The following is a 54,243-nucleotide window of genomic DNA, read 5'->3' as shown; positions in this document are numbered from 1 at the left end:
AGCTCGGCGAAGCCGCGGATGCCGGCCAGCGGGGTACGCAGCTCGTGACTGGCATCGGCGACGAAGCGCCGCATCTGCTCCTCCGACGCGGCGCGGGCCGCGAACGCCGATTCGATCTGCGCGAGCATGCCGTTGAGGGCAAGACTCAGCCTTCCCGTCTCGGTGCGTGCCGAGGCGTCCGGCATGCGGTGGGACAGCGGTCGCCCGGCGGAGATCTCCGCGGCGGTCTCCTCGATCCGGCGCAGCGGCCGCAGCCCCGCCCGTACGGCGAACCATCCGGCCGCGGCGAGCAGCAGCGACACCCCGACGCCGATCAGTTCGAAGGCGGTGGCCAGGTGGTCCACGGTGGAGGACACGTCGTCCAGCGGGGCCGCGACCGCGACACCGGTCGGCAGCGCCGGGTCCTCGCCGTCGACCGGCACGATCAGAACCCACCAGCTGCCGCCACCGTGATCGCTCGGGACCTCGAACGGCCGCCCCAGCCGCTCCCGCAGCCGGGCCCCGTCCATCCGCGGCCACGACGGGCCCGGGTCCCCGGCCGCGACGGGCTGGCGGTACGGGTCCGACACCGTGCCGTCGGCACTGACGAACGCCATCACGTACTGGCTGGGCAGCCAGGGCCGCCCGCCGCCCGCCCTCCCGGTGTGCGGTTGCGGGATGCCCTCGTTCCGGACCCGGTACGCCATCGCGTTCCCGAACCCCTCCAGCCGCTGGTCCACCCTCTCCACCAGCTGAGCCCGCACCGAGCCGAGTACCAGGGTGTCGCTGACGGTCAGCCCGAGCGCGACCAGTGCCATCGAGAGCACGACGAGCCGTGCCCGCAGGGTCAGGCCGGCGAAGCGGCGGGTGAGCCCCTTCGCCGACGGCCGCATCCGTCCCGGCCGTCGGCCTCCGGGCAGGTCGCTCGTGCGTTCGCCGACGCCTCCGCGTGGTCCGGGAACCCGCATCGGCGGGTCAGCCCTGCGGGCGGCGCAGGACGTACCCGATGCCGCGCACGGTGTGGATGAGCTTGGCCGACCCGCCCGAACCCGGGTCCACCTTGCGGCGGACGTAGGAGATGTACGACTCGACGATGCTGAGGTCGCCGCCGAAGTCGTACGCCCACACGTGTTCGAGGATCTGCGCCTTGGAGACCACCCGGTCGGCATGGGTCATCAGGTACGCGAGCAGTTTGAACTCGGTGGGGGACAGGGAAACGGGCCGCCCGCCCCGCAACACCTGGTGCCCCACGGGGTCCAGTTCGAGGTCACCCGCGATCAGGCGCCCCTCGCCCGTCGGACTGCCGGTGCGCCGCAGGATCGCGCGGATCCTGGCGATCAGCTCCTCCAGGCTGAACGGTTTGGTGACGTAGTCGTCGCCCCCTGCCGTGAGCCCGCCGATCTTGTCGTCGACGCCGTCCTTCGCGGTGAGGAAGAGAACCGGCAGGTGATCGGCCTCAGGACCGGTGCCCGCCACCTCGCGCAGATGCCGGATGACGTCGAAGCCGCTCATGTCCGGCAGCATCACGTCGAGGACCACCAGGTCCGGCCGCTCCTCGGCGACGGCCGCCAGCGCTTCGGCACCGTTCGCCGCCGAAGCGACCTTGAAACCGACGAAACGGAGCGAAGCGGACAGCAGCTCCCGGATGTTCGGTTCGTCGTCGACGACGAGCAGGCTCGCCTCGGGCGTGGCCGTGGCCGCTGCCCTCTCCATGGGGTCCTTCCTCTCCTGGTCAGCCCCGGCTCCCGCCGAACCCGCCGCCACCACCCTGGGCGACGGCCGTCGCTGCGACGTCGCCGGAGGGGCTCCGACTGCCGCGCACGGTCACGGTCTGCCCCGGCTGCAGGTCGGACACCTTGCCGCTTCGCGACTCGGTGACCTGGGTGTTGGTGTCGGTGGTGACCTTGACGACGTTGCCCTGGGCGTCCGTGACGTAGAGGGTCGCGCCGTCGACGAGCTTCACCGTACCGGTGGTCAGCCCGCCCCCGGCGCCCAGGCCTCCGTTCGCGCCGCCGAAGCCCTGCCTCGGGCCGCTCTGCCCGTTCCCGGTCCGCCCTTGTCCGCCGGATCCCTGGCCCTGGCCCGTCGAGCCTTCGCCCTGCCCGCCGGCTCCCTGCCGCTGCCCGCCGGCCCCGGTGCCGCCCTGGCCGAAGCCCGTACGCCCCTGCCCGCCCGCCCCGGGGCCGCGGCCCGAGGCCGCGACTCCGGAGCCGGATCCACCCGACCCCCGCAAGTGGCCCTTCTCGACCAGGACGCCCCCGGTGAAGGCGAGCCCGGCGATCACCCCGCCGGACAGCAGCAGGGTCAGCCAGGGCAGTCTCGGCCGGGGCGGGGCGGCGAGTTCCGCCGAGACGTCCCGGGTGTCCGGGGGCTCGGACAGGATCTCCTCGGGATCCTGCGCGGGCCCCGGTGCTCGTCCGGAGCGGTCCGCCTCCGCCAGGTCCTCGAACACCTCGGCGAAAGGCGTCAACGGCTCCCCGGTCACCTCGGGCGGCTCCTTCTCCGGTCCGGTGCGGCGTCGTGTCATGTCAGCTTCTCCCTGTCCCCACACGTATGTTGATCACTCGTGTCGCAGCGCTTCGATGGGCCGCAGGCTCGCGGCCCGGTTGGCGGGGTAGCCGCCGAAGAACAGCCCGATCGCCACGGCGATGGCGAAGGCGCCGACGACCGACTCCGGTATGACGACCGGCTTGATGCCGACGATGGTGAAGTGCGAGCCGATCAGCCCGGCCGCGACCCCGAGCCCGCCGCCGATCAGCGAGAGCAGGGTCGACTCGGCGAGGAACTGGCCGAGGATGACGCCCCGCGGCGCCCCGATCGCCTTGCGGATGCCGATCTCACGGGTGCGCTCGGTCACCGTGACCAGCATGATGTTGGTGATCCCGATCCCTCCGACCAGCAGCGAGATCGCGGCGACCGCCCCCAGCAGCACGGTGAACGTCTCGTTCGTCGATGCCTGGGTGGTCAGCAGGGACGCCTGGCTCGCCACCCGGAAATCGAGGGCGTTCGGGTCCTTGATGCCGTGCCGTGCCATCAGGACGGTGGTGATCTCGCTCTGCGCACCCGCCGTCACGTCGGCGGACTTCGCCTCCACGAGGATCTGCCCGACCGAACCGAAGCCGGTGAACGCGTTCTGCACGGTGGGCAGCGGCGCGACCACCACGTCGTCCGGGTCCTGGAATCCCGTACCGCCCTTGGTGGCCAGCACCCCGACCACGGTGAACGGCGTGCCGCCGAGCACCAGCTTCCTGCCGACCGGGTCCGACGTCCCGAACAGCTCGGTGGCGGTCGTCGAGCCGATGACGGCGACCTTCCGGGACGCCAGTACGTCGTCGCCGCTGAAGTAGTCGCCCTTGGAAACCTTGCTGTTGGAGGCCTTGAAGTACGCCGGGTACGTGCCCACCACCTGGCCGACCGTGTGCGAGGTGCCCTCGTAGAGGGCCGTCTGGGAGGTGGTGACCTCGGGCGCCACCGCCTCGATGTGCGGGGCCGCCGAGGCATCGGCCAGTGCCCGCGCGTCCTCGACGGTCAGCGGTTTCGCCGTGCCCGCCGACCCGGAGCCGGCGCGCCGGCCGCCGGATCCGCCGCCGGGGGAGACGGTGAGGGCGTTGGTGCCGAGCTTCTCGATGGAGGCCCGCACCGCCTGGGAGGAGCCGTTGCCGACGGCGAGCAGCAGGATCACCGCCGCGACGCCGATCAGCACACCGAGCATCGTCAGCGCGGAGCGCACCTTGTTCGCCGCGAGACCGCCGAGGGCGAAGCGCAGCGTCTGGAACGGGTTCACCGCAGGCCTCCGGCCACCGGGTGTCGCCCGCGCATGGCGGGCGGGGGCCCGACGACGGGGGCCTGCCGGACGTCCTCGACGATCTGGCCGTCGACCAGGCGCAGGACCCGTTTGGCGTGCCGGGCCACCTCGTCCTCGTGGGTGATCAGGACGACGGTACGGCCCGATGCGTTGAGCCGGTCCACGATGGTCAGGACCTCCTCGGTGCTGTGGCTGTCCAGATTTCCGGTGGGCTCGTCGGCGAGCAGCATCGCCGGCGCGGTGACCAGGGCGCGGGCGACGGCCACGCGCTGCTGCTGTCCGCCGGAGAGCTCGTTGGGACGGTGGTCCATGCGGTCGGCCAGTCCCACCAGGGTGAGCGCGGCCTCCGCGCGCCGCCGCCGTTCGGCGGCCTTCACACCGGCGTAGGCCAGCGGCAGCTCCACCTGGGCGAGCGCGGTGGTGCGGGGCACCAGGTTGAACGACTGGAAGACGAAGCCGATCTTGCGGTTGCGGACCAGCGAGAGCCGACGCTCGTCCAGGCCGCCCACGTCGATCCCGTCGAGCAGGTACCGGCCCGACGTGGGAACGTCCAGGCAGCCCAGGATGTTCATCAGGGTCGACTTGCCCGAACCCGAGCTGCCCATGACCGCGACGAAGTCCCCTTGCTCCACGACGAGTTCGACACCACGTTGGCGGCCCGAAGCGATGTCGTACGGACCGCCGAGCGCGCGGACCGCGGCTTCGCCGTGCCCGTACGTCTTGAGCAGTGCGCGGACCTCGATCACGGGCGGTACGGCGCCGCGCGGGCCGCCGGTCTGCGGCGTCATCCTCGGCCACCCCCGCCCCCGCCGGTACGGAAGCCACCGGCGCCGGCACCGCCGCCGCGGCTGCGGGTGCCCGTGGACCCGGCTCCGGGGAAGGCCCCGCTCGGGAAGCCTCCGTTGCCGGCCGAGGACACCGGGGCCAACTGCACCCGGTCACCCTCGTTCAGCCCGCTGACGACCTGGTCGGCGCTGTCGCCTTCGAGGCCGATCGTGACCGGCGTGCGCACGGTGGTGCCGTCCGCCTTGACGACGGTGACGCTGCGGTTCTCCCCGGTCCCGGACACGGCTGCGGCGGGTACCGACAGGGCGCCGGAGGCCTCGCCGACGACGACCTGGATGCCGGCGCTCAGGCCGCTGCGCAGGTCGTCGGTGGCGCTCGTGATGGCCAGCGTGGCCGGGTACTGCACGGCGCTCCCACCTCCCGAGTTGCCGCCACCGGAGGAGGAACCGCTGCTCACGGGCAGCGAACCGACGGACAGTACCTGCGCGTTGAGCGTCTTCCCGGACATCGCGTTGAGCGTGACCGTCGCGGCCTGGCCGGGCTTCAGCTTCAGCGCGTCGGCCTCCGAGAAGCCCGCCGTCACCTGCATGCCGGACGGGTTGGTGAGCACCACGAAACCGGAGAGGGCGGAGGCAGCACTGCCGGAAGCGGAGTTCCCACCGGACCCACCGGAGCCGCCGGACCCACCGGACCCACCCGACCCGCCTGACCCACCGGAGCCGCTGTTGCCACCCCCCGTACCGGAGACCGTGTCGCCCACCTTCGCCGAGACGGAGGCGACCGTCCCGTCGACGGGAGCCTTGAGCACCGTTCCGTCGACGGCACGTTGTGCGGCGTCCACGGCGTTCTGGGCCTGGGTGAGCTGGGCGCGGGCCTGGGCGACCTGCGCCGGGTCCACGGTCGGTGTGGGAGCGGGCGCCGGAGTGGACGCGGAACCGACCCGCGACGTGGCGTTCGAGCCGCCCGACCCGGAGGTCACCTGCCCGGCCTCGGCCTTGGTGAGGTTGGCCCGTGCAGCCGTCAGCGACGCCTGGGCCTGGTCGAGCGTCTCGGTCGCGGCGGTCGCGTCCACCTTCCCGAGCAGTTGGCCCTTGGTGACCTTGTCCCCCGCCTTGACGTGGACCTCGGTGAGCCGCCCGCCGGTGGTGAAGTTCACCCCGGCATCGCTGGGTGAGCTCAGCGACCCCGAGCCGGAGACGGTCGCGAGGACGGTGCCCTTGGTGACGACGACGGTCCGCGCGGAGTCCCGTACCGGCCCCCCGCCCTCACCGGCCACCGCCGCGTACGCGCCGGCGGCGCCCGCGAGGACCGCCACTCCGAGCACCGAATTGATCAGGACGGCCCTGCGCCGCCGTGGGAGCACCTTCATGGGACGGCATCCTGGCCGCCCACGCTTTGCGGGGTCTGGGAGCTTCCTGGGAGTTCCCTGGTAACGCCAGGCCAACGCGAAGGGCCCGTACACCCTCATAGGGCGCACAAGGCCCGGCTCCTGACGCCGTCGACCCACGGCGCCCCTCGGGCTCTCGGTGAACTCACAGCTCCCGGGGCCGGGAACGAGCAGGGGGGAATCGGGGGAACAGTGCGCCGACCGGCTAATTTGTGAGGAGGCAGGCGGGGTCGTACGGAGGGGGCGTCGGCGTGGGGACGGATCGGCGAGAAGAGCGGCGTCGGGGAATTCGTGCCGAGGGCACGGCCGAGCCGGCTCGGGATCCCCGTACCCTCCGGGACCCCTATGCGGTCTACGCGGCCACGCGCTCCGCATGCCCGGTGCGGGCCGTGCCCGCCGGTTCCGGAGGCCGCGTCGACCACCTGGTCACCGGCTACGCGGAAGCCCGCGAAGCCCTCGGTGACGCCCGTCTCTCGAAGGACACGGGCGCCTTCTTCGCGGGCAAGGAGTCGCGGCGACGCCTGCACCCGGCGGTGGCCCGCAGCATGCTGGCCGCCGACCCGCCCGGACACACCCGGCTGCGGAAGCTGGTGACCAAGGCGTTCACGCCCGGGGCCGTCGACGAGCTGCGTCCTTTCATCACCCGGGTCACCGACGAGCTCCTGGACCGGTGGCCCGTCGGCGAGCCGCTCGACTTCGTGGCCCGCCTGGCGGTGCCGCTGCCCGTGATCGTGATCTGCCAACTGCTCGGAGTGCCGCAGGCGGACCGGCCCGCGGTCCGGCGCTGGTCCGCGGAGCTGTTCGCGGCGGGGGAGCCCGACACCGTCGACGCGGCCTCGCACGCGCTGGCGGGCTACATGACGGACCTCATCGCCGCCAAGCGCCTGGCCCCCGGCGACTCGCTCCTGGACCGGCTCGTCTCGGCGCGGGACGGCGAAGACCGGCTGAGCGAGGAGGAACTGGTCTCCCTGGCCGTGCTGCTGCTCGTGGCCGGACACGAGAGCACCACCAACGCCCTCGGCAACGCCCTCCTGGCGCTGCTCCTGCACCCGGCCGCGCTGGATCGTCTCCGGGAAGAACCGGGCGAGGTCCGTGCCGCACTGCCCGAACTGCTGCGCTTCGACTCGGCCGTCAGCACGGCCACCTTCCGGTTCACCACGCAAGCCGTCACGCTCGGCGGCACCGGGATCCCGGCCGGTGTCCCGGTCCTGGTCGCGTTGGGGGCGGCCAATCGGGACCCGGCCCGCTTCCCGGCGCCGGACCACCTCGACCTGGACCGGGACGCCGCCGGTCATCTCGCGTTCGGTCACGGTGTCCACCGCTGTGTCGGCGCCCCCTTGGCCATGGCGGAGCTGGAGATCGCCCTGCGAGCCGTGCTGACCCGATTCCCCGGAATCCGCCTCGCCGTACCGCCCGAGCGACTGGAGTGGCGGCGCACCCGCCTCGTCCGCGGACCGGCCGCGCTCCCCGTCCTGACCTGAGGGCCTGGCAGGATGCCGCTGCCGGGCCGCCAGTGCGCGACGGGGCCCGCAGTGACCGTGCGCGGCCGGCCGGGCCGCGGCGGATGCCGAGGAGGAGATCAGGTGGGAGACGCCGACATCGTCAGGTTCGCGGACCGGGCGCGGAGCATAACGGTGGAACTGGAGGGCGCGGCGGGCGGCGGACGCCACGAGGGTCGGTACGACGCCGAGATCGTCATCGAGACCGGCTTCGTCGGCGCGCGCGTGCCGGTGCACCTCACCGACGCCGACCTCGCGGACCTCAGGGCGTTCCTCGCCGCACGCGCCTGCGCCGAGGAAGACGGCGCCCTGCCGGACGGCGCGGTCATGGACTGGCCCGCCGCGGGCCGCAGCGCCTACTTGAGGCTGCGCGCCGAGGACCCGTTCGTGGTGGAGGTCCGTGACCCGGTGCAGAGCGGGGTGACGGTCGTCGTGCCGCTGCACCCGCGCGACGGTTGGGCCGCACGCGCCGTCTCCTGGCTCGACCGGCTGCTGACCCGTCTCGGCGAACGGGCCGGATGAAGGAAGGCGCCGACCGCGAGGACGGTATCCGCTCAGGCGTCCGCGGGGGGCGCGAAACGGACCTCCGTGACGCGCTCCCGCTGCCCGAGGTCGAGCGCCACCACGGAGTGGAAGCCCGGGACCCCCGCCAGACCGCCGCGGTCGACCTGCCTCAAGAGCCTCGTCAAACCCCGCTGGTGACGGGCGAAGACCCGGCGCGACGCCAGCCGCCGGCGTGCCCGCTGACCTGACAGGGCTTCCTGAGGACCGACGTCCAGGACCACCATGTGGAGCGGGCGTCCGGCCCCGCGAGCGGTACGGGCGAGCCACCAACGCATCCAGCTCCTGCTGCCGCAGTCGTGGATCAGCAGAGGACCGCCGCGGCGCAGCTCGTCCCGCAGCCATCGCATGTGCCTCAGCCGTGCCCACGGCCGGTAGAGCGCGTAGGGGAGCCACGCCGGCATCCACGCCTCGAACGAAGTGCGCGTGGCGCGGGGATCGACCACCGGGGCGGAACCGGACCAGGCGCGCAGCAGCGTGCTCTTCCCGCTCCCGGGAAGACCGCAGACCACCACCGCGCCGTCGTAGGGGTACGAGAGCCACACGTCCCGACCGGCGGCTCCGCGCAGATCGAGCACTCCGAGCGGGGACGTGTGACGGCTCGGACGCGCGTCGGGGCCCCGGTCGGCGGTCGGCCGGGGTATCGGCGGCCTTCCGACCGGGTCGGCGCTGATGGGTGCAGTCACAGGTACGAGCCGTCCGTGCGAGGTCCAGAGGACTCCGACACTACGTCACCCGTACGGGTGAGCCGCGTCTCACAGCGGCGGCGGCCCTTGTCTATGCAACGAGTTGCATAGAAGGATCGAGGGCATGGCACTTGAGCACGCGATCCTCGTCTCCCTGCTGGAGCAGCCGGGCTCGGGCTACGAGCTGTCCCGACGGTTCGAACGGTCCATCGGCTACTTCTGGACCGCGACCCACCAGCAGATCTACCGCGTGCTGGGCCGCATGGAGGCCGACGGCCGGCTCGACGTCCGAGAGGTGCCCCAGCAGGCCAGGCCGGACAAGAAGGTGTACTCCGTCGCCCCGGCCGGCCGGGCCGCCCTCTCCGCCTGGCTCCACGAACCGATCCAGCCCGACAGCGTCCGGCACGAACTCGCCGTGAAGATCCGCGGCGCGGCCTTCGACGACCCGGTCGCCCTGATCCGCGAGGTCGAGCGGCACCACCAGGCGCACAGCGACAGGCTCGCGCGCTATCTCGCGGGCGAGCTGCGGGACTTCACGGGCCCGGAGGCCCCCGCTGCGCGCGACGCCGGACACGAGCTCCAGCACGTGGTGCTGCGCGGCGGCATCGCCTACGAGCGGATGCAGCTCGCCTGGCTGGAGGACGTACTCGCCACGCTCCACCGGCTGGCGGCCTCCTGACCGCCCCGACCACCCCCGGTCCTTCCTTCTCTCCCACCCCTCATCCCCTGGCTGAAAGGCGAACCTCCATGAGCGATCCGCTGCTGTTCAACCCGCGCACCTACGACCCGGCGCACTTCGACCCCGAGACCCGCAGGATGCTGCGCGCCACCGTCGACTGGTTCGAGGAGCGCGGCAAGCGCAAGCTGATCGAGGACTACCGCACCCGCGCCTGGCTGGCGGACTTCATCGCCTTCTCCGCCAAGGAAGGGCTCTTCGCCACCTTCCTGACCCCGGCGTCCGCCGCAGGTGACGGGGAGCCGGACAAGCGGTGGGACACCGCGCGCATAGCCGCCCTCAACGAGATCTTCGGCTTCTACGGCCTGGACTACTGGTACGCGTGGCAGGTCACCATCCTCGGGCTCGGCCCGGTCTGGCAGAGCGACAACGCCGCCGCCCGCAGCCGCGCCGCCGAACTCCTCTCCGAGGGCGAGGTGTTCGCCTTCGGTCTCTCCGAGAAGACCCACGGCGCCGACATCTACTCCACCGACATGCTGCTGGAGCCGTCCACCGACGGGTCCGGCGGCTTCCGCGCCACCGGTTCCAAGTACTACATCGGCAACGGCAACGCCGCCGGTCTGGTCTCCGTCTTCGGTCGCCGTACCGACGTCGAAGGGCCCGACGGCTACGTCTTCTTCGCGGCCGACAGCCGGCACGAGGCCTACCACCTCGTGCAGAACGTCGTCGACTCCTCCAAGTACGTGAGCGAGTTCCGCCTCGTGGACTACCCGGTCCGCGCCGAAGACGTCCTGCACACCGGCCGGGCCGCCTTCGACGCGGCCCTCAACACGGTCAACGTCGGCAAGTTCAACCTCTGCACCGCGTCGATCGGCATCTGCGAGCACGCGATGTACGAGGCCGTCACCCACGCGCAGGGCCGCATCCTGTACGGCCGCCCGGTCACCGCCTTCCCGCACGTGCGTCGGGAGTTGACCGACGCGTACGTCCGGCTCGTCGGCATGAAGCTGTTCAGCGACCGGGCCGTCGACTACTTCCGCTCCGCGGGCCCCGACGACCGCCGCTACCTCCTCTTCAACCCGATGACGAAGATGAAGGTGACCACGGAGGGCGAGAAGGTCATCGACCTGATGTGGGACGTCATCGCCGCCAAGGGCTTCGAGAAGGACACCTACTTCGCCAACGCCGCCGTCGAGATCCGCGGCCTGCCGAAGCTGGAGGGCACGGTCCACGTCAACCTCGCGCTGATCCTCAAGTTCATGCGCAACCACCTGCTGGCCCCGGCCGAGTACGCCCCCGTGCCGACCCGCCTCGACGCGGCCGACGACGCCTTCCTCTTCGCCCAGGGCCCGGCCCGCGGGCTGGGCTCCGTACGCTTCCACGACTGGCGCCCCGCCTACGACGCGTACGCGGCCGTGCCCAACGTCGGCCGTTTCCGCGCACAGGCCGACGCCCTGTGCGAGTTCGTCCTGACCGCCGCCCCCGACGAGGAGCAGAGCCGCGACCTCGACCTCCTCCTGGCGGTCGGCCAGCTGTTCGCCCTGGTCGTCCACGGCCAGCTGATCCTGGAACAGGCTCGCCTCACCGACCTGGACGAGGACGTGCTCGACGAGTTGTTCGGCGTCCTCGTACGAGACTTCTCCGCGCACGCGGTCGAGCTCCACGGCAAGGAATCCGCCACCGAGGCCCAGCAGGAGTGGGCGCTCGCCGCGGTGCGCCGTCCGGTCGTCGACACCGAGCGCACGGCCCGCGTCTGGGCCCGCGTGGAAGCCCTGGCCGGGGCGTACGAAATGGCGCCCTGACCCGGGATCGCGGTCCGGGCGGACGACCCCCACCACGGTGGGCCGTCCGCCCGGACAGCCTGGCAGCCGGTCCCTCCCGGTGCTACGGAGTGAGCCAGCCGCGCAGGAGTCTGCTCACGGCCGGCATCGCCACGTACGTCATCAGCACGTTGAACACGGCGGCGGTGACCAGGCTGTTGAGCAGGAGGGGGAGCGCGGTCAGGTGCGGCATCAGGAAGAGGCCGCCGAGAACCGAGATCGGGTAGATCGCCAGCGTCGCGCTGATCGCCATCTTCCACCGGGGCGGCGCCGGGCGCGTCGAGCCCGGTTTCGCGAACCAGGTCTCCATGCCGGTCAGGTGGCGCCGGGCGATCTCGGTGTGGTGGTGTCCCTCGCAGTCGGCGAACCAGGCCGCCCGCTCGGGGGACTCCTGCCAGGCCCGGCAGGCCTCCGCGTCCCTGAAGCGGTGGACGAGGAACCAGGGGGCGTCGCCGCCCGAGGAGCGGAAGAGCCCGTAACCCAGGTGGCCGGGGAAGCGCGCGGCACTCTCCAGGATGCCCTTCGCCCACAGCTCGAAGTCGGCTTCGTAGCCGGGGTCGACCCGCCGGGCTATCAGAAGGGTCACCTCGCCGGTGTCGGCGGGGACGGTCGAGTGCTCAAGGCTGACAGCGGTCACACGTACTCCTCATGATCACACCGCGCCCGGCCACACTCTACGTGCCGTGCTGTTCCCCGCGGAGCTCAGCGCCCCAGCACGCCGTCGAGCCAGGTGAGGATCTCGGGGGTCACGGGGTCCGTGATGTCGTCGAACTCCTTGTGCTTGGTCAGGAACTTGGCCACGTACGGGCAGACGGGCACGATCCGCATGCCCGAGGCGCGGACGTCGGTGAGGGCCTGCTCGACGAGGACGGCGGCCAGCCCCTGGCCGGCGTGGGCGTCGTCGATCTCGGTGTGGAAGAAGACCCGCCGGTCGTCCTGGTCGCGGTAGGCGGTCAGGCCCGCACGGTCGTCGCCGACGAGGATCTCGTAGCGGTGACGGGCGTCGACGCGGCGGACGACGGGGGACTGGGTGGTCTGGTCGCTCATGGTGCAGGGCCTTTCGGTACGGGTTTCAGCGGTGGGCGGGGTTCTTGCGGGGCGCGATGACGGCGTTGGGCAGCGCGGGGGCGGGCAGCCGGTCGCCGGGGTAGCCGTCGACGACGCCGAAACGGTCGGAGGCGCGCTCCCACTCCTCCCGGGCCAGGACGATGTCCCGGTGGCTGCGGCCGATGAAGTTCCACCACATCACGATCTCCTCCTCGAAGGGCGGGCCGCCGAGGAGGACCGTCCGGGCCGGGTGGTCCGACGTGTTGGTGAGGGTGAGGGTCGTGCGGCCGGGGGAGGCGTAGCCGAGCTGGGTGGGGAGCAGGCGGGTTCCGTCGAAGTGGACGTCGCCCTCGTCGACGAGCAGGCCGTGTTCGAACCCCGGGTCGACGTCGAGGGTGACGGTGGCCCCGGCGTCGATGACGATCTCGGCGCCGAGGAGCGGGGTGAAGGTGCGGACGGGGGAGGTCTCGCCGGCGAGGGCGCCCAGGAAGACCCGCAGTTCCGCGCCGTCCACGCGCAGCCGCTCGGGCGCGTGGTGCTGGAAGTCGCGGGGGGCGTGGCGGTGTTCACCGGGGAGGGCCACCCAGAGCTGGACCCCGTGCAGGACGGTCGTGTCCGGGGTGGACACCTCCGTGTGGCTGATGCCGTGGCCGCCCGTCATGAGGTTGACCTCGCCCGGCCGTACGAAGGCGTGGGTGCCCAGACTGTCGCGGTGCTCGATCTCCCCGCTGAACAGCCAGCTCACCGTCTGCAGTCCGGTGTGCGGGTGGGGGCGACGTCCATTCCGCCGGAGTCGGCGACCCGGTCGGGCCCGTAGTGGTCGGCGAAGCACCAGGCCCCGATGAGGGTCCGCGCCCGCTGCGGCAGCGTGCGCCGTACGGTCATCGCTCGCGGGCCGCCCAGCGGGACGTCCCGGGGGGTGAGGACCTCGACCCCGGCCTGGACCTCCGACTCCGTGTGATCCATTTCCCGGCCCCTCTCCCGCCAAAGTAGTTTCGCTTTCAACAACTATGGGTGATCATAGTCGCGAAGACGACGTACGACAACAGGCCGAGGAGCACAGGATGATCGAGACGGAACGGGCCACACAGACCCCCCGGGCCACCGGGCGGATCCACCTCGACAAGCAGAGCCCCGCCGCGTACCGGGCGCTGGTCAAGGCCGCCGACACCGTCCGCACGACAGCGGCCGAGGCGGGCCTGGACCGGATCCTGGTCGAACTGGTCAACCTCCGGGTGTCCCAGCTCAACGGCTGCGCCTTCTGCCTCGACGTCCACACCCGCGCCGCCCTGCGCGCCGGGGAGACCTCCCGGCGCCTCGGCGTGCTCGCGGCCTGGCGGGACACCGAGCTCTTCACCGCACAGGAGCGCGCGGCCCTCGCCCTCGCGGAGGCCACGACCCACCCCTCCGACGCCCTCGCCCAGGAACGGGCGTACGCGGAGGCGCGCGAGGTGCTCGACGACGGCGAGATCTCGGCCGTGATCTGGGTGGCGATCACGATCAACGCCTTCAACCGCGTCTCGATCCTCAGCAAGCACCCGGTGCGGGGGACGGCGGAGGCCGCCGACCGCGCCTGACCCGGGCAGGGCGTCCGCCGCTCACGCCGCGTCCTCGTCCGGGGCCCGGCCCGCCGCGGCGGGATCAGCCTTCCCGGGCAGGGTGAAGACGGCCAGGCACGCAGCCAGGAGCACCGCCGCCGCCGCACCGAGCAGGGCGCCCACGCACAGCCCCGTGCCGATGCCGAGCGGAACCCGCGGCCCCAGCCGGTCGTAGAGCCTGCCGCCGAGCGGCGCGCACACCACCGTGGGGAGCCTGAGCGGCAGGCGATCCGCGACGGCTCCGTGGGCGGGCGGCCGGCCCGCGGTCAATAGAGCAGCGCGGCCGATTCGGTGACGGCGTGCTGGTGCCCGGGGGTGGTGTAGGCGAGGTTGACCACGCTGCGCCGGGTTCCGGGCCGGCGCAGCGGGGTGACGCGGTGCGCGGTGGTGTCGCTGCGCAGGAGGTAGGCGTCGCCGGGGCCGTGGCGGGCCAGTTGGACCGCGGACGAATCCAGCGCGTCCAGGTCTTCGGCCCTCGGGACGTATTCCAACAGTCCGCCGCCGTCGGAGCCGGCGGGCGTTTCCGCGAACAGCACCAGGGCGAGCGGGTAGTCGTCGGTGTGGGCGCCGTGGGTGTCGCCGGGGCGGTGGAGGATGTTGACGACGTACCGCTCCAGCGGATCGCGCACCGGCACGGCAACGATGCCGGCGATGCGTCCGACCAGCGCGACCAGGTCCGGATCCCGGTACAGCCGGGTGATCAGCTCGGACTCGGCGGCGATGACCCGCCCGCCGACGGTGGTCATGTGACGGGGCGAGTCGCCCATGCACGTCATGGTCAGGTCCCGCCGGGTGGCGAGCCCCTCCAGCCGGGCGACCTCCGAGCGCAGGCGCGTCACGCCGGCGGCGTTCACCAGTCCCGGCAGCGGCAGATACCCGTCGGACTGGAAGCGCTTTCGCAGGTCAGGCGTGTACGGGGGCAAGGACAGCACCTTCGTGCCCTACCCGGCCGGATACCGGCACACGCGCGGTGCGCAGCCGGTTCGACCGAACGGGCGAGCGTGCTCCGTCCCGACCCCACGTGCCTGGTCCCGGTGCCGCCGAGGCGGCACCGGAACCTCCGGTTTCTCCCGTCAGCCCGCGACGCGGGCCATCCACGCCTCGACCTCGTCCGACGAGCGCGGCAGACCCGCCGACAGGTTCTCGTGGCCGTCGGCCGTCACCAGCAGGTCGTCCTCGATCCGGACTCCGATGCCGCGCCACTCCTCCGGCACCGTGAGGTCGTCCGGCTGGAAGTACAGGCCCGGCTCCACCGTGAGCACCATGCCCGGCTCCAGCACGCCGTCGACGTAGTCCTCGTTGCGGGCCTCGGCGCAGTCGTGCACGTCCAGGCCGAGCATGTGGCCGGTGCCGGCCATGGTGAAGCGGCGCTGCAGACCGAGCTCGTACGCCCGCTCCGCCGGGCCCTCGATGAAGCCCCACTCGACGAGCTGCTCCGCCAGGTACCGCTGCGCCGCCACGTGGAACTCGCGGTACGCGGCCCCCGGCTTCACGGTGGCCATGCCCGCCTCCTGGGCCCCGTACACCGCGTCGTACACCTTGCGCTGCACGGGAGTGAACGTGCCGCTGATCGGCAGGGTCCGGGTGACGTCGGCGGTGTACAGGGTGTGCGTCTCCACGCCGGCGTCGAGCAGGAGCAGCTCACCGCGGTGCACCGGCCCGTCGTTGTCCGTCCAGTGCATGATCGTGGCGTGGTCGCCCGCGGCGCAGATCGAGCCGTAGCCGACGGAGTTGCCCTCCAGCCGTGCGCGGCGGAAGAAGGTGCCCTCGATCCACCGCTCGGAGGACGCGACCGCCCGGGACAGCTCGCCCACGCAGTCGGTGAAGCCGCGCACGGTGGAGTCCACCGCCTTGCGCATCTCGCCGATCTCCCACGCGTCCTTGACGAGGCGCAGATCGCCCAGGGCCTCTTCCAGCGCCGCGTCGCGGTCCGCGTCGGTGGTGACGGCGGCCTCCAGCACCGGGTCGACGCCGCGGACGATCCGGGTGGGGACGTCGGAGGCGGCGGCCAGTTCGCCCGCCGCCGTACGGACGTCGCGGCAGGCCAGCCCGAGCCGGCGCTCGGACTCGGCGAGGGAGGCACGCCGACCCATCCACAGCTCGGCGGTGTAGCCGAGCCAGAACTCGTCCGTGTCCCGGCCGTCCCGCGGCAGCTGGTAGCAGTACGCGTCGTGGCCGCCGTCCGCGCGGGGTTCGAGGACGAGCGCGCAGTCGCGGGCCTGGTCACCGGTCATGTGGACGTAGCCGGAGTACGGGCGGAACGGGTAGGTGTCGTCGTTCGAGCGGGCCTTGAGGTTGCCCGACGGGATCACCAGCCGCTCGCCGGGGAAGCGCGCGGAGAGTGCGGCGCGCCGGCGGGCCGCGTACGGAGCCTGCTCGTCGAGCGGGACGTCGTGCCGTTCGGTGTCCGCCCAGCCCGTCTTCATCAGGGCGGACAGTTCCTCGGAGATCCCCGAGTAGAGGCCGTTCTTCCGACTCTTCGCCACGTCGTGCACCTTCTTCCCGATGGGTTCGACTGCCGCGCGAGACCTCGGCGACTCGGCGACTCCCGGACGGTACTGCGGTACGGCGGGCAGGAGAGGGTCGGCCGTGCCAGTGGCACTGATCGGCCAATCCCCTCACGCGGGCGTCGATAATGCGGTGCATGGCGAACACGAAACTGGGCGAGGCCTTGACGCTGCTGGGGATCGATCCGGTGGCGGTCCGCGTGTACCTGGCACTCCTGGAACTGGCCCCCGCTCCGCTCGGCGCGATCGGGGAGGCGGCCGGAGTGGACGGCGCCGGGCTCACCGCGGCCTACGGCGAGCTGGTCGACGCCGGACTGGCCAGCGCCGCCGAGGAGGGCGCGGACGTGGTCGCGCCGGTGCCGCCCGCCGCGGGCCTGGAGATCCTCGCCCGGCACCGGGCGGCGGAGCTGGAGGAGTCGCGCATCACCGTGGGCGGCGCGTTCGAGTCGTTCCGGCGCCAGCGCCTCGCGGCGTACAACGACAACCTGGTCGAGGTGGTGACGGGCGACGCCATCGGGCCGAGGATGCGCCACGCGTGGGCCAGCGCCCGCGAGCAGATCCGGCAGCTGGACTCACCGCCGTACTTCCCGCTGGTCGGCGCCACCGACGACGCGCTGGCGACCCTCGCCCGCGGCGTGACGCAGCGGGTCGTCTACTCCCGGGCGTCGCTGGAGGTCCCCGGGCAGCTGGAGACGGCCATCGAACCGTGCATCGAGGCCGGAGAGCAGGCCAAGGTGGCACCGTCGGTGCCGGTCAAGCTGGTGATCATCGACGAGGCGTACGCGCTGGTGTCCCTGTCGATCAGGGAGGCGGACGTGCACAACACGATGCTGGTGGTACAGCCGTGCGGACTGCTCTCCGCGCTGCTCGCCCTGTTCGAGCAGACCTGGCAGGCGGCCATGCCCCTGCACGGCCGCGCCACCCGCCCGGCCGGCCTGTCGCCGGCCGACCGTCGACTGCTGCGCCTCCTCGCCGGAGGAGCGAGCGACGAGGTCATCGCCCGTGAACTGGGCGTCAGCCGCCGCACGTTCTTCCGCCGCCTCCAGATCCTGATGGCCCGCCTGGGCGCCGAGAACCGCTTCCAGATGGGCCTCCAGGCACAGCGCCACGGCTGGCTGTGAGCAGGGGAGCGCCGGAACCGGCGACCACCCGCCCCGATGGCGAGTCGGCAGGTCCGGGTCGTGACGCCGGCCCGGAAAACCACGGGCCGTCCCGCCACGGCGACCGCTACGATCACGTCCCTCATCTCGATCACGGCGGTCCGACGGAGGCACCGGCACGATGGCACAGCCCCCCGAGCGGACCCCCGCCCACCCCGAGCGGCTCGAGCGCGGACACCCGTTCCGCCAGTGGAAGACCTGGCGGATACCCGGCACCGAGCTGACCCTCACCGGGTACTCGCGCGCCAACGACAAGACGTTCTTCCACGTTCCCGAACTGCGCTGCGCGCTCGACGCCGGCCTCGTGGAGGGCCGCCAACCGGAGACCGTCTTCCTCACCCACACCCACCACGACCATTCCAAGGACCTCGACCACCTCGCCGCCAGGCCCGCCGGCGTCGACATCCACCTGCCCGCCCCCGCCGTCCCGTACGTGGAGCGCTTCCTGCGTGCCTCCGCCGAACTGAACCACGGCATGGCCTACGACCCCGCCCTCGCCGCGAACTGCCGGCTGCACGGCGTGCGCGGCGGCGACGAGTTCACCTTCGGCCGCCGCGGGCACCACGTACGGGTGGTGGAGTGCGTGCACAAGGTGCCGTGCGTGGGTTACGCGTTCTCCGAACGCCGCAAGGAACTGCTGCCCGAATACGCGGAGTTGCGCAGCTCACTCAGCGCGCAGGGCCGGAGCGGCGCCGAGTTCGGACGCATCCTCGCCCAGCGCCGCAAGGAGGGCGCCGAGGTGGAACACGAGGTACTGCGGCCGCTGTTCGCCTTCCTCGGCGACACCCACGTGAGCGTCTTCGACGCCAACCCGTGGCTCTTCGGCTACCCGGTGATCATCACCGAGTGCACCTTTCTCGACGACGCCGAGCTGGAGCGGGCCGACCGGGTCGGTCACACCGTGTGGAGTCGGCTCCGGCCCGTCGTCGAGGCCCACCCGGAGACCCTCTTCGTCCTCACCCACTTCAGCCTGCGCCACTCGGACCAGGACGTCCTCGCCTTCTTCGCGGACGAGCGCCCCGACAACGTCCTGCTGTGGGCCCACCCCAACAGCCGACTGCCCGAACAGCACCAGCACGGCGACTGACGTCGGCTGGTTCGATGGACCTCGACGAAAGGGGGCCCGGCGATGGCCGGTATGGAGACGTGGGCGTTCGGGCTGGTCAACTGCATCCTGTACCAGGCGATGTACCGGGAGGGCGGCGCGGCTCTCGACGACGAGCTGGTGCGGCGGTACGCGACGGCCATGCAGGTCGAACCGCTCTCGGACCGGCCGATGGCCGAGCAGGTGGCCGCGTTGCGGTGGGTGCTGACCACGGACGCGGCACTGGCGAGCACGTTCGACCCGTACGAAGGCCAAGAGCCCTTCGGGGAGGAAGAGTTCCGCGCCTTCCTGTCCCGGCTCGCCGACGAGCTCGCATCCCACGGGCCCTGGCCGCTCGCGACGAAGCGTCACGGCGGCCGACTGCGGGACCTGTTCGACCGGCGTTGAGGCGGCCCGTCGTCAGCGGTAGCGGGCCGCATCCGCCGCGAAGGGGGCGGCCTGGGCGGCGGGCGAGGCGAGCAGCGCGACCCACGAGCCGTCGGTGAACTCCATGTCCATCCGCCCCTTCTGGAGCACCCCCGTGGGGTTGACCCGCAGGGCGGCGACGGCCTGCCGGGGCGCCTCCCAGACCTGCTGCATCACCGGGGTGAGCTGCCACAGCGGCGATACGTCGGCCAGGGCGAGCCAGCGCCGGTCGGTGACGGCGAGCAGACCGCCGATGGCCGAGCCGCGGGCGTTGGCACGGCTGATCACGAAGTGCCCGGCCGCACTCTGCCAGCCGCCTTCCATGCTCTTGCCGTGCATCATGCGGGTGCCCAGGTCGTCCACCGCGTCCGGCAGCCGGTCGACCGCGTTCGCGGCGGCGGCGGGCCGGGAGCGGAGGGGATCGAGCAGCCTGGACTGGGTCAGCCGGCGCAGCGGCTGGGGCAGCTTCTCCTCGATGCGCCGGTGGAGCTCGGAGGGCTGGGGCGGGGCCAGCAGCGATTCGGGAGGGGTCGGGACCCCTGGGCCCAACTCGTAGGAACACATCGCGATGAGCTGTTCCCCCATGTGCATGAACGGTCGTACCTGTTCACGCTTCTCCGCGTCCGCGATCAACGGGAGTGCCCCCTCTTCCTGTCACAGGCCGTCGCTTGCTCTCGCTCGCTCGTGTCATGTGCATTCTGCTCGATGCGCCGACCATCATGATCATCGGGGTCGGCGGCACGACAGCGGACCACGGGAAACGGTGCACCGGCAGCGTGCCTGACGGAAACGGACGAGTCGTGAAGAAGAACCCGAAGATGACCCGACTCCTGTCGGACCACCCGCTCGCCGAACTGACCGACGAGGACATTCCGCCCTCGTTCCGCCGGGTCAAGGAGAAGGGCTGGTCGTACACGCCGAACGGTTCGCGCGTCCTGACCGGGCTGATCCCGAAGGCCACCCCGCCGTATGTCGAGGTGCTCCAGGAGGAGACCTGGATCAACGGGCGGGGGATGCCCTGCCACGACCTCCCGCGGGCGGAGTCCGAGCGGACGGGGCCTCTCCTGCGTAGGTGCTTCGCCTATGCGTTCGCATGTCTGGGAGGGACGACCGTGTCGAACGCCGGCGGAGCGCCCGGCGGCCCGAGCAGCACCTCGGGCGTGCGTGGGCCGGCGCCGAGACGATCCGTGTCAGTCCCACCAGAGCACGACGAGAAGCCGGCGTCGCGACGCGCCGCGGTAGAACTCGCGCAGGGCGTCGAAGTGCCCCAGCAGGTACTTCCGCGGGCCGCCGGCGATCCCGTCCGCGTCGGGTCCGATCAAGGCGGCGGCCTCTGATGCGTCGGTCGGCAGGGTGGCCAGGAGGGCCGGAAAGTCGATCTGCCCGAGCAGTTCCGAGACGTGGGCCACCTGAGCCGGGGAGAGGGCCGTGGGATCCGGCCCGAAGGGACCGATGGCGTGCGGATGCCCGTTGAGGAAGCCGAAGTCGACGGCAGCGTCACCCGTGAGGGCCTGCCGGAGCGCGTCCAGATGGACGTCATCGAGACCTCCCAGCACGCCGACCCGTTCGAGCAGGGACGGCGCCCAGTCGAGGTCGAGGAGATCCGCCTGCGGGGGGTCCCAGCGCGGGTCCCCATCCGGCGATTCGCCGGCGGACCGGCGGCAGGAGGCGAGGTACTCCGCCGGGACGCGCGCGAGCTGTTGGGTGACTGCCATGACGTCAGTATCCCCAGTACGCCCGACGGCCTGTGAGGGCCGCGCCTCGGCCGTCCGCCGCGAGGGGCCACGCACCCGGCGCCCCGAGGGTTGAACGGCTCCCCGGACTACGCGGCGGGCGAAAGGTCACACCCCTCGGCGGGCGCCAACCCACAGTGGAGACCATGCCGAAACGAATAGCCGTCCTTTCCGACATCCACGGAGTCCTGCCGGCCCTGGAGGCGGTCCTCGCCGAACCGGACGTCCGGACCGCCGACCGCATCGTGCTCACCGGGGACATCGCCGCCGGTCCGCAACCGACCCGGGTTCTCGATCTGTTGACCGGCCTCGGCGACCGCGTCATCTGGATCAGCGGCAACGCCGACCGCGAACTGCTCGAGTACCGCCGGGGGCAACGCGACGCGATCCCCGACCCGATCGCCCCCTGGGCAGCCGAACAGCTCCGCGAGGACCATCTCGACCTGCTCGGCTCGCTGCCACGATCACTCTCCCTGTCCGTGAACGGGCTCGGGAAGACGCTGTTCTGCCATGCCACCCCTCGCGACGACGAGGAGGTCGTCCTGGTCGATTCCCGCCTCGATCGCTGGCAGGAGGTTTTCGAAGGACTCGACGCCGACATCCGCACCGTGGTCTGCGGCCACACCCACATGCCGTTCGTCCGCCTCGCGCACGGCCGACTCGTGATCAACCCCGGCAGCGTCGGCATGCCGTACGGACGAACGGGAGCACACTGGGCCCTTCTCGGCCCGGGCGTCGAACTCCGCACCACGCACTTCGACCTCGAAGCCGCCGCCACCCGGCTCGGCCAGGACTCGTCCTACCCCGACATCGCCGAGTGGGCCGCATACTTCCTGCACGCTCGCGCGACCGACGCCGACGCCCTCGGAGCCTTCGCGCCACGGGACGGCCGGGGCCCAAGCTCGTGACACCCGCTCACTCTCGAGTACCGCCAACTCTCCACAACAAATTTTGCAAAAATACTTTTGGGAACGCTCCGAGGCTCTTAACCTCCGTACATGGTCAGCGAAGAACACAGACGCCTCCTCGACCCCGAGCGGGACGCCGCAGCCCTGAAGGCCCTCACGCACCCCCTGCGCATCCGGCTGCTCGGGCTGCTGCGGCAGGACGGTCCGGCAACCGCGAGTGAACTGGCCGCCAGGACCGGCGAGTCGTCCGCTTCCACCAGCTATCACCTGCGGGTCCTGGCGAAGTACGCGTTCGTCGCCGACGCCGACCACCGCGACGGGCGAGAGCGCCGCTGGCAGGCGGTGCACGCCGTGACCTCCTGGAACAACCGGGCGATGGAAGCCTCGCCGGACAGCCGGGCCTTCGTCGGCTTCTCCCGCAGGGGCCAGGTCGAACACCTGGAGGCCTCACTCGTCCGGCACGAGGCAGACGTCGCGGCCGGTCGACTGGCCCCGGAATGGCTGGAACCGGCGGGGATCAACGACTGGATGCCCCGTCTCACCCCGGAGTCGCTGACCGAACTCTGGGACACACTCGACCGGAAACTGGAAGAGCTGACCCGGCGCGACGCCGGCGACCCCCGCGCCACACAGGTCGTGCTCGTCACCGCCGGACTGCCACTCGCTCCTCAGGACCCCGCTCCGCCGGAACCGGAGCCGAAACCGGAGCCGGAACCGGAGCCGGAACCGGAACCGGAACCGGAACCGGACGCCTCCACCCCGTCGGAGACGAGCCCCGAGGCGGCGCAGTGACCGCGCCGCTGGACCTGCGCTCCGCGCGACGCCGCTACGTGACGACCTGTGTCCTCTTCTGGCTGCCCTTGAGCCTGGCCGGCACCCCTCTGATCCTCCTCTTCTCCGAACGCGGCATGAGCCTGGCCGCCATCGCGGGCTTCTTCGTCGCGCACTCGCTCACCGCCGCCGCGCTGGAACTGCCCACGGGCGGACTCTCCGACGTACTCGGCCGCCGGGCCGTCCTGGCCGCGGCCGGCCTGCTCAACCTGGCCGCCTTCACCCTCCAGGGCCTCGGTACCGCGCCCTGGGTCCTCACCCTCGGCATGGCCCTCATGGGCGCGGGGCGCGCCCTGTCCAGCGGGCCGGCCGAGGCCTGGTACGTCGACACCGTCCAGGCCCAGGCCGGCCCCGACGCCGACCTGCGCACCGGACTGGCCCGCGGCGGCTCCGCCACCTCCGCGGCGCTCGCCGCCGGCACCCTCCTCGGCGGCGCCCTCCCCTGGTCGCTCGCACTGAACCCCGACGCCGGTGCCCGACTGGGCGAAGCCACTTCTGGGCTGGTGATCCCGCTCTCCGTCCCACCGCTGCTGGGCGCGGCAGCCCAGATCGCCTTCGTGCTGTACGTCCTCGTCGCCCTCCCCGAACCGCCCCGTCCACCCAGCACGCTGCGCTCGGTGTTCCGGGGCATACCGGCCACCGTCGCCGACGGGCTGCGGCTCGGCGGACGCGACAGACTGGTACGCCGTGTGCTCCTCAGCGCGGCGGCCGCCGGCAGCGCCCTGGCCACGATCGAGCTGCTGACGCCGAGCCGTGCCGCGGCGTCCACCGGAGGGCCGGAGTCGGGTGCGATGCTCTTCGCCGCACTCGCTTGCGCCGGCTTCGTCTGCTCGGGGATCGGGAGCCACCTGGCGCCCATGACCGCACGGCTGGCAGGCAGCGGTGAGCGTGCGGTCCTGGTGAGCCTGGGCGCCGCCGCGAGCGGCCTGCTCCTGCTCGGCGCCACCGCCGTGGCGACTGGCCCCGCCTCCACGACCCTCGCGGCCGCCGGATACGGCCTGGTGTATCTCGGCCTCGGCGCGGCGGGACCCAGCGAGAACGACCTCCTGCACCGCCGAGTGCCCAGCGCGGGACGCGCCACGGCCCTGTCCGTCCAGTCCCTCGCACTGCAGCTGACCGGAGCCCTCACCGGCCTGGCCGTCGGCGTCCTGCCGCACGGCCCACTTCCCTGGCTCCTGGGAGGCACCGCGCTGATCGCCGGAGCCCTCCTGTGGATCCGCCGCAGCGAACCCACCACGCCCGATCCCACCACGCCCGATCCCACCGCGCCCGATCCCGCCGCCTCCGACCCGGACCGGTCGGATGCCGAGCACCTTGCCTGAGCAGCGCGGAACTCGGTGCCCATAATCTGATCGGATGTACGAGACCCAACGACCCCGGTGACCGCCCTGTGGCCGCTCGCCGCCTCCGCGGAGACCGACGGCCTGCGGGAACTGGCCGACGACGACGGGCTCACCGGCTTCATGCCACCGGCGCTGCCCGATGCGGCCTGGGTGCTCCACCTCGCTCCGCGAGTCGGGCGGCCGGCCGGTCGGCATGACCGGTGCGTCCGAGGGCAGACTGGACCGTGCCGACTGGAACCGGCTGATCGAGATCCTCACCGAACACAGCGCCCAGGGGCCGGACACCCGCTGCCTCGCCTACTACACCCCGCTGGGTCAAGGGGCCGAGGACTTCGACAACCTGCACGTCCGGGCCGGCCGGCTCGCGGACGCGAAGGCCCTGTACGACCACCCCGACGAAGAGTGGTGGACCCCGTCCAACTTCTGGGCCCATGACCGCTCCTGGATCCTGTGCACGGACTACGACCTGTGGGCCACCAAGGTCGTCGGCCCGGCCTCGCTCGCCGAAGTCCTCCTCGGCGACCCGGAGATCGAAGCCGTACGCCTGCCCTGGGCCCACTGACCCGACCACCCGAGGCCGGCGGTCCGCGTGCGTACGAGATCCTCGACGTGCACCGAACCGAGGAGACGAGTTGACCACCGAACACCAACAGCGCGTACGCGAGCGCTACCTCGCTGCCCCCGTCATGCCGGCCCCGGCACCCTGGCAGCCGGTCCTGGACCGCACGAGCACCATCGGCGGCCTGCTCGGCATCGGCTTCGCGGTCCATCCCGACACGGGACACGACCTCGTCATGGTCGTATCCCAGGCCGGCCACGGACTCTTCGACGCCGTCACCGGCGAGAAGATCGCACGCGACCGGAACCCCGACCCCGCCACCAGCACCCCCGACGCACACCCGGACCTGGCATGCCCCGGCCTGGGTCCCGTCGCGGGCAGCGAGATCCGCATCGCGGGCCTCTTCGGCGGCGGTCTGCACGGCACCACCCCGGACGGCTGGACGGTGGACGTCGTCAGCCCCGACTGGCCCCTCGACCGCATCATCCTCTCCGCCGACGGCGGAGTGAACGACGGAGCGGCGGGAGGCACGTGGTGGCACGTCTTCCACTCCGACCGCTCGACGCTGCGCGCCGCCGGCTTCTCCCCGTCCGGTCTCACCTTGGCCGTCGCGACCAGCAGCGACCTCACCCTCTGGACCCGCCCCGGGTTCCCGGCCGAGGCCGAACGCTAGGCTCTCGGGAGACGTACGGCGGGGTCAGCCCCTCTTGCCCCGTGCCACTGCCACTGCCACGCCTGTCGGTCCGTCGCCGACGGCCACCGTGCCCGTCACGCGGCCCGTCGAGGTGTCGATGACGGACAGGCTGTCCGAGTCGAAGTTGCTGACGTAGACCCGGGAACCGTCCGGGCTCACGGCGAGCCCGTTGGGTCCGCGGCCCACCGCGGTGGTCTCCGTGACGGCTCGGCGGCGCGTGCTGATCGTGGACACGTCGTCGGACCCGATGTCGGCGACGTACACCCGGCGGCCGTCCGGTCGTACCCCGATGCCGGCCGGCTGGTCCCCGACCGGGATGCGGTCGGATTCCGTGCCGTCGTGGACGTCGACCACCGACACGTCGTCCGAGGTCAGGTTGGACACGTACAGGTGACGGCCGTCGGGGGTGAGGGTCAGGGCGGTCGGTCCGCTGCCGACGGGGATGGTGCCGGTGACCGTGCCGGTGGAGGTCCGGACCACCGAGACGGTGCCGGAGGCGGCGTTCGCGACGTACAGGGTGCACCCGTCGCGGGTCACCGCCACGCCCAGCGGGGCACGGCCCACCCGGATGGTGTCCGTCACCTCACGGGTGCGGGTGCTGATCACCGACACGTCGTCCGACCCGACGTTGGCGACGTAGACGTTCCGGTCGTCAGGGGAGACCGTCACCCTGCTCGGTTCGTCCCCGACCGCGATGGTGTCGATGACCTTCCTCGTACGGGCGTCGATCACGGATACGGTGTCCGCCGCGGAATTGGTGACGTAGACCCGGGAGCCGTCCGGGCTGACGGCCACGCTGTCCGGTCCGTCCCCGACGGCGACGCTGCCCACGACCACGCCGCTTCCGGCGTCGACGATCGACACCGTGTCGGAGTTCAGGTCGGCGATGTACACGAGGGCATCGGGTCGCGCGGGCGGCCCGGCCGTCGCCGTCCCGGCGGACGCGACGCCGGCCGGATTTCCGGGCCCCACGAGCGCCGCCGCCGTCACGCACAGCACCACGGCCGCTCGCCGCCCCATGTTCCGGTTCCTCGTCACGGACCCACGCTAGGGCTCCGGCACGGAAGTCCATGTGAGGCTCACGCCGGCGTGCTCCGAACGGCACACCGCCCTGCACGGGAGGACGGGTGGACGGGTGCACGGGCGGATGGCACTCGCCGCCGATTCACCACTTCTCGGGTACGGGGCCGTGTGCCAGGGCCCGTACACCGGGGGCACAGGACTCGCGCAACGCGGCGAGTTCGCCCTCCGGCAGCCGCCGTGAGGCGCCCCGGCGGCTGACGTCCAGGCGCGCGGCCCCGGCGTCGAGCCATTGCGGGAGCGGCTCGACTCGGATGAAGCCGGCCAAGCGCGTCAGTTCCTCACGGGGCTCGTCGAGCAGGTCCTCGTAGGCGAGGGTGGTCCGCGCCGGTGCGGGCACCGCGTCGAGATGCGCCACGCCCTGGACGATGAGCTGCGACCACAGCGCCGCGAAACCGGTCGCCGGCAGCTCGCGGTCCAGCACGAGTGCCGAATCGAACCGCTCCGTCAGCAACGGTGACAGCTCGGGCGGCAGAGCACGGATCTGCTCCTCGGTCAGGTCCTCGACCCGCTCGACGCCGGTCCGGGCGAGGATCTCCCGCAACAGGAAGATCAGCCGGTAGCCGGTGTGCCGGCTCATGGACAGCGCACAGTCGGGCCCGTCCCTGAACAGGTGCACGAACCGCGCCTGCGGGAAGACCCTGCGCAGCAGCGGCACCCGCTCCAGCGAGTAGCCCGACCGCTCGACCACCGCCGTGCGCCCGAACCGCGCGCACAGCAGGCCGAACAGGGTCTCGTAATGGCCGGCGGCGGTCCGGTCCGGCCAGGCGCGCACCTGCTTCTCCAGCTCGTCGAGCAGGCCGTCCGGGTCGTCACTGAGGTGGGGCAGCACCATCAGGGACAGGGCCGGGATGCCGGTGGTCTCGGTCGCGAACCGTCCGGGACGGCGCGTGTAGAGGAACTCCGGCATCGGCACCCCGTTGCGGATCATCCGCTCGAACAGGGGGTTGGGATCGGCGAGCAGCCGCCAGAACTCCCCACCGCCGAACCGGCCTTCCGGGAAACCCCGGCTCTGCACGGACGACAACAGCTCGTTCAGACTGAGCACATCCGGATGCGCGTTGAGGATGCCCGACAGCGCGGTCGAGCCGCTACGGCCCGTACCGACAACGAAGGTCAAAGTGCGCACGTCAGCAATCTCCCTCGACGACGACCGCGGCGATCGCGAGCAGACTTCCCCGTTCCCCGCCGACCGACCCCTCTCCCGTGCAACGACAACCCAATCGAACGCGACTCGTACGGACGTCTTGAAGGCAAGCGGCCGCGCAGGGAACAGCCGATCCGGTATGCAGGTTGCATCCACCGAGGGACAGCCACGCACGGGCGGGGAGCGCGGAGAACACCCGGCCGTCCGCCGGCGCGCCCGCCGTGCCCTCGTACCGATGAGCAGACGTATGTCCACTGGAGGACCGCATGACCGACCGGCCTTTGACGCTCATGGCAGTGCACGCCCACCCCGACGACGAGGCCACCGGTACCGGTGGGGTCCTCGCACGGTACGCGGCGGAAGGCATCCGTACCGTTCTGGTGACCTGTACCGACGGCCGTTGCGGTGACGGGCCCGGGGGTGCCAAGCCGGGCGATCCCGGCCACGATCCGGCCACCGTCGCCTCGATGCGCCGTCAAGAACTGGAGGCGAGCTGTGACGTCCTGAAGGTCGGCGATCTGGAGACGCTGGACTATGCCGACTCCGGGATGATGGGCTGGTCGAGCAACGACGCGCCCGGATCGTTCTGGCAGACCCCCGTGGAGGAAGGCGCCGCCCGACTCGCCGAACTCATGCGGCACTACCGGCCGGATGTCGTCGTCACCTACGACGAGAACGGCTTCTACGGCCACCCCGACCACATCCAGGCCCACCGCATCACGATGGCGGCGCTGGAGCTGACCACGCTGACCCCGAAGGTGTACTGGACGACTATGCCCCGCTCCGGGATGAAGCGGTTCGGGGAGATCATGCGCGAGTTCCACGAGGACATGCCGGAGCCGGACCCCGCCGAGGCCGCCGCGATGGCCGAGATCGGCCTCCCCGATGACGAGATCACCACGTGGGTCGACACCACCGCGTTCAGCGGCCAGAAGTTCGACGCGCTGGCCGCGCACGCCAGTCAGGGCGAGAACATCTTCTTCCTCAAGATGGGCAAGGAGAGGTTCGGCGAGTTGATGGGCATGGAGACCTTCGTACGCGTCAAGGACACCACGGGCGCGGCCGTACCCGAGAACGATCTCTTCGCCGGACTGCGCTGACCCGCCCGCCCGCCCGCCCGCCCGCCCGCCCGCCCGACCGACCGCCCGACCGGCCGGCTCGGGAGGGCCGGAGGCTTCGTCGACGCGGGTGCCGTTCCGGCAACCCGCGCTCGGGGAGGCCTCCGCCGAGTCCGTCGCCTTCCCGGCGCGGCGTGTCGAGGGGGCCGGCTCCCCGCTGCCCCGGCCCAAGGGCCGGAATCCCGGCACCCCGGGACCCCGGGACCCCGAAACCTCGGCTCTCGGCCTCCTCAGTCCTTGGCTTCCCGCGCGACGCGCTCCAGTCGCTGCCGATGGCCCTCCCACCACGCCTGGTCCTCCGGCGGCATGTTGTCCGTGCCCCGCAGATGTCCGACGGATCCGTCGATGAGCTCGCGCAGGATGTCGGCGTGGCCGGCGTGCCGCTGGGTATCGGAGATCACGCGCACCAGGACGTGGTGCAGTGTCACCTCTCGTCGTTCCTCGGGCCACCACGGGACGTGACCCACCGCGTCGAGCGCCAGCGTCGCGATCGTGCCGTCGGAGTGCTCCCACGCCTGCCGGTACAGCCCGACGATCTGCTCCCGCGACTCGTCCGCGGTGGCCCACATGTCCGCATTGGACTCGGGCTCCTCGGGGACCACCACGCAGGCGGCTCCTCGTCGAAGAACGGCCGCCCGAACGTGTCGCCGAAGTAACCCAGTTCCACGCCGGCGGCATGTTTGAGCAGCCCCAACAGGTTCGTCCCCGTGGGAGTCAGGGGGCGGCGGACGTCGTACTCGGAGAGTCCGTCGAGCTTCCACACCAGGGCGTCACGCGCCTCCTGCAGGTATCGCAGGAGCTCCGCTTTCGGGTTCGGTTCGGTCATGCGGCCAGTGTTCCATCCGGCACTGACATCGATGCCGGTCGCGACGCCCACACGGAACCCGGCGGATCGCCCGTTCAACGCCTGGTGACATGATCGGCACGTGATCAGTGAACCCCGCCCGTCCGGCGCCACGAGGTATGTCCTGTTCGACGTCGACGGCACGCTGATCGATGCCCTGGACAACCAGCGTCTGGTCTGGCGAACGTGGGCAGAGCGATACGGCCTGGACCCCGACGAGGTCTACGAGGTGGCGCTCCGAACCCGGCCGATGGAGACCTTCGCGCAGGTCGCCCCGGACCAGAACCCGCGACAGTGCCTCGCCGCGCTCCACGAGTTGGAGGACGAGGACGTCCGCACCGGCGCCTACGGGGCCTTCGACGGCGCCTCGGAACTGCTCGACGCCCTGCGACCCGGGACCTGGGCACTGGTGACGTCGAACTACGAACACCGGGTGCGTGGCCGTTTCGCACGGACGGGCCTGCCGGTCCCGGAGGTCGTGGTGGACGCGGCCGCCGTGGAGGAGGGCAAACCGTCGCCGGTGCCGTATCTCCAGGCAGCCGCGCGACTCGGTGCCCGACCGGAGGACTGCCTCGTCATCGAGGACGCCCCTTCGGGGGTGCAGGCCGGGCTGCGGGCCGGGATGACGGTGTGGGGCGTCAACACCTCGACCCGGGTGGACGGTGTGCATCGCCACTTCGGCACCTTGCGCGAAGCGGCCGACGACATCCTCGCCTTCGCTTCGGACACCCCCTCCGCCCGACGGGAGTGAGCGGCCACAGTGGCATGAAACCGCGGCGCCGAAGCAGGCCGTCCGGCCCAACGAAGAAGTGGTGACCGTAGAGGGTGGTCGCGTGGACGCCGGTCCGTGGGCTGTGAGGGTCACGGTGAGGCGCGGCAAGACGGCTGCCTTGCAACGTCAGGCGTTCCGTTCGGCTGCGAGAACGGGGTGGGACGTGGCGCGAGCCGCCCCGGAGTCGACGTGCGGGCCCGCGGGGAGAGGCGGAGCAGCGCTCCGGACGAGTGGGTGTTGAGGTCAGGGCAGAGGCCCCAGTGGTCAGTGACACCCGCGGGCGGGATTCGATGACCGTTCGGTTCCTCGGCTGCGACGGTCCGGGATGGCTGCTGCGTGGGGTCATCAGCGGGGAGGCGACACAATCGGCGAGCCGCGACGACTGGGCATACGCCTACTTCGAACGGGTCGTGGTAATCCCCTCGTTCGTCCCCTTGTCCGCCGTTCTCGACCTCACCCGGCGTCTCCGCACCCGCAGCGCGGCCGCCGCACCCAGGCCGGGTGATCTGGCTCCGCACTTCACACCTTCAACGTCAATGCCGCGGAAACCGTCGGGGTACGGGGCGCGCCGGTGTTCCTCCCACAGCCTGGCGAGTCGGTCTTCCGGCTGTGCTCCGCTCACGTCGACGGCTGCCGCTTCTGCCCCCGATGGTGGGTGAAGCAGCAGGGAAACGGCATCGAAGACGGCAGAAGCGCGAGACGTTTCCATCGCGCTCATGACGTACATCGACGCATCGCGGGGCAGCACCAGACCGGCCACTACAGCGTCCATGCCCGCATGGTCGAGAACGAGGTCGCGGGAACGCGGATCCGGTACTGGCAGAGGAAGTGGGCCGGGCACCAGCGGCATGGGGTTCACCGGTGCAGTCTTGTTCTCTGAAGGCGCCCGGTGCCAACGGATTTGCCAGGAGGTCCCGCTTGGCGGACGCCCGCTGGGCTGCGGGGCACGAGGAGGGGCGCTTCCCGGTGGGCGGGCGGGATCGGTGCAGAGGCCCCGTGCCACCTGCTACAAAACGACGAGTTGCAAGTTTCATGAGGGGCGATGCCTGCCGGCGAGACCGGGACCTTGCGCCATCTGGCGACCGAGCGGTGGATCCTGGACGTCGACCACGGCGGACGCACCGTCAGCACCCCGCACGGCTCCCGCTACACCGGCCCCGAGGGGAATGTCCGCACGGGCCCTCCCGTCACCCCTTCGTTCACTTCCCCGGTAGCGCTTCTCCGGCCACGCCACCGGGGCATCGACGGCGGGCACGGCCACGACTGGGCCCTGGACCACTCCGTCCCCCTCACCGAGACGGCCGACGGCTCGTTGCGGGCCGTGTTCGGGCACACCGAAAACCCCGCCTACCAGGCCGAGGCCACCATCCATCCGGCCCTCCACTGCATCCTCGTCATGCGCACCCCCGCATGGACCGCGGAACTCCTCGACCTCCGGACGACCCTGAGCGAGACCGAACTCAAGGAGATGGAGAAGATCCTCAACGAGCTCTGAGCCGTCCGGGACCGTGCGCATGGCGAGTTCGTCAGCACCCGTCGCCGAGGTCAATCCCCGTCGCGGCGGCCGAGTACACGGCGTACAGCCGGATCAGTTCCAGACACCGCCACCGCCATCAGGCCGAGGCCCACACCGGCCCACGCCGCGACGTACTCCGTCACCGGGAACGGCAGGTGTCGGCAGGCTTCGATCTGACGGTCGGCCCACTCGTGCTCGATCTCCTGCGTGCGCAGGGAAGTGGCCACGCCGGCCACGGTCAGCAGCGGCACCAGCAGCGCCGCCGCCACGGTGCCGGGCGGGACGGCGCTCGCGGTGGGGGAGGGGGCCGTGCCAAGGCCTGGAGACCGGTCCCTGACCCCGGCCTCGGCACCGGTATCCCTGTACCTAGGCCCAGTACGCGGCACGCACCTCGCCTTCCGCGAAGTCCCGGCGTGGCAGGCGCAGACCGAGGGACACTTCCAGGGCATGGAAGTACAGCTCGAACGTGCTGGTCAGTTCGGGGTGGTCCAGCTCCGCACGGCGCACCGCGCGGTTGAGGAAGTCGAGTTCGCCGCCCCGCAGATAGGGGGCACGCCCGCGCTCGTACCAGATCAGTTCCGGCAGTACCCCCTGGTCGTCGTCGACGCGACGGCCGTCCCTCATGTAGTCGAAGGTGTACATGGCCTTCGCGGAGGTGGCGGTCAGCCACACGCTTTCCTTGATCCCGAGCGCCGCGTACTCCTCCGTGTCGGCGAAGGACTTCGACGGTGTGTCGTGGTACAGCAGGAACGTCCACTCGCCCGCCTGCCCGAAACAGCAGCTGTCCCACAGGCGGTCCCAGTGGGAGGCGTTGTTGTCGGCCTGTAGCTCCTTAAGGCGCGTGCCGGCCGCGACCTGCGCGGGATCGGCCCCGTACAGCAAGGCCAGCCGCTCGGCGTCGACGGCTCGTCCGGGCGCGGCACGGAAGAAGGCGAGGGTCGTGTACGGGTCCTGGTCATGCCAGGAGCCGGCTATCCAGGCGAGTCCCTCCAACGGGTCGCGCCCGCACGACTCGACGGTGCCCGCGCCGTCCAGGCCACCGCTGCGGAACCGTCTGCCCCACACCGGATCGATGCGCTCCAGCGCGTCGGCGACCTCCTCGAGGCTGCCGCCGCGCCCACGTATCGCGGCCTCCGCAATGAGATAGAGCACCGTTTCGAGGTCACGAGTGGCAAAGGCCTCCTGGTAGGGATCGTGACGGCCGCGCACTGTGCCGTCCTCGTCCAGGAGCAGCCACAGGCCGCCGTCCTCCCCGCCCTCGGCTCGCCCGGCCCACTCCTCCAGTTCGTCCTCCGAGAGCGCGACGGGCGGCAGCCCGACATCGTGGAGCAGGATGTGTCCGGCGGCCTTCTCCTGCCAGGCCTCCGCGAGTGTCCGCTTGGTGATCGCCATGCCGCCAGCATAGGAAGGCCCACTGACAACCGGCGGCCCCCCGCCTCCGGTCGAACGCCGGCTCCGCCGGAGCCGTCCCGGGACGGCAGGGGCTGGGGCGCGTCGATGACGTGGCGTAGCTTCGCAGGCACCGAAGGACGAGGTAGAGGACGTGCAGATGAGTGGTGCCGAGGTCTTCTCTTGCGCCGTGTGCGGCACCCGGCTGTCCGAACCCGTGCGCGAGGTGCACCCGCCGGCCGAGGGAGAGACCTGGACGCCGCTCGACTCTCCCCTGGACCCTTGCCCGCCCAGGATGGCGCTCGGAACCTTCGCCCACGACCCGGAGCCGGGACGCATCACCTGGGGAGCGCCACCCAAGGGGTTCGGGAAGTCCCGGGCGGGGCACGCGCCGGGGGTGGACCCGCTGGTGAGCCCCTGGCTGGAAGTGATCCTCAACGGGCGCCTGGTCAGACGTTCTCCGTCGCCGACATAGAGGCAGCCGCGGTCGGGAACCGGTCGGCGACGGCCGTGCGGACACCGAAGTGGGCAGGACGGCCTCCAAGGCGGCGTGTAGCGACCGAAAGCCCGCGGTGGATCATGTGACAACTAGGCTGCGGCGATGGATCGCTTATCCGATGTACCCGAAGACATCGCCCAGTCCGCAGATGGGGGCCAGGTGAATTTCTACGACGGTTTCGCCGAGGCGTACTCGGCGGAGAACGAGAACAACCTCGTGAACGCGTACTACGAGCGGCCCGCGATGCCGGCCCTCGCCGGAGATGTGCGCGGCCGTCGGATCCTGGACGCCGGCTGCGGCTCGGGGCCCCTGTCCGCCGCACTGCGCGACCTCGGTGCCGACGTCACCGGCTTGGACGTCAGTTCGGGCATGCTGGAGCAGGCCAGACGGCGGCTCGGTGACGACGTGGCCCTGCACGTGGCCGACCTGCGCGACCCCCTGCCCTTCACCGACGGTGCGTTCGACGACGTGGTCGCTTCACTGGTGCTGCACTACCTGGAGGACTGGGGTCCGACGCTCGCCGAGTTGCGACGCGTACTCAGGCCCGGCGGCCGGCTGATCGCGTCGGTGGACCATCCTTTCGTCGCGTACACGATCCAGGATCCTCGGCCCGACTATTTTGCGACCACTGCCTATTCCTTCGACTGGACGTTCAACGGGCAGTCCGTCCCGATCAGGTTCTGGCGCAAGCCGTTGCACGCGATGATCGATGCCTTCACCACCGCGGGCTTCCGTCTCCGCGGCATCGGCGAGCCACAGCCCGACCCTGCCGCGCGTGAACTGTTCCCCGATGACTTCCGTGACCTTTCGACCAAGCCCTGCTTCCTGTTCTTCGTCGTCGAGGCATCGTCGTCGGCTGCGGAATCGGATGATGGCGGTGCGGTGCCGTCACGAGGCGGTCGGACAGGCCCGTAGCGACCGCATTCGGCTGTTCAGTCGACGAAGTGGGCTGCGCTGCCGGGCGTCGCGGGCGTGGGAGGTCGTCGACCTGTGATCATGGGCCCGGTTGCAGGTGATCGACGGGGGGCTCCAGGCCGGCCGCGGGGCGGATGCGTCGCGGCTGTGTGACGCTCGTGGAACGCACTGTGGGTGATGTGGTGGACTGGTTGACCTCGCTGCCGGCGGTCGTGCTGGTCGTGGGCTGGCTCTTTCTCGCCCTGCTGGTCGCGGCCGTGGCGCGGGTCGGCGTCCGGGCGCTCGTACCGGTCGAGGAACAGGACCGCGTGCCCCAGATCGCCATGCCCCTGATGCCCACGCTCGGCGCTGCCTTCGCGATCTTCGCGGCGCTCTCGTTGGCCAGCGAGGCCGGATATCTGCGGGCAGCGGAGGGGTTGGTGAGCGACGAGGCGGCCGCGGCCTCCCGCCTGGCGTGGGCGGCGACGAGTCCGCGCGTCCGGTCGGAGCCGATCCATGCGGCGCTGCGGGACTACCTGCAGACCACCCGTGCCAGGGAATGGAAGGGCGAGTCGGCGGCGTCCGCCGACGACGCCACCACCGCTCGCGCGATCGCGCGGCTGGAGCGCAGCGTGCGCGCAGAGGCGGCCCGGCCCGAGCTGGGCTCCCCGGCAAGCACGGAGCTGCTGGTTTCCCTGGACAGCGTCACCAGCGGCCGGCGCGCCCGCGTCGCGGCCGCCTCACGTGATGTCCCCACGCTCTACGTCGTCACGCTCGTCGCCAGCGGACTCGCCTTGATCGTGAACGCCGGGGCACTGATCTTCCACAGCAGCCTGCGAACGTCGCTGCTCGTGGTGGGTGTCGCGAGCGTGGTCGGGCTGAGCCTGGCGCTGCTCTTCGCGCTCAGCGCGCCCTGGAACGGGCCGTTCATCGTGAGCGGCCATCCGATCGACGCCGTGATCGGGGACCTGAGGTCCGGCTTCTTCGGGGGCGGGGGGCCGTAGGCGGCCCGGTGGGGCCTCGCCCCAGTGGCACGGGCCGTGGTCCGTTGGGGAGCTGCCGGGGCTCGTCTCAGGGGGGCGTCGGAGTGGAGCGGGCGTAACGGAGCGCGAGTCGTCGGAGGTGGGTGACCAGTTCCTCCGGCTCGGTGACGTCGAAGTCGAAGCCCAGCATGCCCAGGTGGACCCCGAGGGTCTGCACGGTGTCGGCACCGGTGGTCAGGACACAACTGTCGTCGTCGACGGCCTCCACGGTCCCGACCGCGGGATTGATCCGCTCGATCACCGCCGCCGCCGGCGCGTGTACGGTCACGCGTGCGTGGTGGCGCCAGGCCGTGCTCGACACCCGCTGGGAGACGTACGAGGCGACGTCGCCGCCGGGCAGCTCGCGCGGGGCGAATCGCGGGCCCGTCGGGGTGCGGGGCCGGATCCGGTCGATCCTGAACGTACGCCAGTCCTCGCGCTCGACGTCCCACGCCACCAGGTACCAGCGCCGGCCCCAGTTCACCGCCCGGTACGGCTCCACCGTGCGGCGGGTGGACGAGCCGGCGTGGTCCAGGTAGTCGAAGCGCAGTCGTTCCCGGTCGCGGCACGCGGACACCAGCGTGGTCAGCACCTCCGCGGAGACGGTCGGCGCCGGACGGTCGGCGGGCACGGCCACGGTGTAGTCGTGGAGGGCCCGTACCCGCCGGCGCAGCCGTGAGGGCAGCACCTGCTCCAGTTTGACCAGCGCCCTCAGCGAGTTCTCCTCGGTGCCCGGGACGGCGCCCCGCGCGGCGGTGCGCAGGGCGATCGTGACCGCGACGGCTTCCTCGTCGTCGAGGAGCAGCGGGGGCATCGCCGCCCCGGCACCCAGCCGGTAGCCACCGGCGGATCCGCGTGTGGCGTCCACGGGGTAGCCGAGCTCGCGCAGCCGGTCGATGTCGTTGCGGACGGTGCGGCCGCTCACCCCCAGCCGCTCGGCCAGCTCGGAGCCGGGCCAAGCCCGGGGGGTCTGAAGGAGGGAGAGCAGGCGCAACAGCCGTGCGGAGGTATCGAGCATGAGGCCCAGCCTGTTGCGTCATTGGGAACGGAACGTGCCTATATCGAGAATACTGTTTCACACATGGAGATCAGCAGCAGCACCGACGCCCGGATCCACCCGTACCGCATCGACGTCGCGCAGGACGAGCTCGACGACCTGCACGACAGGCTGGCCCGTACCCGCTGGGGCGGCGAGATCCCCGGCACCGGCTGGAGCCGGGGAGTGCCCACCGACTACCTCAAGGCCCTGGCCGCGTACTGGGCAGACGGGTTCGACTGGCGCAAGGCGGAGGCGGAACTCAACGAGTTCCCCCAGTTCACCACCGAGATCGACGGCCAGAACATCCACTTCCTGCACGTCCGCTCGCAGAATCCGGCCGCCGTCCCCCTGCTCCTGCTGCACGACTGGCCCTGCTCGTTCGTACAGTTCGTCGAGGTGATCCGACCGCTGGCGGCGGACTTCCACGTCATCGTGACGTCGACGCCCGGCACCGGATTCTCCGGTCCGCTCGGCGAGGCCGGATGGAACACCGGACGCATCGCCGGCGCGTTCGTCGAGCTGATGGACCGGCTCGGCCACGGCTCGTACGGCGTTCAGGGAACGGGAGGCGGCGCCTGGATCGCCGCCGAGATGGGGCGCCGGGCACCCGATCGGGTCATCGGCATCCACGTCAACGGCCTGATCACCTTCCCCTCCGGAGACCCCGCCGAATTCGAGGGGCTCAACGGGCCCGAACAGGAGCGCCTCGCCCGGCTGGAGGACTTCCAGCAGGACAAGATGGGCTTCAACGCGATCCAGTCCACCCGCCCGCAGACCCTCGCCCATGGACTTCACGATTCACCGGTTGGTCAACTCGCCTGGATCGTCGAGAAGTTCAAGGAGTGGACGGATCCGGCCGCCGAACTCCCCGAGGACGCCGTGGGCCGCGACCGCCTGTTGACGAACATCAGCGTCTACTGGTTCAGCGGCACGGCCGGCTCCTCCGCGAACCTCTACTACGAGGCGGGTCACGACGCGAGTGCATGGGCCCCGAAGGCGCGCGGCACCGTCCCGACCGGTGTCGCCGTCGCCCTGCACACCGACGTCGCCATCCGGCGCTTCGCCGAACGGGAGCACAACATCACCCACTGGACCGAGCTGGAACGCGGCGGCAACTTCCTCGCGCTGGAGCAGCCCGAAGCGTTCGTCACCGACGTCCGGGCCTTCTTCGGCACGCTCACCGGCTGACGCACGCCCAGGAGAACGTCCGGCCATTCCAGGGGACGGGCGGTGCAGGCCCGGCCGCCCGGGTCGGCCGCCCGGGTCGGGCGGCCGGGATGCTCAGACGCGTGAGGTCTCGTCGACGGCGACCCTTTCGGAACCCTCGCGGCGCATCCGCTCGACCCCCCAGTCGCCGAGAGGTCCGAGCGCCTGGTTGAGCGTGCGTCCGTGCTCGGTCAGGGAGTACTCCACCCGCGGTGGCACCTCGGCGAAGACCTCCCGGTGCACGAGGCCGTCCGCCTCCATCTCACGCAGATGCTGCGTCAACATCTTCTCGCTCACACCCGGCAGACCCCGGCGGAGTTCGGCGAAGCGGCGTACGCGATGCGTCTCCAGCTCCCAGAGGATCAACCCCTTCCACTTGCCGCTCACCACGTCGAGCGCAGCGTCGATGCCGCAGATGTAAGGCCCGTTCCTCGGAGCCTTGGCCATCTCCGCCCCCTTACTAAAAGGTAAGTACCGCAGAAAACAGTGGGTACTTCCGAGATTAGCGGCGCTCTCCGAGCATGAAGAGGTGAACGAACGACAGGAATCCACCACCAGCCAGAACAGCCCCGTGACCATGATCGGGCTCGGCCCGATGGGCCAGGCGATGACCCGCACCCTCCTCGCCGCCGGCCACCCGGTCACCGTATGGAACCGCACTCCGAGCAGGGCCGACGAGGTCGTCGGCGCCGGAGCGAGCCTCGCGGCGACACCCGTCGAGGCAGTCGAGGCGGTCGAGGCCGGCGGCCTCGTGATCCTCAGCCTCACCGACTACCAGGCGATGTACGACGTCCTCGACGGCGCCGCCGGATCGCTCGCCGGCCGGACGCTGCTCAACCTGAGCTCCGACACACCCGAACGCACGCGCGAGGCGGCGGCCTGGGCGGCGGACCACGGCGCCACCTTCCTCACCGGAGGTGTGATGGTCCCTGCGCCGATGGTCGGCACGTCGGCGGCCCACGTCTACTACAGCGGCCGCGCCGAGGCCTTGCAGGGTCACCTCACGACCGTGAGCTTGCTCGGAACCCCGAAGTACCTGGGCGAAGACCCCGGGCTCGCCCAGATGATGTACCAGGCCCAACTCACGGTGTTCCTCACCACCCTGTCCGCTCTGATGCACGCCACCGCGATGCTGGGCACCGCCGGAATGGAAGCCAAGGAAGCGCTCCCCGAGCTGCTCTCCTCGGCAGACTCGATCGGCGCCATCCTGAGGGCGGGTGAGGAGCACCCGGGCACCGCGCTCGACGCGGGCGAGCATCCCGGTGAGCTCAGCACGGTCACCATGATGGGTGCGACGTCTGACCACATCGTCGAGACGAGCGCGTCGCTCGGCCTCGACCTCGCGCTTCCCCTCGCCGTGCAGGCCCACTACCAGCGTGCGATCAAGGACGGGCACGGCGGTGACAACTGGACCCGCATCATCGACGGCATCCGGGGACCGCGCTGACCCCCGGGCGGGTGCGGACCGGCCCCCTGCATACGAGGCCGGGGGTACCTGAGTGGAGTGCAACGTGAACGGCTGGGCTTCGGCGGCTGGATCGCAGCCGTCGGAACGGCATCCGGCACGCGCGGGGTCGTCGGTCACCGGCCCCGATCGCCCTTCCGGCCGTTCAGCGACGTGATGCCGGAACGTGCCGACGGCCGGCGCATGCTGCCGGCACCCACCTCGCGCACCGCGGAGTACGTCGCGGCCGTCTGCCACTTCGACGAGGTCCGGACGGGCCCGGTGAGCGTGTGCAGGGGCGACGGGGTGTGGGACGTCGCGGCAGGGCCCCTGGTCCTGTCCTTCACCGTCGGCCGCCGCAGCCCCCTCGGCCTCGCGCTGCGGGTCGTCCCGCGGCGGCTCGCCCGGCGACCGCTGTGGGCGGTCATGGCCGACGTCCCCGCCCGCATGATGACCGGCGTACGGACCCGGGGGAGCTGCGCTTCGGCTTCGGGTCGGCTCCCGCGCGGCCGGCACGGGTACGGGTCCTCTCCGCCGTGGAACGCGCAGGTCCGCCTGTCAGGCGCAGGTGACGGTCACCTGGCCGTTGCCGCCGTTGCTGGTGAAGGCGATCGTGAACCTGCCGTTCGCGGGCTGCTGCTCCGTGCGACCGCCCAGCGTGAGCACCTGGGAGCCGTCGGCGTCGAGGGAGCCGTCGCTCTGGCTGACGGTGACCCCTTGGGGCAGCCGGCCGACGGACCAGTTCAGATGCCCGCTGCCGCTGTTGCGCACCACCAGGGTGTGCGGCCACTCGCCGTTGGCGCAGTACTCCTGGACGCTGCTCGGACGCAGCGCCAGTACGGGCAGGGCGGCCGGAGCGGGCGTATTCGACGGCTTCGGCTGCGCGGAGGGGGTAGACCGGCCGGGCGAGGCGCCGTGCGAGGGCGAGGTGGAGGCGACGGGCGACGGGGACTCCGCGCCGGCGCCCGGGGCCGGGGCGCTGCCGCTGGGAGCGGTCGCCGGTGCGGTGTCACCGGGGGAGACCGAGGGGCCGGAAGCGGGGGCCGAGGCGACACCGCTGGGCGTCGCCGCGGCCTGCGGCGCGACGGTGGCCGGGTCGTGGCCCAGCTGCCGTCCCACGACCGCCCCGCCGACGACGGCCACCAGGATGCCGCCGATGACCAGGGCCATGGTCTTCCTCTTCGGCCTGGCCCGCTTCTGACGCGCCTTCGCACCGGGGTGCCCGGTGCGCCCACCCTGGACGATGATGCCGTGCCCGACCGTCCGGGGGTCGTCCTGCTTGGGTCCGATGGCGCGCGGGTCGTCTTGCTTGGGTCCGATGGCGCGCGGGTCGTCCTGCTTCGGACCGATGGCCCGCGTCGAATCGTGGAAGCCGGAGGCCGTGCGTCCGCCCTGGACGATGATTCCTTCCCGGCCCGGGGTCGGATCCGTGAATCCGCCACCGGCGCCCGGCGTGGTCCCGTGGGGCGTGTTCGTCCCGGGTGAATCGATGCCCTCCGCGTGAGCGGCCGCCCCCGCGTTCTCGTCCGGACGAGGCACGTCCGGCCCGCCTCTGCCATCGCTCATGGCGCCAGGCCCTCCCGTGTCAGCGCGCTGGGTGTTGTTTCCACTCAGCCGGCTTTCGGCCACAACGTCCAGCCCGGGATCGTGACGACAACGTCCCGGTCTCGTACCGGAGTTGTGCGGCGACGGCGCCCCCGCGGGCGGAAGGGGTCACGGCACGGAGTTCAAGGGGCCCGCCAGACGTTGGAGAAGGCCGCGTTCTCGATGGTCCTCCGCTGGCGCACCGCCTCCAGTTCCATCACGGCGTCGTGGACGGCGGCCAGCACGGTCGTCACCGCCTCGCCGCCCGGCCCGGGAGCGTCCTCGGACGGTCCGCGACGGATTCCGATGGCCACGGCGAGGGCCCGGAGGACGGGTTCGTCCTCCTCCCGGCGCTCCTGAGCCCGCCGCCGGGCCGGCGTGTCGACGAGTTCCACGTGTTCGGCCCCGAAGGACAGACGGCCGCGCCGCGCACGCGTCAGCAGGCCTTCCTCCTCGAACACGTTCTGGTAGGAGGCGGACAGGTCGCGGCCCCTGCGCCACAGCCAGTCCTCGACGCGCTCGTACGGCTCCTGCCGGACGAGCGTCGATGCCGCCCCCTCGAGCAACCGGTCCGCCTGCGCCCACTGCGGGCCCGGCACGATGAGGTCCTCGTCCAGCGCGACGGTCTCCGCCCCGAGGAGATCGATCAGTTCGGCGCCCGCGAGGGCCAGAGACAGGTCGCCCTGCCCCACGGGGCGCTCCGGCGGAGCCTCCAGGGCGATGATGAACAGGTCTTGCGCCGTGTACATGAAGGGCTCCCTCGTGATCGGCCGAACCAGCCTCTCGTCGTCGAGGCGGGTGCGGGTGCGGGTCAAGTATCACCTCGTCGCCTCGTGGTGCATCGAGTCGCGCAGGCGCGGCGACCGACCTCAGGGGAGGGTGACGACGACCTTTCCCCTGATGTGCTTGCCGGCGAAGTCGGCGACCGCCCGCACGGCGTCGTCGAACGGGTAGCGGGCACCGATCTCCACGCGCAGACCGCCGTTCGCGGCCCGGCCGGCGAGATCCTCCAGGTCGCCCGGCTCCGGGACGAACGAGCCGATGTAGACCGGGATCACGCCGCGGTCCAGCTCATCCGGGCCGAACAGCGGGGACACCAGCCTGCCGCCCGGCCTGGCCGCCCGTGCGGTACCGGCCAACCCCTCGCCGCGGTTGATCAGGTCGACGACCACGTCGACTCCTTCCGGCACCAGCTTCAGCGTCCCCTCCACCACGTCGGCATCCCGGTAGTCGACGGTCTCGGCGGCACCCAGCTCGCGGATGTAGTCCGCGTCCTGGGCGGTGGCCGTGGCGATCACGCGGGCTCCGAGCGCGTGTGCGAGCTGCACGGCGTACAGGCCGATTCCCCCGGTGGCCCCGATCACCAGCACGCTCTCGCCCTCGGTCAGGCCGACCGCCCGCAGCAGGCAGACCGCGGTCATGCCGGACTCCGGAATCGCGGCCGCGTGGACGGCGTCCAGGTCCTGCGGCCGATGGGCCAGCCGGGGACCCGGTGTGGCCACCGTGTACTCCGCCACGGAACCCACCTGGCCGACGAACCCCAGCACCCGATCGCCGGGCGCGTACCCGCTGACCCCGGCACCGGCCTCCACCACGGTTCCGGCCATGTCCATACCGACGACCAGCGGGTGCTCGACCGGAAAGAGGTCCTTCGCGGCCCCCGTGACCAGCATGAGATCGAGCGGATTGAGTGCGGCTGCTTCGACCTTGACCACGACCTCGCCCGGTCCCGCGGCCGGCTTCGGCAGCTCGGCGATGGTCAGGCGGTCGAGCGGTTGGTAGTCGGTGGCGACGAGGGCTTTCACGGGCGATTCCCTGAGCTGGGGCCGTACCGGAGCCGTACCGACGACGCCGCACGGCACACGGGCGGAGGCGGTCACTTGTCTGCCGACGCCCCGGGACCGTGGGCCCCGAGGCGGCACGCTGGTGCGTTTCTACGTCACCGGGCCGCTTCGAGGGCCGAGGCTGTCCGCACCGCCGCCGTGCGCGACACGTTCGGCGCAGTCCTCCACCGGCCGCCCCGGGTCGGGTTCCCGCGCGGACCTCACCCGCGGGTGCGGTAGCCGGGGTGGACTCCGGGGGTCAGTTCCTGTTCGGCCGCGACGCGTTCGAGCAGGCCGAGGAGGTGCGCGCGCTGCTCCGGGTCGAGGGCGGCGAGCAGGGCGTCCTCGTGGGCCGCGGCCGCCCGGGAGACCGCGCCGAGGGTGCGTTTGCCCTCCGCCGTGAGGTGGAGTTCGTAGTTGCGCCGGTCCTCGGCGCTGCGCCGCCGTTCGACGAGGTCCTTGCCCTCCAGGCCGTCGATGAGCGCGACGACACGGCTCGGTACGACGCCCAGGTCCTCGGCGAGGGACCGCTGGCTGCGCCCCGGCTGCCCGGCGACCATGCGCAGCAGTCCGACGTCCGCCGGGGTCAGTCCCAGGTGGCCGACGCGTTCGGCGAAGCGTCCGGCGGCGTGCGCGCCGATCTGGGCGAGGAGGAACGCGGCCCCGCGCGGCCCGGGGGCCGGGGCGGAGCCCGTCGTATGCGGTTGCCGAGGGCTGTTCATCGGCCTATCGTAAGCCACGCAAAATGATTCTCCGTGGTGAACGATTAACTAGAGAGAACGGATTCTGCCGTGACCACCACCCCAGAGACAGCCCCCTCAGAGACAGCCGCCCCAGGGACAGTCGGCCCGGCGACCGCCACCCCGGCGACCGTCGCGCGGGAGTCTCACAGTCGCCGCGACCCGCAGGCCGGGCCGCCGCCCGGCATCCTCGCCGTGGTCTTCACCGCCCTCTTCCTCGCCGGGCTCGTGATCAGTACCGTCCTCGCGGGCGGGGACCCCTTCCCCTCGCCCTTCGGCTCCACCGACTCGGTGACCGCCTACTTCCGCGACCACACCGGCGCGGTCCGTGTCTCCGGGGCCCTGCAGTTCGCGGCCTCGGTGCCGCTCGCGATCTACGCCGCGACCGTCTCGGCGCGGCTGAACAAGCTCGGCGTCCGTGCCCCCGGTGCCACCATCGCCCTCGCCGGAGGCGTCCTCGCCTCGGCCTTCCTCGCCTGCTGCGGACTGGTCACCTGGGTGCTGTCCCGGCCCGAGGTAGCCGGTCACGGCGAAGTCGTACGGGCCCTGCAGTACCTGGCCTTCGGGCTCGGCGGGCCCGGCCACGTCGTCCTGCTGGGGCTGCTGGTCGCCGGGATCGCCGTACCGGGGCTGCTCGCCGGCCTGCTCCCGCGCGCCCTCTCCGTCGCGGGGCTGGCCGTCGCGGCGGTCGCCGAACTGTCCACGCTGGTCCTGCTGGCCGACGGCGCCGCCCTGCTGCTGCCGATCGCCCGGTTCGCCGGTCTGCTGTGGCTGATCGCGGCAGGGTTCCTGCTGCCGCGCCGCCGTGTCCGTACGGAGGTCCGACCGTCATGACGAACGCCACCACCGACCGCGCCCCCGCTCACGACCCGGCGGAACGGATGCTCCGCTTCCACCAGCCCGAGAAGGTCCTGCGCCACCTCGGCCCGGCCCCCGACGAGGCCGCGCTCGGGGCCCTGTTCGGGCTCGACCCCGCCGACTACCGGAGGCACCTGGACCGGTTCGACGAGCGGAACCGCGCGGCCGCCGCCGCTCTCGCGGCCGCGCCGGGATCGACCGCACGCCTGGCCGGCCTGCCGTTCCGACCGGGTGAACACGTCGTGGCCGTGGGCGAGAGCACCACCGCCGACCGGTTGTCCTGGTTCGAGATCCTGCGGCACCTGCTCCCGGAAGACATCCGCCTCACCAACCTGGCCGTCACCGGCAGTACGACGACCCAGGCCCTGGCCAACCTCCCGCTGCTCGCGTTCCAGCGGCCCGACTGGGTGCTGTGCATGCTGGGGGCGAACGACGTCCAGAGGCTGGACGGGATCCCGCTGGTCGCCGCCGCCGAGACCCGCCGCACCCTGCGGGCCCTGCGGGACCTGACGGTACGGCGGACCGGGGCCCGGTGGGTCTGGCTCACCCCGACCGGCGTCGATCCCGGGCGGGTCGCGCGGTACGTGCACTTCCGGCGGGCCGGTCTCGACTGGGCCGCCGCGGACCTCGACGCCGTCGCGGAACTCCTGCTCGCCGAGCCCGACGTCACGGTCGACACCCGGGCCGCCGCGCACGGCCACTGGGAGGAGGACGGCGTCCACCTCACCGCGGCCGGTCAACAGCGCGTCGCGGCGGCGGTGTTGGACGCGTTCGGGCCGGGGTCCGCCCGGAGATGACGAGCTCGCCGGTCGACCACGCCCGCTCCGTCGGTACGGGGGCAGCGGGCGTGGTTCCGGAGTGAGGGCTCGGGGATGGGCTACCTCGGGCCGACGGTGACCTCGTAGGTGGTTCCGGTCCTTCCGCGGGTGGTCACGGTCACGGTCTGGCCGTGACCGTCCCACCTGGCGTTGCCGCCTCGGACCCTGACGCGGTACCCGTTCGGGTAGGTGTCCTTGGGCACGGTGATCTCGGTGGGTCCCTCGGCGTTGTCGCGGGTGCGGAAGGTGAGGGTGTAGGTGCGTGTGGCCGGGTCGTACGCGTAGCCGAGCGGGTCACCCGCGACGGCCCGCGCGTAGGGCTGGACGAGCAGTCGGGCGTTCGGCTTCACCGCGCCCGTCTGGTCGAGGAAGCAGTAGCCGCCGCCCCGGCACCACTGCCACCACGTCCAGCCGCTGGAGAAGCGCTCGAGAGAGGCCGTCATGTCGGTCACGAACTGGCTCGCGTGCGGAACGTAGGGGTTGCCGCCCCACTCCCCGACGATCACCGGCATGCGGTTGCGGGTCGGATAGTCGCTGATCGCGGCCTCGTAGGCGGGGATGAAGGCGCCGCCCGGGTCGTAGTCGGCGCCGGTTTCCATCCCGGTCTCGTAGAAGTGCGGCGCGTACCCGGCGTGCGGGTCGTCGATCGGCCCCATCCGGGTGGGGACGCCGAGGCCCACGATGACGGTGGGCTCGACGAACACCCATGACGTGCGGTCGACCAGGCGGACCGACCGGGCGAGGCGGTTCCACATCTCGGTGAGCTCGCCGGCCTCGAAACGGGCCGCGGCGGCAGGAAGGTCCTCGCCTTCGAGGAACCTCGCGAACGGCTCGTTCATCAGGTCGTAGCCGAGCAGTGCCGGGTGCCCGCCCAGGGAAGAGGCGACCGTCATCCACATGCGGGCGTGCGCGGCGCGGAGGTCCGCGTCCTTGTACAGGTGGTCGAAGGCGGCCTGTACGGACGGCTCGAAGTACTCGGAGAACCAGTCCTCGGGTATCGGATGGAACGGCAACCCCTCGTCGCGGGTCGCCCAGTCGGGCACACCACGGGAGCCGAAGTGCGGTCCGTAAACGTCCTGGTGGGCGTCGAGGACGACCTTGACGTGGTAGCGGTCCGCCCAGTCGAGGATGCGCCGCATCTTGGCGAGGTAACCGCGGTCGTAGTGACCGGGGGTGGGTTCGAGGTCGTCCCAGAAGAACGCCAGGCGGGCGAGGTTGAAGCCCCGGGCGGACATGTCCTTGAGGTCGCTCTCGTGGATGTCGGCGAACGCGTCGGCACCTCGGCTGCTCTTGTCGGCGAGGTTGAAGCCGCGCCACTGCAGCGCGCGGCCCTGGCCGTCGGCGATGAAGGTGCGGTCCCCGACCGTGACACGGTCGGGGCCGCGGCCGGGGTGGGCCTGGGCCTGCGCGGGCAGGACGCCGAGCAGGAGGGCCGCCACGCCGAGGGCGACGGGGGCGAAACGGGAGGTCCGGCGCATGCAGGAGACCCTTTCGAGGGTGGATTCTCGGACGGCGTGCTACTGGCCGGTGGGATGTTACTGATGGGTGACTCAAGTTCCCATCATTTCGCGTGAGTTGATGAGACGGGCTTCCTTCGCGGATGGCTGGACTCCCGGAACCGCCGCCTCACCTGGATGGGGGAGGAGTCTCGGGGACTGGGGTGGGCGGTTGCGGCGGTGGGCGTCGCCGCGGCGTCGGTGAGCGGAGCGGTCGTGCTGTACGGACCGCGGCCGGCGCTGGGAGTGCTGCTCTGGGTGCTCTGCGCCCTGGCCGGGATCAGCGCGTTCAGCCTGCTCATGGACGTGATCACGCTGGTGTTCGGCCAGGGCGTGGACAACGGGGCCTCCGCTGCGAACAACGCCCTCGCGGCGATCGGGGCGGTCCTGCTCGCGGCCACCGCCCGGTCCGACCGGCGGCCGTCCCGCACCGCGGTACGAGCGCCGTCCGCCGGGTCGCGGATCGCCCAACGCGTCGCCTGGGCGGGGACGCTGGCCTTCGTCCCGTACGCCGCGATGAAACTGCTCTGGGCCTTCGGCGGGACGTTCGCGGGAACCACCGGTGAGGAGGTGCTCGCGCTCTCGCAGCGGAACGGCGCCTCGGGGATCTTCCTCACCCTGGAGTCCTGGGGCCTGGATCCCACCGCGCTGCCGGCCGCGCTCGGCGTCTTCCTGCTCTGGGGCCTGGTACGCCCTTGGGGGCAGGTCTTCCCCCGCTGGACACTGTTCCTGCGAGGCCGGCGGGTACCGCGCTGGCTCCCGCTCACACCGGCCCTGCTCGGCGCCGCCACGCTCGCCCCGTACGGGGTCGTCGGAATCGGCTACCTCGCCCTGGCCACGTCCGGAGTGACGACGATGCGGCGCGGCGACTTCCACTCCTCGGGCGACGCGCTGCTGGTCGGCTGGATCGGCATGACCGTCTTCGCCGTCTACGGCGTCGCCTTGGTCGTCGCGGCCCGCTCGTACTGGCTCCGGACGCGCCCCGCGTACGAGATTCCCGCCGGCACGAAGTGAACGTCCACGGTCGGTCGGCCGATCCCGCTGCGCCGGCCGCCCGGTGGTCCCGTACCGCCACGGGGTGGTGGTCGTGACCGCCGGCGTGCGACCGGATCGCCCGGCTCAGCTCTTGCGGGTCAGCGGCTGCCCGGCGAAGTTCACTCCGGCCAGGCCGTGGGCCACGAGGTTGCGGATGTTCCCGTGATCGGTGTCGTTCGGCGTCGCCAGCACACCGCGGTAGTACTCACCGAAGGCCAGCAGCGCTTCCTGGTCGCTCAGTCCTTCCAGCAGGGCCAGTCCCAGCGTCTTGCAGGAACCCTCGTTCTCACCCGCGGCGTTCTCCAGATCGCCGTTGCGGAACGCCTGCGGCTGGTACTCGTAATGCGCGGCGACGAAGGCCAAGGTCTCGGCGAACTCGTGCTCACCCGACGCAAGGCTTGCCCGCAGCGAGTTCAAATCAGACATGTCGGCTCCCCTGGGTTGGACAGACGATCCGATTGCCGTCCGTGACCGGACGACCATACCCTTCTCGAGGCCGGTGGCTCAGAACGCGCCACATATCGGAACGAGCGGCATCTGCGCAGGTCACGACATGCGACCGGGCGACCCGCCGAGGGCCGGGTGGTCGAGGGCCGCGGCACGGCGGGCTCGGGCGGCGGCGTTGTCAGTGCCGGGCAGCATGATGACCTCCATGACCGAAAACAGTGCCCTGCTCTCTCCGGCCGCCTACGCGGAGGCCGTCACCACCGCCGTGGCGGCGTCGGCCGCGTACTACGGCGACGGGACCACCCCGCTCGGCGACGACGAGTACGACGGGCTGCTGCGCGCCATCGCGGCCTACGAGGAGGCCCATCCGGACGAGGCGCTCGCCGAGTCGCCGACCGGAAAGGTGGCGGGCGGGGCCGTACAGGGTGACGTGCCGCACTCGGTGCCGATGCTCTCCCTCGACAACGTCTTCGACGCCGACGAGCTCGCCGAGTGGGCCGAGGGGCTGGAACGACGTCTCGGGCACCCCGTGACCGGGTGGTGCGTGGAGCCGAAGCTCGACGGCCTCGCGGTGGCCGCCCGCTACCGGGGCGGCCGGCTCGTCCAGGTCCTCACCCGCGGCGACGGCCTGGCCGGTGAGGACATCACGCACGCCGCCGACGCCGTCCTCGGTCTGCCGCCGGTACTCACGGAGCCGATCGACGTCGAGTTGCGCGGCGAGGTGCTGCTGACGACCGCGCAGTTCGAGGAGGCCAACCGGATCCGGCTCGCCCACGAGGCCACGCCCTTCGCTCACCCGCGCAGCGGAGCGGCCGGCACCCTGCGGGCCAAGGACCGCCCCTACCGGATCGAGTTGACCTTCTTCGCCTACGGCGCGATCGGCCTGGACGACCTCGGTCACGTCGCCCTGCTGGAGAAGCTGGCCGCGCTCGGCGCGAACACCGCCGCCACTACGGCAGCCGCTCCGATGCGCTGCGAGACGGTGGAGCAGGTACAGGAACGCATCGACGTGATCGCCGGCCTGCGCGGAGACCTGCCGTTCGGGATCGACGGTGTCGTCGTCAAGGCCGACACCGCCGAGGACCAGCGCCAGGCCGGCAACGGCTCGCGCGCCCCGAGGTGGGCGGTGGCCCGGAAGCTGGCGGCCGAACACAAGGTGACCCGCCTGCTCGCGGTCGAGTGGAACGTCGGCCGGACCGGGATCATCGCCCCGCGCGCAGTCCTGGAGCCCGTGGTCATCGACGGGGTGACGGTCACCTACGCCACCCTCCACAATCCGTCCGACATCACCCGCCGCGGGCTCATGATCGGGGACCAGGTGTTCGTGTACCGGGCCGGCGATGTGATCCCCCGGGTCGAGGCACCGCTGGTCGACCAGCGCACCGGCGCCGAGAGCCCGATCGTCTTCCCCGAGGCGTGCCCCCGCTGTGGCGACGGGATCGACACCTCCGAGCAGCGGTGGCGGTGCGTGCGCGGCCGGAGCTGTCAGGCCGTGGCCTCGGTGATCTACGCGGCCGGTCGGGACCAGCTCGACATCGAAGGTCTCGGCGGCACGCGTGCGATCCAGCTGGTGGAGTCCGGTCTCGTCAAGGACGTCGCCGACCTGTTCACGCTGACCCGCGAGCAGCTCCTCGGTCTGGAGCGGATGGGGGAGACCAGCGCCGGCAACCTCCTGACCGCGATCGAGACCGCCCGAGGGGCCGCGTTGAACCGCGTGTTCTGCGCGCTGGGCGTCCGCGGCACCGGGCGCACGATGTCCCGCCGGATCGCCGCGCACTTCGGCTCGATGGCCGCCATCCGGGCCGCCGACGCGGAGACGCTGGCCGGGGTCGACGGCATCGGCACCGAGAAGGCCCGCGTCATCGCGGCCGAACTCGTCGAACTCGCCCCGCTCCTCGACAAGCTCCAGGCCCAGCAGGTCGGCACGCAGGTCACCGAGCCCCAGAAGCCCGAGACCGACACGACCGGTGCGACCGACGCCGACGCCACGAACGACGGCGAGGACTCGGCGCGCGGCCCGCTGGTCGGACAGGCCGTCGTGGTGACCGGCTCCATGACCGGCCCCCTCGCTCTGTTGTCCCGCAACGAGATGAACGAGCTGATCGAACGGGCCGGCGGAAAGGCGTCCTCGTCGGTGTCCAAGCGCACCACCCTCCTGGTCGCGGGCGAGAAGGCCGGCTCCAAGCGCACCAAGGCGGAAGAACTGGGCATCCGCATCCTCGATCCCGAGGAATTCGCCGTACTCGTCGCCGATCTCCTCCCGACCGACTAGCCGTCCGTGCCCGTCGGCCCCCCGCCGTACGACCCCGACGACCTCACGGAGCCCTGAACGGCAGCCTCGTGAACGGGATCCCGGGATTCCGGCCGATCCGGATCGCCGGCCGGGGCGCCGGTCGGGGCGGCGGTCGGGGCGGCCGCCTGAGCGGCGGCACGTAGCGCCGCTTCGACGCGGCGGTTGCCGGTCATGGACGCCGTGATGGCCGTCATCGCCAGGAGCAGCCCCGCGGCGGCGTAGAGGGGGGTGCGGATGTCGTAGGCGGTGGCCAGCCAGCCGCCGAGGAAGGCACCGAACGGAGCGGCGCACATGGCGAGCATGCGGGAGGTGGAGGCGACCCTGCCCATCAGATGGGCGGGGACGATCGTCTGCCGCAGGGAGGGGGCGAGCACCATCGTGGCTCCCATGCCCGCTCCGCAGACGGCGAGCGCGAGGCCGGCGACGTACGCGTTCGGGGCGGCGGCGAGCCCGAGGACGGCAAGTCCCTCGACCGCGGCCGTGCAGGTCAGCGCGGTGCCGGTGCCGAGTCGTCGGCCGAGGAAGGAAGCGATGCCCGCGCCGAGCAGTCCGCCGGTGGCCTCCGCGGTGAGGAGCAGACCGAAGCCGAAGGTGCCGATGCCGAGGCGCTCGTGCGCGAAGAGGGCGAGTACGGTCTCCACGGCGATGAAGGCGACGTTCCCGACCGCCGGACGCAGCGCGAGCCCGAGCAGCAACCGGTCCCGGAACACGTACGAGGCTCCGGCCCGCGCCTGGCGCAGCAGCGACTCACGGGCCTGCGGTACGGGCCGGGGTACGGCGGGCAGTGACCGTACGAGCAGTGCGGAGAGCGCGAACGAGACCGCGTCGGCGAACAGCGGGACCGCCCGCCCGAGCGCGAGCAGGGCGCTGCCCGCGGGCGGCCCGGCGAAGCCGGACGCGGCCGTCTGGGTGCCGCGCAGGCGGGAGTTGGCGCGCTCCAGGAGCACCGGGTCGCGGCCGAGCAGATCGGGCAGGTAGGCCGTGGCGGCCGTGTCGAAGAGGAGTCCGCCGAGGCCGAGCAGGAAGGCGACGGTCGCGAGCAGCGCGATGTCCAGCACGTCGAGCAGGGCCGCCGCCGCGGGTATCGCGAGCAGGACCGCACGCGCCGCGTCCGTGACCCACATCGTGCGCCGGCGGTCCCAGCGGTCCACCAGCGCGCCGCCGAGCACCCCGAAGAGCAGCCACGGCAGCGTTCCGGCGGCCGTGACGACTGCGAGCGCCATCGGATCCCGCGTCAGCGTGAGCGCGAGCAGCGGCAGCGCCGCATGGGTCACCCCGTCACCGAGCGAGGACACCGTCTGCGCGGTCCACAGCCGCCCGAACCCGGTCGGCAACTTCTGAACGTCCGCGGTCACTTGGCCTCCCCGCCGGCCTGCCGGCCCGATGCCGGGTGGAACAGTGCGAAGACGAGCGACGCGTCCGGCAGCGACGGATCGGACAGCTCCCGGTACTCGTCCGCGAGTGCCTCCAGGCGCGCCCCCAGCTCCGCGAACTGCTCGTCGGTGAGCCGCAGGTGCGCCATCCGAACGTGCCGCTCGTCGTCCGCCGGCGCCGCCTCCAGGTCCGCCACGGCGTGCCGCATCAGCATGTCGGGGCCGCCCTCGCCCGGGTCCGGCAGCACGATCGAGCGTGCGGCCATCGCGTAGTACCGCTCGTTGACTCCACGAACCTTCCGGGTCCGGACCACCTTCACGAGGCCGGCCCGCTCCAGCAACCGCACGTGGTAGCTCGAACTCCCTTTCGCGAGGCCCACTCGATCGGCGATCTGCGTGATCGTCGCGGGCTCGAAACGGAGCACGGCCATGATCCGGTGACGCGTGAGGTTGGAGACGGCGCGCAGCTGCTCGTCCGTGGTGACGTGGAACGTCTCGGGAAGATCATCGGTTGGCATGGACACAATGGTCAACGTTTCTTGACCATTGGGCAAGAGGTTTTCACCGAGACTTCCGGAACCGGGAGTTCACCATGCGCGGCACGTGGCCCGCGCCCCCGCACACACCATCGCGCCCCCGCCGGACCGCACGCCGACAAGGGCTGCGGTCTTCGGGAACGCGCCGGCGTCAGGGCGGATGGAGCCGCTTGCCAGGGGTTGGTTGGTGGCGGAATGAGGGCAGGCCGGTGGAACCCGCCCCGCAGTGCGTTGCATCTCGCCCGCCGCTCGCCCATGTCCAGGGTCGGGAGTCCCGGCAGGCACTGTCACTGTCGGATGGCAAGATCATCTCCGTTGTCCGTCATCACAAGGGGGAGACCATGACCGAACAGCCGAAGACCGCCCGCCGTGCACTGCTGACGGGAGCCGTGGCCGGACTCACCGGGACCGCGCTGATATCCGGCGGAGGCACGGCCGCCGCGGCGACCGCGGCCGCGGGAACGCCGGACTGGTTCGACGTCAAGGCCCACGGCGCGGTCGGCGACGGCTCCGCCGACGACACCGCCGCCGTCCAGCGCGCACTCGACGCCGCGGCCGCGGCGGGCGGCGGCACCGTGTACTTCCCCGTCGGGAAGTACCTGGTCAAGCCCGTATCCGGCGCACCGGCCCTCGCCGTCAAGGCCGACGGCATCCGCCTGTCGGGCGCCGGAGCCAAGGCCTCCATGCTGGTCAAGGGCGGCGACGGCATCCTGCTCCGGATGTCCGGCACCGGAGCGGCCTACTCCACCGGCGCCACCCACCGCCGCTACTGCTCCGTCGAGAACCTCGGCTTCAACGGCAACGGCAAAACCGGCCTCCTGCTGGAGCTCTACTACAACAACAACTCCTACTTCCGCGACGTCTTCATGACCTCCAACAAGGACATGTGCATCGACGCCGTGGAGTTCTGGGACTCCCGCTTCTACAACCTGGTCATCGAGGACTGCACCGGCACCACCGCCAGCACGACCCAGCCCAACATCTGGCTGCGCAACGCCTCCTCCGCCACCGAGGGCGCCTGGGGCCACAGCAAGGACAACATCAACCAGATCCACTTCATCGGCTGCCGCCTGGAGGCCTTCGGCACCGGCGCGCTGTGGATCGGCCAGGGCGCCGTCACCACCAACAACCCCAACGGCGTCTACATCACCGACTGCAAGTTCGAGACCTCCCGCATGCAGGGCGGCCCCCACCTGAAGACCGACGCGGGCTGCCGGCACATCTACGCCACCAACATCTACTGCTACGCCGGTGACTTCGCGGCGGGCACCCCGGCCACCGCCCGGAACATCATCAGTTGGGCGGCCAGTGCCAGTGCGCTGGAGAACGTGGTCATCGCCAACCGGGACAAGGCCACCGTCAACGCGGGCGTCGCGCTCTACTCGGGCCCGAACTCCACCGCCGTGCTGCGCAACGTCGTCGGGCTCTACGCCACCGCGCCCACCGGCACCCACATCTACTACGAGCAGTCGTCGACCGGCGACTTCCGGGTGGAGAACAGCTACGGCACCCTCGGCGCCCAGGCGACCGGAACGATTCCCGTCAAGAACGCGCCGAACCCGCCCCTGCGGCTGGTGCCCGGCCCGGTCACCGACGCCTCCTTCACCCGCCAGCCCCTGGACGGCACCATGGCCGTGGACTCCGTGAACAAGCGGCTCTACGTCCGCGTCGGCGGCCAGTGGCTCTGGTCGGCGCTCAACGCGTGACACCGACGCCTGCACCTCTTCCATATCCGCTGGTCAGAGCGCAGCGGATGCGGTTTGTGAGATGAGCCGTGACCCTGGAGGAGGTTCTGAAGCCATGGCGAGGAGGCCAGGATGTCTGTGCTGGACAAGCTCAAGCAGATGCTGAAGGGTCACGAGGATCAGGCGTCGCAGGGCATCGACAAGGCCGGTGACTTCGTCGACGGGAAGACCCAGGGCAAATACAGCGGTCAGGTCGACATGGCCCAGGAGAAGCTCAAGGAACAACTGGGCGAGGAGCCGGGACACAACCAGCCGCCTCGGCAGTAACGGAACGCCAGGGCCGCCGAAGGCACGGAGGGCGTGGAACGGGCAGGTCGGCCGGTGAGTCGCTTTCCGGCGGACCAGCCCGTTCCACGCCCTCCGCTTCCGCCCGGCCTCCCCCCCCACGGAGGTCGGGCGTCGGTCATGCCGGCGGCCGGTCGGACCTGGTGGGTTC

The 54,243-nt window shown here is 71.7% G+C and carries 57 protein-coding genes and 3 pseudogenes (2 of these 60 running past the window's edge); 28 read left to right on the top strand and 32 right to left on the bottom strand.

What is annotated here, in order from left to right; genetic code table 11:
• The 6 genes from ACFYZL_RS26540 to ACFYZL_RS26515 all read right to left on the bottom strand — a co-directional run.
• Nucleotides 1-872 carry the 5' portion of a sensor histidine kinase gene (locus tag ACFYZL_RS26540; protein ID WP_388682363.1) on the bottom strand. The gene continues 616 nt to the left of window position 1, outside the view, so 872 of the gene's 1,488 nt are visible here — the first part of the coding sequence; its start codon is at nt 870-872; its stop codon lies beyond the left edge, outside the window.
• An 82-nt stretch (nt 873-954) separates the two neighbouring features.
• On the bottom strand, nt 955-1,692 hold the full coding sequence (locus ACFYZL_RS26535; RefSeq protein ID WP_388682361.1) for a response regulator transcription factor: 738 nt from the start codon (nt 1,690-1,692) through the stop codon (nt 955-957).
• A gap of 19 nt (nt 1,693-1,711) precedes the next feature.
• A complete protein-coding gene (locus ACFYZL_RS26530; protein ID WP_384745069.1) occupies nt 1,712-2,506 on the bottom strand; it encodes a DUF5666 domain-containing protein in 795 nt (264 codons plus the stop codon).
• A 33-nt stretch (nt 2,507-2,539) separates the two neighbouring features.
• Nucleotides 2,540-3,763: an ABC transporter permease gene (locus tag ACFYZL_RS26525; RefSeq protein WP_388682359.1), complete on the bottom strand. Its 1,224-nt coding sequence runs from the start codon at nt 3,761-3,763 to the stop codon at nt 2,540-2,542.
• Complete coding sequence (locus tag ACFYZL_RS26520; RefSeq protein ID WP_388682357.1) at nt 3,760-4,572, bottom strand: ABC transporter ATP-binding protein; 813 nt, start codon at nt 4,570-4,572, stop codon at nt 3,760-3,762. The genes ACFYZL_RS26525 and ACFYZL_RS26520 overlap by 4 nt, the downstream gene beginning before the upstream one ends.
• Nucleotides 4,569-5,939: an efflux RND transporter periplasmic adaptor subunit gene (locus ACFYZL_RS26515; protein WP_388682355.1), complete on the bottom strand. Its 1,371-nt coding sequence runs from the start codon at nt 5,937-5,939 to the stop codon at nt 4,569-4,571. The genes ACFYZL_RS26520 and ACFYZL_RS26515 overlap by 4 nt, the downstream gene beginning before the upstream one ends.
• A gap of 407 nt (nt 5,940-6,346) precedes the next feature.
• Between ACFYZL_RS26515 and ACFYZL_RS26510 the strand changes: the two genes are divergently transcribed.
• On the top strand, nt 6,347-7,438 hold the full coding sequence (locus ACFYZL_RS26510; protein WP_388682353.1) for a cytochrome P450: 1,092 nt from the start codon (nt 6,347-6,349) through the stop codon (nt 7,436-7,438).
• Between the two features lie 102 nt (nt 7,439-7,540).
• Entirely contained in the window at nt 7,541-7,978 is a 438-nt protein-coding gene (locus ACFYZL_RS26505) for a DUF5959 family protein (protein ID WP_388682351.1), read from the top strand.
• A 32-nt stretch (nt 7,979-8,010) separates the two neighbouring features.
• On the opposite strand, the gene ACFYZL_RS26500 is transcribed toward ACFYZL_RS26505, so the two are convergent.
• Nucleotides 8,011-8,703: an AAA family ATPase gene (locus ACFYZL_RS26500; protein ID WP_388682349.1), complete on the bottom strand. Its 693-nt coding sequence runs from the start codon at nt 8,701-8,703 to the stop codon at nt 8,011-8,013.
• Between the two features lie 124 nt (nt 8,704-8,827).
• Here ACFYZL_RS26500 and ACFYZL_RS26495 point away from each other — a divergent pair, with 124 nt between their 5' ends.
• Nucleotides 8,828-9,382, top strand: coding sequence for a PadR family transcriptional regulator (locus ACFYZL_RS26495; RefSeq protein ID WP_384745082.1), 555 nt, complete (start codon nt 8,828-8,830; stop codon nt 9,380-9,382).
• Between the two features lie 68 nt (nt 9,383-9,450).
• A complete protein-coding gene (locus ACFYZL_RS26490; protein ID WP_384745084.1) occupies nt 9,451-11,181 on the top strand; it encodes an acyl-CoA dehydrogenase family protein in 1,731 nt (576 codons plus the stop codon).
• An 82-nt stretch (nt 11,182-11,263) separates the two neighbouring features.
• Here ACFYZL_RS26490 and ACFYZL_RS26485 read toward each other — a convergent pair whose 3' ends face one another.
• The 3 genes and pseudogenes from ACFYZL_RS26485 to ACFYZL_RS26475 all read right to left on the bottom strand — a co-directional run bounded on the left by ACFYZL_RS26485 (nt 11,264) and on the right by ACFYZL_RS26475 (nt 13,212).
• On the bottom strand, nt 11,264-11,836 hold the full coding sequence (locus ACFYZL_RS26485; protein ID WP_384745085.1) for an antibiotic biosynthesis monooxygenase: 573 nt from the start codon (nt 11,834-11,836) through the stop codon (nt 11,264-11,266).
• A 65-nt stretch (nt 11,837-11,901) separates the two neighbouring features.
• Complete coding sequence (locus ACFYZL_RS26480; protein WP_384745086.1) at nt 11,902-12,246, bottom strand: GNAT family N-acetyltransferase; 345 nt, start codon at nt 12,244-12,246, stop codon at nt 11,902-11,904.
• Nucleotides 12,247-12,271: 25 nt separating this feature from the next.
• Nucleotides 12,272-13,212, bottom strand: a pseudogene (locus tag ACFYZL_RS26475) (pirin family protein).
• Nucleotides 13,213-13,310: 98 nt separating this feature from the next.
• Here ACFYZL_RS26475 and ACFYZL_RS26470 point away from each other — a divergent pair.
• Nucleotides 13,311-13,823, top strand: a complete 513-nt coding sequence (locus ACFYZL_RS26470) for a carboxymuconolactone decarboxylase family protein (RefSeq protein ID WP_384745088.1) — start codon at nt 13,311-13,313, stop codon at nt 13,821-13,823.
• Between the two features lie 21 nt (nt 13,824-13,844).
• Here ACFYZL_RS26470 and ACFYZL_RS26465 read toward each other — a convergent pair whose 3' ends face one another.
• The 3 genes from ACFYZL_RS26465 to ACFYZL_RS26455 all read right to left on the bottom strand — a co-directional run bounded on the left by ACFYZL_RS26465 (nt 13,845) and on the right by ACFYZL_RS26455 (nt 16,330).
• Nucleotides 13,845-14,048, bottom strand: coding sequence for a hypothetical protein (locus tag ACFYZL_RS26465; protein ID WP_384745090.1), 204 nt, complete (start codon nt 14,046-14,048; stop codon nt 13,845-13,847).
• 62 nt (nt 14,049-14,110) lie between these two features.
• On the bottom strand, nt 14,111-14,776 hold the full coding sequence (locus ACFYZL_RS26460) for a hypothetical protein (RefSeq protein ID WP_384745092.1): 666 nt from the start codon (nt 14,774-14,776) through the stop codon (nt 14,111-14,113).
• A 141-nt stretch (nt 14,777-14,917) separates the two neighbouring features.
• The gene (locus ACFYZL_RS26455) at nt 14,918-16,330 is read right to left on the bottom strand and encodes an aminopeptidase P family protein (protein WP_384745094.1); all 1,413 of its coding nucleotides are present in this window, start codon (nt 16,328-16,330) and stop codon (nt 14,918-14,920) included.
• A gap of 158 nt (nt 16,331-16,488) precedes the next feature.
• Between ACFYZL_RS26455 and ACFYZL_RS26450 the strand changes: the two genes are divergently transcribed.
• The 3 genes from ACFYZL_RS26450 to ACFYZL_RS26440 all read left to right on the top strand — a co-directional run bounded on the left by ACFYZL_RS26450 (nt 16,489) and on the right by ACFYZL_RS26440 (nt 19,003).
• The gene (locus tag ACFYZL_RS26450) at nt 16,489-17,472 is read left to right on the top strand and encodes a LuxR family transcriptional regulator (RefSeq protein WP_384745096.1); all 984 of its coding nucleotides are present in this window, start codon (nt 16,489-16,491) and stop codon (nt 17,470-17,472) included.
• A gap of 160 nt (nt 17,473-17,632) precedes the next feature.
• A complete protein-coding gene (locus ACFYZL_RS26445) occupies nt 17,633-18,598 on the top strand; it encodes an MBL fold metallo-hydrolase (protein WP_388682344.1) in 966 nt (321 codons plus the stop codon).
• 42 nt (nt 18,599-18,640) lie between these two features.
• Entirely contained in the window at nt 18,641-19,003 is a 363-nt protein-coding gene (locus ACFYZL_RS26440; RefSeq protein WP_384745099.1) for a hypothetical protein, read from the top strand.
• Nucleotides 19,004-19,015: 12 nt separating this feature from the next.
• On the opposite strand, the gene ACFYZL_RS26435 is transcribed toward ACFYZL_RS26440, so the two are convergent.
• Together ACFYZL_RS26435 and ACFYZL_RS26430 are read right to left on the bottom strand one after the other, a co-directional pair.
• Nucleotides 19,016-19,606, bottom strand: a complete 591-nt coding sequence (locus ACFYZL_RS26435) for a hypothetical protein (protein ID WP_388682342.1) — start codon at nt 19,604-19,606, stop codon at nt 19,016-19,018.
• A 605-nt stretch (nt 19,607-20,211) separates the two neighbouring features.
• Nucleotides 20,212-20,736 (bottom strand): DUF1877 family protein, encoded by a 525-nt coding sequence (locus ACFYZL_RS26430; RefSeq protein ID WP_388682340.1) that lies wholly within the window; start codon nt 20,734-20,736, stop codon nt 20,212-20,214.
• A gap of 164 nt (nt 20,737-20,900) precedes the next feature.
• Here ACFYZL_RS26430 and ACFYZL_RS26425 point away from each other — a divergent pair, with 164 nt between their 5' ends.
• The 5 genes from ACFYZL_RS26425 to ACFYZL_RS26405 all read left to right on the top strand — a co-directional run bounded on the left by ACFYZL_RS26425 (nt 20,901) and on the right by ACFYZL_RS26405 (nt 25,068).
• A complete protein-coding gene (locus ACFYZL_RS26425; protein WP_388682338.1) occupies nt 20,901-21,662 on the top strand; it encodes a metallophosphoesterase family protein in 762 nt (253 codons plus the stop codon).
• 90 nt (nt 21,663-21,752) lie between these two features.
• Entirely contained in the window at nt 21,753-22,454 is a 702-nt protein-coding gene (locus ACFYZL_RS26420; protein ID WP_388682336.1) for an ArsR/SmtB family transcription factor, read from the top strand.
• Complete coding sequence (locus tag ACFYZL_RS26415; RefSeq protein WP_388682334.1) at nt 22,451-23,815, top strand: MFS transporter; 1,365 nt, start codon at nt 22,451-22,453, stop codon at nt 23,813-23,815. Before ACFYZL_RS26420 ends, ACFYZL_RS26415 begins: the two co-directional genes overlap by 4 nt.
• 214 nt (nt 23,816-24,029) lie before the next feature.
• Nucleotides 24,030-24,398: a hypothetical protein gene (locus ACFYZL_RS26410; protein ID WP_388682332.1), complete on the top strand. Its 369-nt coding sequence runs from the start codon at nt 24,030-24,032 to the stop codon at nt 24,396-24,398.
• Between the two features lie 70 nt (nt 24,399-24,468).
• Nucleotides 24,469-25,068 (top strand): hypothetical protein, encoded by a 600-nt coding sequence (locus tag ACFYZL_RS26405; RefSeq protein WP_388682330.1) that lies wholly within the window; start codon nt 24,469-24,471, stop codon nt 25,066-25,068.
• A 24-nt stretch (nt 25,069-25,092) separates the two neighbouring features.
• Here ACFYZL_RS26405 and ACFYZL_RS26400 read toward each other — a convergent pair whose 3' ends face one another.
• Nucleotides 25,093-26,127: a beta-propeller fold lactonase family protein gene (locus ACFYZL_RS26400; RefSeq protein WP_388682328.1), complete on the bottom strand. Its 1,035-nt coding sequence runs from the start codon at nt 26,125-26,127 to the stop codon at nt 25,093-25,095.
• A gap of 127 nt (nt 26,128-26,254) precedes the next feature.
• The gene (locus ACFYZL_RS26395; protein ID WP_384745117.1) at nt 26,255-27,298 is read right to left on the bottom strand and encodes a sulfotransferase; all 1,044 of its coding nucleotides are present in this window, start codon (nt 27,296-27,298) and stop codon (nt 26,255-26,257) included.
• A gap of 284 nt (nt 27,299-27,582) precedes the next feature.
• Between ACFYZL_RS26395 and ACFYZL_RS26390 the strand changes: the two genes are divergently transcribed.
• On the top strand, nt 27,583-28,416 hold the full coding sequence (locus ACFYZL_RS26390) for a PIG-L family deacetylase (protein WP_388682326.1): 834 nt from the start codon (nt 27,583-27,585) through the stop codon (nt 28,414-28,416).
• Nucleotides 28,417-28,664: 248 nt separating this feature from the next.
• Here ACFYZL_RS26390 and ACFYZL_RS26385 read toward each other — a convergent pair.
• Nucleotides 28,665-29,260: pseudogene (locus ACFYZL_RS26385) on the bottom strand (DinB family protein).
• Nucleotides 29,261-29,360: 100 nt separating this feature from the next.
• On the opposite strand from ACFYZL_RS26385, the gene ACFYZL_RS26380 reads away from it, so the two are divergent.
• The gene (locus ACFYZL_RS26380) at nt 29,361-30,029 is read left to right on the top strand and encodes an HAD-IA family hydrolase (RefSeq protein WP_388682324.1); all 669 of its coding nucleotides are present in this window, start codon (nt 29,361-29,363) and stop codon (nt 30,027-30,029) included.
• 251 nt (nt 30,030-30,280) lie between these two features.
• Nucleotides 30,281-30,409 (top strand): annotated as a pseudogene (locus tag ACFYZL_RS26375) (DUF3710 domain-containing protein); the annotation flags it as partial.
• Nucleotides 30,410-30,444: 35 nt separating this feature from the next.
• Here the strand turns inward: ACFYZL_RS26375 and ACFYZL_RS26370 are convergent.
• Entirely contained in the window at nt 30,445-30,822 is a 378-nt protein-coding gene (locus tag ACFYZL_RS26370; RefSeq protein ID WP_388682439.1) for a hypothetical protein, read from the bottom strand.
• 270 nt (nt 30,823-31,092) lie between these two features.
• On the opposite strand from ACFYZL_RS26370, the gene ACFYZL_RS26365 reads away from it, so the two are divergent.
• Nucleotides 31,093-31,545, top strand: coding sequence for a hypothetical protein (locus tag ACFYZL_RS26365; protein ID WP_388682322.1), 453 nt, complete (start codon nt 31,093-31,095; stop codon nt 31,543-31,545).
• A 50-nt stretch (nt 31,546-31,595) separates the two neighbouring features.
• On the opposite strand, the gene ACFYZL_RS26360 is transcribed toward ACFYZL_RS26365, so the two are convergent.
• Both ACFYZL_RS26360 and ACFYZL_RS26355 read right to left on the bottom strand, forming a co-directional pair.
• Nucleotides 31,596-31,835 carry a hypothetical protein gene (locus tag ACFYZL_RS26360; RefSeq protein WP_388682320.1) on the bottom strand — a complete coding sequence of 80 codons (240 nt, stop codon included), beginning with the start codon at nt 31,833-31,835 and terminating at the stop codon, nt 31,596-31,598.
• A gap of 97 nt (nt 31,836-31,932) precedes the next feature.
• Entirely contained in the window at nt 31,933-32,958 is a 1,026-nt protein-coding gene (locus ACFYZL_RS26355) for a hypothetical protein (protein WP_384745126.1), read from the bottom strand.
• Between the two features lie 157 nt (nt 32,959-33,115).
• Between ACFYZL_RS26355 and ACFYZL_RS26350 the strand changes: the two genes are divergently transcribed.
• The 3 genes from ACFYZL_RS26350 (at nt 33,116) to ACFYZL_RS26340 (ending at nt 35,352) form a co-directional block, all read left to right on the top strand.
• On the top strand, nt 33,116-33,430 hold the full coding sequence (locus tag ACFYZL_RS26350) for a hypothetical protein (protein ID WP_388682318.1): 315 nt from the start codon (nt 33,116-33,118) through the stop codon (nt 33,428-33,430).
• Between the two features lie 126 nt (nt 33,431-33,556).
• Nucleotides 33,557-34,369 (top strand): class I SAM-dependent methyltransferase, encoded by an 813-nt coding sequence (locus ACFYZL_RS26345; RefSeq protein ID WP_384745129.1) that lies wholly within the window; start codon nt 33,557-33,559, stop codon nt 34,367-34,369.
• A gap of 158 nt (nt 34,370-34,527) precedes the next feature.
• Complete coding sequence (locus tag ACFYZL_RS26340; RefSeq protein WP_388682316.1) at nt 34,528-35,352, top strand: hypothetical protein; 825 nt, start codon at nt 34,528-34,530, stop codon at nt 35,350-35,352.
• Between the two features lie 67 nt (nt 35,353-35,419).
• On the opposite strand, the gene ACFYZL_RS26335 is transcribed toward ACFYZL_RS26340, so the two are convergent.
• Nucleotides 35,420-36,388, bottom strand: a complete 969-nt coding sequence (locus tag ACFYZL_RS26335; RefSeq protein ID WP_384745132.1) for a helix-turn-helix transcriptional regulator — start codon at nt 36,386-36,388, stop codon at nt 35,420-35,422.
• A gap of 63 nt (nt 36,389-36,451) precedes the next feature.
• Between ACFYZL_RS26335 and ACFYZL_RS26330 the strand changes: the two genes are divergently transcribed.
• Entirely contained in the window at nt 36,452-37,597 is a 1,146-nt protein-coding gene (locus tag ACFYZL_RS26330) for an epoxide hydrolase family protein (protein WP_384745134.1), read from the top strand.
• Nucleotides 37,598-37,690: 93 nt separating this feature from the next.
• Here the strand turns inward: ACFYZL_RS26330 and ACFYZL_RS26325 are convergent, their stop codons facing one another.
• Nucleotides 37,691-38,062, bottom strand: a complete 372-nt coding sequence (locus ACFYZL_RS26325) for a winged helix-turn-helix transcriptional regulator (protein WP_384745136.1) — start codon at nt 38,060-38,062, stop codon at nt 37,691-37,693.
• Nucleotides 38,063-38,144: 82 nt separating this feature from the next.
• On the opposite strand from ACFYZL_RS26325, the gene ACFYZL_RS26320 reads away from it, so the two are divergent.
• Nucleotides 38,145-39,062 (top strand): NAD(P)-dependent oxidoreductase, encoded by a 918-nt coding sequence (locus ACFYZL_RS26320; protein WP_388682313.1) that lies wholly within the window; start codon nt 38,145-38,147, stop codon nt 39,060-39,062.
• Nucleotides 39,063-39,617: 555 nt separating this feature from the next.
• On the opposite strand, the gene ACFYZL_RS26315 is transcribed toward ACFYZL_RS26320, so the two are convergent.
• From ACFYZL_RS26315 to ACFYZL_RS26300, 4 genes are all read right to left on the bottom strand, one after another.
• The gene (locus ACFYZL_RS26315) at nt 39,618-40,625 is read right to left on the bottom strand and encodes a hypothetical protein (protein ID WP_388682311.1); all 1,008 of its coding nucleotides are present in this window, start codon (nt 40,623-40,625) and stop codon (nt 39,618-39,620) included.
• Between the two features lie 161 nt (nt 40,626-40,786).
• On the bottom strand, nt 40,787-41,392 hold the full coding sequence (locus ACFYZL_RS26310) for a GPP34 family phosphoprotein (RefSeq protein ID WP_384745140.1): 606 nt from the start codon (nt 41,390-41,392) through the stop codon (nt 40,787-40,789).
• Nucleotides 41,393-41,512: 120 nt separating this feature from the next.
• Nucleotides 41,513-42,448 carry an NADP-dependent oxidoreductase gene (locus ACFYZL_RS26305; protein ID WP_388682308.1) on the bottom strand — a complete coding sequence of 312 codons (936 nt, stop codon included), beginning with the start codon at nt 42,446-42,448 and terminating at the stop codon, nt 41,513-41,515.
• A 239-nt stretch (nt 42,449-42,687) separates the two neighbouring features.
• A complete protein-coding gene (locus ACFYZL_RS26300; RefSeq protein WP_384745144.1) occupies nt 42,688-43,188 on the bottom strand; it encodes a MarR family winged helix-turn-helix transcriptional regulator in 501 nt (166 codons plus the stop codon).
• A gap of 69 nt (nt 43,189-43,257) precedes the next feature.
• Here ACFYZL_RS26300 and ACFYZL_RS26295 point away from each other — a divergent pair, with 69 nt between their 5' ends.
• Nucleotides 43,258-44,040 carry a hypothetical protein gene (locus ACFYZL_RS26295; protein ID WP_388682305.1) on the top strand — a complete coding sequence of 261 codons (783 nt, stop codon included), beginning with the start codon at nt 43,258-43,260 and terminating at the stop codon, nt 44,038-44,040.
• Nucleotides 44,037-44,861 carry an SGNH/GDSL hydrolase family protein gene (locus ACFYZL_RS26290; RefSeq protein ID WP_388682303.1) on the top strand — a complete coding sequence of 275 codons (825 nt, stop codon included), beginning with the start codon at nt 44,037-44,039 and terminating at the stop codon, nt 44,859-44,861. The genes ACFYZL_RS26295 and ACFYZL_RS26290 overlap by 4 nt, the downstream gene beginning before the upstream one ends.
• 80 nt (nt 44,862-44,941) lie before the next feature.
• Here ACFYZL_RS26290 and ACFYZL_RS26285 read toward each other — a convergent pair whose 3' ends face one another.
• On the bottom strand, nt 44,942-46,360 hold the full coding sequence (locus ACFYZL_RS26285; protein ID WP_388682301.1) for a cellulase family glycosylhydrolase: 1,419 nt from the start codon (nt 46,358-46,360) through the stop codon (nt 44,942-44,944).
• A 234-nt stretch (nt 46,361-46,594) separates the two neighbouring features.
• Here ACFYZL_RS26285 and ACFYZL_RS26280 point away from each other — a divergent pair, with 234 nt between their 5' ends.
• On the top strand, nt 46,595-47,392 hold the full coding sequence (locus ACFYZL_RS26280; RefSeq protein ID WP_388682298.1) for a hypothetical protein: 798 nt from the start codon (nt 46,595-46,597) through the stop codon (nt 47,390-47,392).
• A gap of 105 nt (nt 47,393-47,497) precedes the next feature.
• Here the strand turns inward: ACFYZL_RS26280 and ACFYZL_RS26275 are convergent, their stop codons facing one another.
• A complete protein-coding gene (locus tag ACFYZL_RS26275; RefSeq protein ID WP_384745152.1) occupies nt 47,498-47,839 on the bottom strand; it encodes a HopJ type III effector protein in 342 nt (113 codons plus the stop codon).
• A gap of 217 nt (nt 47,840-48,056) precedes the next feature.
• Between ACFYZL_RS26275 and ligA the strand changes: the two genes are divergently transcribed.
• Complete coding sequence (gene ligA, locus ACFYZL_RS26270) at nt 48,057-50,132, top strand: NAD-dependent DNA ligase LigA (protein WP_384745165.1); 2,076 nt, start codon at nt 48,057-48,059, stop codon at nt 50,130-50,132.
• Here ligA and ACFYZL_RS26265 read toward each other — a convergent pair.
• Together ACFYZL_RS26265 and ACFYZL_RS26260 are read right to left on the bottom strand one after the other, a co-directional pair.
• Entirely contained in the window at nt 50,129-51,508 is a 1,380-nt protein-coding gene (locus tag ACFYZL_RS26265; protein WP_388682295.1) for an MFS transporter, read from the bottom strand. The genes ligA and ACFYZL_RS26265 overlap by 4 nt on opposite strands.
• Entirely contained in the window at nt 51,505-52,044 is a 540-nt protein-coding gene (locus ACFYZL_RS26260) for an ArsR/SmtB family transcription factor (RefSeq protein ID WP_385366805.1), read from the bottom strand. The genes ACFYZL_RS26265 and ACFYZL_RS26260 overlap by 4 nt, the downstream gene beginning before the upstream one ends.
• 359 nt (nt 52,045-52,403) lie before the next feature.
• Here ACFYZL_RS26260 and ACFYZL_RS26255 point away from each other — a divergent pair, with 359 nt between their 5' ends.
• Both ACFYZL_RS26255 and ACFYZL_RS26250 read left to right on the top strand, forming a co-directional pair.
• On the top strand, nt 52,404-53,768 hold the full coding sequence (locus ACFYZL_RS26255) for a glycosyl hydrolase family 28-related protein (protein ID WP_384745159.1): 1,365 nt from the start codon (nt 52,404-52,406) through the stop codon (nt 53,766-53,768).
• A gap of 111 nt (nt 53,769-53,879) precedes the next feature.
• Entirely contained in the window at nt 53,880-54,074 is a 195-nt protein-coding gene (locus ACFYZL_RS26250) for an antitoxin (RefSeq protein WP_388682290.1), read from the top strand.
• Nucleotides 54,075-54,210: 136 nt separating this feature from the next.
• On the opposite strand, the gene ACFYZL_RS26245 is transcribed toward ACFYZL_RS26250, so the two are convergent.
• Nucleotides 54,211-54,243 carry the 3' end of an FUSC family protein gene (locus tag ACFYZL_RS26245; RefSeq protein ID WP_384747527.1) on the bottom strand. It continues 1,092 nt past the right edge of the window, so 33 of the gene's 1,125 nt are visible here — the last part of the coding sequence; its start codon lies off the right edge, out of view; it ends in the stop codon at nt 54,211-54,213.

Source organism: Streptomyces sp. NPDC001717, assembly GCF_042892775.1.
Classification (GTDB): Bacteria; Actinomycetota; Actinomycetes; order Streptomycetales; family Streptomycetaceae; genus Streptomyces.
Note: the sequence above shows the minus strand (reverse complement) of the source record. Positions and strands in the feature narration are given on the sequence as shown.

Excerpts from the sequence above, each read along its gene's own strand:
- ACFYZL_RS26490 (WP_384745084.1), top strand. The coding sequence starts at position 9,451 with ATGAGCGATCCGCTGCTGTTCAACCCGCGCACCTACGACCCGGCGCAC.
- ACFYZL_RS26470 (WP_384745088.1), top strand. The coding sequence starts at position 13,311 with ATGATCGAGACGGAACGGGCCACACAGACCCCCCGGGCCACCGGGCGG.
- ACFYZL_RS26430 (WP_388682340.1), bottom strand. The coding sequence starts at position 20,736 with ATGGCAGTCACCCAACAGCTCGCGCGCGTCCCGGCGGAGTACCTCGCC.
- ACFYZL_RS26315 (WP_388682311.1), bottom strand. The coding sequence starts at position 40,625 with ATGAGCGATGGCAGAGGCGGGCCGGACGTGCCTCGTCCGGACGAGAAC.
- ACFYZL_RS26275 (WP_384745152.1), bottom strand. The coding sequence starts at position 47,839 with ATGTCTGATTTGAACTCGCTGCGGGCAAGCCTTGCGTCGGGTGAGCAC.
- ACFYZL_RS26370 (WP_388682439.1), bottom strand. The coding sequence starts at position 30,822 with ATGGACGCTGTAGTGGCCGGTCTGGTGCTGCCCCGCGATGCGTCGATG.
- ACFYZL_RS26350 (WP_388682318.1), top strand. The coding sequence starts at position 33,116 with ATGAGTGGTGCCGAGGTCTTCTCTTGCGCCGTGTGCGGCACCCGGCTG.
- ACFYZL_RS26355 (WP_384745126.1), bottom strand. The coding sequence starts at position 32,958 with ATGGCGATCACCAAGCGGACACTCGCGGAGGCCTGGCAGGAGAAGGCC.
- ACFYZL_RS26520 (WP_388682357.1), bottom strand. The coding sequence starts at position 4,572 with ATGACGCCGCAGACCGGCGGCCCGCGCGGCGCCGTACCGCCCGTGATC.
- ACFYZL_RS26255 (WP_384745159.1), top strand. The coding sequence starts at position 52,404 with ATGACCGAACAGCCGAAGACCGCCCGCCGTGCACTGCTGACGGGAGCC.
- ACFYZL_RS26365 (WP_388682322.1), top strand. The coding sequence starts at position 31,093 with ATGCCTGCCGGCGAGACCGGGACCTTGCGCCATCTGGCGACCGAGCGG.
- ACFYZL_RS26325 (WP_384745136.1), bottom strand. The coding sequence starts at position 38,062 with ATGGCCAAGGCTCCGAGGAACGGGCCTTACATCTGCGGCATCGACGCT.
- ACFYZL_RS26495 (WP_384745082.1), top strand. The coding sequence starts at position 8,828 with ATGGCACTTGAGCACGCGATCCTCGTCTCCCTGCTGGAGCAGCCGGGC.
- ACFYZL_RS26260 (WP_385366805.1), bottom strand. The coding sequence starts at position 52,044 with ATGCCAACCGATGATCTTCCCGAGACGTTCCACGTCACCACGGACGAG.
- ACFYZL_RS26250 (WP_388682290.1), top strand. The coding sequence starts at position 53,880 with ATGTCTGTGCTGGACAAGCTCAAGCAGATGCTGAAGGGTCACGAGGAT.
- ACFYZL_RS26450 (WP_384745096.1), top strand. The coding sequence starts at position 16,489 with ATGGCGAACACGAAACTGGGCGAGGCCTTGACGCTGCTGGGGATCGAT.
- ACFYZL_RS26425 (WP_388682338.1), top strand. The coding sequence starts at position 20,901 with ATGCCGAAACGAATAGCCGTCCTTTCCGACATCCACGGAGTCCTGCCG.
- ACFYZL_RS26440 (WP_384745099.1), top strand. The coding sequence starts at position 18,641 with ATGGCCGGTATGGAGACGTGGGCGTTCGGGCTGGTCAACTGCATCCTG.
- ACFYZL_RS26410 (WP_388682332.1), top strand. The coding sequence starts at position 24,030 with ATGACCGGTGCGTCCGAGGGCAGACTGGACCGTGCCGACTGGAACCGG.
- ACFYZL_RS26515 (WP_388682355.1), bottom strand. The coding sequence starts at position 5,939 with ATGAAGGTGCTCCCACGGCGGCGCAGGGCCGTCCTGATCAATTCGGTG.
- ACFYZL_RS26300 (WP_384745144.1), bottom strand. The coding sequence starts at position 43,188 with ATGAACAGCCCTCGGCAACCGCATACGACGGGCTCCGCCCCGGCCCCC.
- ACFYZL_RS26330 (WP_384745134.1), top strand. The coding sequence starts at position 36,452 with ATGGAGATCAGCAGCAGCACCGACGCCCGGATCCACCCGTACCGCATC.
- ACFYZL_RS26435 (WP_388682342.1), bottom strand. The coding sequence starts at position 19,606 with ATGGGGGAACAGCTCATCGCGATGTGTTCCTACGAGTTGGGCCCAGGG.
- ACFYZL_RS26310 (WP_384745140.1), bottom strand. The coding sequence starts at position 41,392 with ATGTACACGGCGCAAGACCTGTTCATCATCGCCCTGGAGGCTCCGCCG.
- ACFYZL_RS26445 (WP_388682344.1), top strand. The coding sequence starts at position 17,633 with ATGGCACAGCCCCCCGAGCGGACCCCCGCCCACCCCGAGCGGCTCGAG.
- ACFYZL_RS26535 (WP_388682361.1), bottom strand. The coding sequence starts at position 1,692 with ATGGAGAGGGCAGCGGCCACGGCCACGCCCGAGGCGAGCCTGCTCGTC.
- ACFYZL_RS26420 (WP_388682336.1), top strand. The coding sequence starts at position 21,753 with ATGGTCAGCGAAGAACACAGACGCCTCCTCGACCCCGAGCGGGACGCC.
- ACFYZL_RS26530 (WP_384745069.1), bottom strand. The coding sequence starts at position 2,506 with ATGACACGACGCCGCACCGGACCGGAGAAGGAGCCGCCCGAGGTGACC.
- ACFYZL_RS26285 (WP_388682301.1), bottom strand. The coding sequence starts at position 46,360 with ATGCGCCGGACCTCCCGTTTCGCCCCCGTCGCCCTCGGCGTGGCGGCC.
- ACFYZL_RS26290 (WP_388682303.1), top strand. The coding sequence starts at position 44,037 with ATGACGAACGCCACCACCGACCGCGCCCCCGCTCACGACCCGGCGGAA.
- ligA (WP_384745165.1), top strand. The coding sequence starts at position 48,057 with ATGACCTCCATGACCGAAAACAGTGCCCTGCTCTCTCCGGCCGCCTAC.
- ACFYZL_RS26480 (WP_384745086.1), bottom strand. The coding sequence starts at position 12,246 with ATGAGCGACCAGACCACCCAGTCCCCCGTCGTCCGCCGCGTCGACGCC.
- ACFYZL_RS26345 (WP_384745129.1), top strand. The coding sequence starts at position 33,557 with ATGGATCGCTTATCCGATGTACCCGAAGACATCGCCCAGTCCGCAGAT.
- ACFYZL_RS26390 (WP_388682326.1), top strand. The coding sequence starts at position 27,583 with ATGACCGACCGGCCTTTGACGCTCATGGCAGTGCACGCCCACCCCGAC.
- ACFYZL_RS26335 (WP_384745132.1), bottom strand. The coding sequence starts at position 36,388 with ATGCTCGATACCTCCGCACGGCTGTTGCGCCTGCTCTCCCTCCTTCAG.